Annotated in this window: 50 protein-coding genes (1 of these 50 only partly in view); 22 read left to right on the top strand and 28 right to left on the bottom strand. The window is 72.0% G+C overall.

The genetic code is table 11. The annotated features are described in order from the left end of the window. The 4 genes from cbiE to cobC form a co-directional block, all read left to right on the top strand. Positions 1-1,086, top strand: the 3' portion of a protein-coding gene (cbiE, locus tag ACFYYF_RS34355) for a precorrin-6y C5,15-methyltransferase (decarboxylating) subunit CbiE (RefSeq protein ID WP_388781813.1). The gene continues 183 nt to the left of window position 1, outside the view; 1,086 of the gene's 1,269 nt are visible here — the last part of the coding sequence; its start codon lies beyond the left edge, outside the window; it ends in the stop codon at positions 1,084-1,086. Next, on the top strand, positions 1,083-2,789 hold the full coding sequence (gene cobJ / locus ACFYYF_RS34350) for a precorrin-3B C(17)-methyltransferase (RefSeq protein ID WP_388781675.1): 1,707 nt from the start codon (positions 1,083-1,085) through the stop codon (positions 2,787-2,789). Before cbiE ends, cobJ begins: the two co-directional genes overlap by 4 nt. A gap of 337 nt (positions 2,790-3,126) precedes the next feature. Continuing rightward, the gene (locus ACFYYF_RS34345) at positions 3,127-4,080 is read left to right on the top strand and encodes a sirohydrochlorin chelatase (RefSeq protein ID WP_388781673.1); all 954 of its coding nucleotides are present in this window, start codon (positions 3,127-3,129) and stop codon (positions 4,078-4,080) included. Next, positions 4,070-5,224 (top strand): Rv2231c family pyridoxal phosphate-dependent protein CobC, encoded by a 1,155-nt coding sequence (gene cobC, locus ACFYYF_RS34340; protein WP_388781671.1) that lies wholly within the window; start codon positions 4,070-4,072, stop codon positions 5,222-5,224. The genes ACFYYF_RS34345 and cobC overlap by 11 nt, the downstream gene beginning before the upstream one ends. Before the next feature lie 111 nt (positions 5,225-5,335). Here the strand turns inward: cobC and ACFYYF_RS34335 are convergent, their stop codons facing one another. From ACFYYF_RS34335 to ACFYYF_RS34315, 5 genes are all read right to left on the bottom strand, one after another. Then, positions 5,336-6,265, bottom strand: coding sequence for an SCO1860 family LAETG-anchored protein (locus ACFYYF_RS34335; RefSeq protein WP_388781668.1), 930 nt, complete (start codon positions 6,263-6,265; stop codon positions 5,336-5,338). 320 nt (positions 6,266-6,585) lie between these two features. Beyond that, positions 6,586-7,677, bottom strand: coding sequence for an amidohydrolase family protein (locus ACFYYF_RS34330; RefSeq protein ID WP_388781665.1), 1,092 nt, complete (start codon positions 7,675-7,677; stop codon positions 6,586-6,588). 10 nt (positions 7,678-7,687) lie between these two features. Then, a complete protein-coding gene (locus ACFYYF_RS34325) occupies positions 7,688-8,512 on the bottom strand; it encodes an amino acid ABC transporter ATP-binding protein (protein ID WP_361685735.1) in 825 nt (274 codons plus the stop codon). Beyond that, positions 8,509-9,342: an amino acid ABC transporter permease gene (locus ACFYYF_RS34320; protein WP_365487785.1), complete on the bottom strand. Its 834-nt coding sequence runs from the start codon at positions 9,340-9,342 to the stop codon at positions 8,509-8,511. The genes ACFYYF_RS34325 and ACFYYF_RS34320 overlap by 4 nt, the downstream gene beginning before the upstream one ends. Further along, positions 9,339-10,196 (bottom strand): transporter substrate-binding domain-containing protein, encoded by an 858-nt coding sequence (locus ACFYYF_RS34315; protein ID WP_388781662.1) that lies wholly within the window; start codon positions 10,194-10,196, stop codon positions 9,339-9,341. Before ACFYYF_RS34315 ends, ACFYYF_RS34320 begins: the two co-directional genes overlap by 4 nt. 153 nt (positions 10,197-10,349) lie before the next feature. Between ACFYYF_RS34315 and ACFYYF_RS34310 the strand changes: the two genes are divergently transcribed. From ACFYYF_RS34310 to thpD, 5 genes are all read left to right on the top strand, one after another. Then, complete coding sequence (locus ACFYYF_RS34310) at positions 10,350-11,471, top strand: pyridoxal-phosphate-dependent aminotransferase family protein (protein ID WP_388781660.1); 1,122 nt, start codon at positions 10,350-10,352, stop codon at positions 11,469-11,471. A 390-nt stretch (positions 11,472-11,861) separates the two neighbouring features. Continuing rightward, entirely contained in the window at positions 11,862-12,401 is a 540-nt protein-coding gene (ectA, locus tag ACFYYF_RS34305) for a diaminobutyrate acetyltransferase (protein WP_388781657.1), read from the top strand. A 60-nt stretch (positions 12,402-12,461) separates the two neighbouring features. Continuing rightward, on the top strand, positions 12,462-13,733 hold the full coding sequence (gene ectB / locus ACFYYF_RS34300) for a diaminobutyrate--2-oxoglutarate transaminase (protein WP_361685745.1): 1,272 nt from the start codon (positions 12,462-12,464) through the stop codon (positions 13,731-13,733). Positions 13,734-13,812: 79 nt separating this feature from the next. Beyond that, entirely contained in the window at positions 13,813-14,217 is a 405-nt protein-coding gene (locus ACFYYF_RS34295; protein ID WP_388781654.1) for an ectoine synthase, read from the top strand. A gap of 7 nt (positions 14,218-14,224) precedes the next feature. Next, positions 14,225-15,112, top strand: coding sequence for an ectoine hydroxylase (gene thpD, locus ACFYYF_RS34290; protein ID WP_388781651.1), 888 nt, complete (start codon positions 14,225-14,227; stop codon positions 15,110-15,112). 80 nt (positions 15,113-15,192) lie between these two features. Here thpD and ACFYYF_RS34285 read toward each other — a convergent pair whose 3' ends face one another. The 4 genes from ACFYYF_RS34285 to ACFYYF_RS34270 form a co-directional block, all read right to left on the bottom strand. Further along, positions 15,193-16,245, bottom strand: a complete 1,053-nt coding sequence (locus tag ACFYYF_RS34285; RefSeq protein ID WP_388781648.1) for an aminotransferase class V-fold PLP-dependent enzyme — start codon at positions 16,243-16,245, stop codon at positions 15,193-15,195. 125 nt (positions 16,246-16,370) lie between these two features. After that, positions 16,371-17,090 (bottom strand): DsbA family oxidoreductase, encoded by a 720-nt coding sequence (locus ACFYYF_RS34280; protein WP_361685753.1) that lies wholly within the window; start codon positions 17,088-17,090, stop codon positions 16,371-16,373. 78 nt (positions 17,091-17,168) lie between these two features. After that, entirely contained in the window at positions 17,169-17,720 is a 552-nt protein-coding gene (locus tag ACFYYF_RS34275; RefSeq protein ID WP_388781646.1) for a GNAT family N-acetyltransferase, read from the bottom strand. Beyond that, positions 17,717-18,712: a helix-turn-helix domain-containing protein gene (locus ACFYYF_RS34270; protein WP_365487815.1), complete on the bottom strand. Its 996-nt coding sequence runs from the start codon at positions 18,710-18,712 to the stop codon at positions 17,717-17,719. The genes ACFYYF_RS34275 and ACFYYF_RS34270 overlap by 4 nt, the downstream gene beginning before the upstream one ends. Before the next feature lie 70 nt (positions 18,713-18,782). On the opposite strand from ACFYYF_RS34270, the gene ACFYYF_RS34265 reads away from it, so the two are divergent. Next, a complete protein-coding gene (locus ACFYYF_RS34265) occupies positions 18,783-20,171 on the top strand; it encodes an MFS transporter (RefSeq protein ID WP_388781643.1) in 1,389 nt (462 codons plus the stop codon). Here the strand turns inward: ACFYYF_RS34265 and ACFYYF_RS34260 are convergent. Both ACFYYF_RS34260 and ACFYYF_RS34255 read right to left on the bottom strand, forming a co-directional pair. Then, positions 20,131-20,739 (bottom strand): DUF1349 domain-containing protein, encoded by a 609-nt coding sequence (locus ACFYYF_RS34260; protein ID WP_365487821.1) that lies wholly within the window; start codon positions 20,737-20,739, stop codon positions 20,131-20,133. The two genes, ACFYYF_RS34265 and ACFYYF_RS34260, sit on opposite strands and share 41 nt — an antisense overlap. Before the next feature lie 68 nt (positions 20,740-20,807). After that, a complete protein-coding gene (locus ACFYYF_RS34255) occupies positions 20,808-22,337 on the bottom strand; it encodes an aldehyde dehydrogenase (NADP(+)) (RefSeq protein WP_388781640.1) in 1,530 nt (509 codons plus the stop codon). A gap of 144 nt (positions 22,338-22,481) precedes the next feature. On the opposite strand from ACFYYF_RS34255, the gene ACFYYF_RS34250 reads away from it, so the two are divergent. After that, entirely contained in the window at positions 22,482-23,255 is a 774-nt protein-coding gene (locus ACFYYF_RS34250) for an IclR family transcriptional regulator (protein ID WP_361685765.1), read from the top strand. Positions 23,256-23,376: 121 nt separating this feature from the next. Then, a complete protein-coding gene (locus tag ACFYYF_RS34245) occupies positions 23,377-24,828 on the top strand; it encodes a peptidoglycan D,D-transpeptidase FtsI family protein (RefSeq protein ID WP_388781637.1) in 1,452 nt (483 codons plus the stop codon). Positions 24,829-25,034: 206 nt separating this feature from the next. On the opposite strand, the gene ACFYYF_RS34240 is transcribed toward ACFYYF_RS34245, so the two are convergent. Then, positions 25,035-26,486 (bottom strand): NCS2 family permease, encoded by a 1,452-nt coding sequence (locus tag ACFYYF_RS34240; protein ID WP_361685769.1) that lies wholly within the window; start codon positions 26,484-26,486, stop codon positions 25,035-25,037. Between the two features lie 255 nt (positions 26,487-26,741). On the opposite strand from ACFYYF_RS34240, the gene ACFYYF_RS34235 reads away from it, so the two are divergent. Both ACFYYF_RS34235 and ACFYYF_RS34230 read left to right on the top strand, forming a co-directional pair. Then, positions 26,742-27,308: a SigE family RNA polymerase sigma factor gene (locus tag ACFYYF_RS34235; protein ID WP_388781635.1), complete on the top strand. Its 567-nt coding sequence runs from the start codon at positions 26,742-26,744 to the stop codon at positions 27,306-27,308. After that, positions 27,305-28,162, top strand: a complete 858-nt coding sequence (locus ACFYYF_RS34230; RefSeq protein ID WP_388781633.1) for a hypothetical protein — start codon at positions 27,305-27,307, stop codon at positions 28,160-28,162. The genes ACFYYF_RS34235 and ACFYYF_RS34230 overlap by 4 nt, the downstream gene beginning before the upstream one ends. A 96-nt stretch (positions 28,163-28,258) precedes the next feature. Here the strand turns inward: ACFYYF_RS34230 and ACFYYF_RS34225 are convergent, their stop codons facing one another. The 14 genes from ACFYYF_RS34225 to ACFYYF_RS34160 all read right to left on the bottom strand — a co-directional run bounded on the left by ACFYYF_RS34225 (position 28,259) and on the right by ACFYYF_RS34160 (position 44,166). After that, positions 28,259-29,053: an HAD family acid phosphatase gene (locus tag ACFYYF_RS34225; RefSeq protein ID WP_388781630.1), complete on the bottom strand. Its 795-nt coding sequence runs from the start codon at positions 29,051-29,053 to the stop codon at positions 28,259-28,261. A 128-nt stretch (positions 29,054-29,181) separates the two neighbouring features. Continuing rightward, positions 29,182-30,342 carry a pectinesterase family protein gene (locus ACFYYF_RS34220; protein WP_388781627.1) on the bottom strand — a complete coding sequence of 387 codons (1,161 nt, stop codon included), beginning with the start codon at positions 30,340-30,342 and terminating at the stop codon, positions 29,182-29,184. Between the two features lie 2 nt (positions 30,343-30,344). Then, positions 30,345-31,673: a polysaccharide lyase family 1 protein gene (locus ACFYYF_RS34215; RefSeq protein ID WP_388781624.1), complete on the bottom strand. Its 1,329-nt coding sequence runs from the start codon at positions 31,671-31,673 to the stop codon at positions 30,345-30,347. Positions 31,674-31,749: 76 nt separating this feature from the next. Continuing rightward, positions 31,750-32,544 (bottom strand): rhamnogalacturonan acetylesterase, encoded by a 795-nt coding sequence (locus ACFYYF_RS34210; protein ID WP_388781621.1) that lies wholly within the window; start codon positions 32,542-32,544, stop codon positions 31,750-31,752. Positions 32,545-32,711: 167 nt separating this feature from the next. Further along, positions 32,712-34,094, bottom strand: a complete 1,383-nt coding sequence (locus ACFYYF_RS34205) for an ABC transporter substrate-binding protein (RefSeq protein ID WP_388781619.1) — start codon at positions 34,092-34,094, stop codon at positions 32,712-32,714. Positions 34,095-34,303: 209 nt separating this feature from the next. Next, positions 34,304-35,944 (bottom strand): family 43 glycosylhydrolase, encoded by a 1,641-nt coding sequence (locus ACFYYF_RS34200; protein ID WP_388781615.1) that lies wholly within the window; start codon positions 35,942-35,944, stop codon positions 34,304-34,306. Further along, positions 35,944-36,786 (bottom strand): PmoA family protein, encoded by an 843-nt coding sequence (locus tag ACFYYF_RS34195; RefSeq protein ID WP_388781613.1) that lies wholly within the window; start codon positions 36,784-36,786, stop codon positions 35,944-35,946. Before ACFYYF_RS34195 ends, ACFYYF_RS34200 begins: the two co-directional genes overlap by 1 nt. Continuing rightward, a complete protein-coding gene (locus tag ACFYYF_RS34190; protein ID WP_388781610.1) occupies positions 36,783-37,964 on the bottom strand; it encodes a Gfo/Idh/MocA family protein in 1,182 nt (393 codons plus the stop codon). Before ACFYYF_RS34190 ends, ACFYYF_RS34195 begins: the two co-directional genes overlap by 4 nt. Further along, positions 37,961-38,863 (bottom strand): carbohydrate ABC transporter permease, encoded by a 903-nt coding sequence (locus ACFYYF_RS34185; RefSeq protein ID WP_388781607.1) that lies wholly within the window; start codon positions 38,861-38,863, stop codon positions 37,961-37,963. Before ACFYYF_RS34185 ends, ACFYYF_RS34190 begins: the two co-directional genes overlap by 4 nt. Next, positions 38,860-39,795: a sugar ABC transporter permease gene (locus ACFYYF_RS34180; RefSeq protein WP_361685793.1), complete on the bottom strand. Its 936-nt coding sequence runs from the start codon at positions 39,793-39,795 to the stop codon at positions 38,860-38,862. The genes ACFYYF_RS34185 and ACFYYF_RS34180 overlap by 4 nt, the downstream gene beginning before the upstream one ends. A 101-nt stretch (positions 39,796-39,896) precedes the next feature. Beyond that, positions 39,897-41,627, bottom strand: a complete 1,731-nt coding sequence (gene araD / locus ACFYYF_RS34175; RefSeq protein ID WP_388781603.1) for an L-arabinonate dehydratase — start codon at positions 41,625-41,627, stop codon at positions 39,897-39,899. Beyond that, positions 41,615-42,523, bottom strand: coding sequence for a dihydrodipicolinate synthase family protein (locus tag ACFYYF_RS34170; protein WP_361685797.1), 909 nt, complete (start codon positions 42,521-42,523; stop codon positions 41,615-41,617). Before ACFYYF_RS34170 ends, araD begins: the two co-directional genes overlap by 13 nt. Then, positions 42,520-43,176 carry a GntR family transcriptional regulator gene (locus ACFYYF_RS34165; protein WP_361685799.1) on the bottom strand — a complete coding sequence of 219 codons (657 nt, stop codon included), beginning with the start codon at positions 43,174-43,176 and terminating at the stop codon, positions 42,520-42,522. Before ACFYYF_RS34165 ends, ACFYYF_RS34170 begins: the two co-directional genes overlap by 4 nt. Positions 43,177-43,578: 402 nt before the next feature. Continuing rightward, positions 43,579-44,166, bottom strand: a complete 588-nt coding sequence (locus ACFYYF_RS34160) for a TIGR03086 family metal-binding protein (RefSeq protein WP_388781600.1) — start codon at positions 44,164-44,166, stop codon at positions 43,579-43,581. A gap of 362 nt (positions 44,167-44,528) precedes the next feature. Between ACFYYF_RS34160 and ACFYYF_RS34155 the strand changes: the two genes are divergently transcribed. Further along, complete coding sequence (locus ACFYYF_RS34155) at positions 44,529-45,716, top strand: serine hydrolase domain-containing protein (RefSeq protein ID WP_388781597.1); 1,188 nt, start codon at positions 44,529-44,531, stop codon at positions 45,714-45,716. A gap of 257 nt (positions 45,717-45,973) precedes the next feature. After that, positions 45,974-46,648: a DUF4097 family beta strand repeat-containing protein gene (locus tag ACFYYF_RS34150; protein ID WP_388781595.1), complete on the top strand. Its 675-nt coding sequence runs from the start codon at positions 45,974-45,976 to the stop codon at positions 46,646-46,648. A 96-nt stretch (positions 46,649-46,744) separates the two neighbouring features. On the opposite strand, the gene ACFYYF_RS34145 is transcribed toward ACFYYF_RS34150, so the two are convergent. Both ACFYYF_RS34145 and ACFYYF_RS34140 read right to left on the bottom strand, forming a co-directional pair. Further along, positions 46,745-47,923: a hypothetical protein gene (locus tag ACFYYF_RS34145; RefSeq protein ID WP_388781593.1), complete on the bottom strand. Its 1,179-nt coding sequence runs from the start codon at positions 47,921-47,923 to the stop codon at positions 46,745-46,747. Next, entirely contained in the window at positions 47,920-48,861 is a 942-nt protein-coding gene (locus tag ACFYYF_RS34140) for a 5-dehydro-4-deoxyglucarate dehydratase (protein ID WP_388781590.1), read from the bottom strand. The genes ACFYYF_RS34145 and ACFYYF_RS34140 overlap by 4 nt, the downstream gene beginning before the upstream one ends. Positions 48,862-49,180: 319 nt before the next feature. On the opposite strand from ACFYYF_RS34140, the gene ACFYYF_RS34135 reads away from it, so the two are divergent. From ACFYYF_RS34135 to ACFYYF_RS34110, 6 genes are all read left to right on the top strand, one after another. Next, positions 49,181-49,990 carry an NAD-dependent epimerase/dehydratase family protein gene (locus tag ACFYYF_RS34135; protein ID WP_388781588.1) on the top strand — a complete coding sequence of 270 codons (810 nt, stop codon included), beginning with the start codon at positions 49,181-49,183 and terminating at the stop codon, positions 49,988-49,990. Positions 49,991-50,354: 364 nt separating this feature from the next. Further along, positions 50,355-51,125 (top strand): DeoR/GlpR family DNA-binding transcription regulator, encoded by a 771-nt coding sequence (locus ACFYYF_RS34130; protein WP_365487890.1) that lies wholly within the window; start codon positions 50,355-50,357, stop codon positions 51,123-51,125. Between the two features lie 157 nt (positions 51,126-51,282). Then, positions 51,283-52,653, top strand: a complete 1,371-nt coding sequence (locus ACFYYF_RS34125) for an ABC transporter substrate-binding protein (protein WP_388781585.1) — start codon at positions 51,283-51,285, stop codon at positions 52,651-52,653. Beyond that, the gene (locus tag ACFYYF_RS34120; RefSeq protein ID WP_388781582.1) at positions 52,650-53,585 is read left to right on the top strand and encodes a carbohydrate ABC transporter permease; all 936 of its coding nucleotides are present in this window, start codon (positions 52,650-52,652) and stop codon (positions 53,583-53,585) included. The genes ACFYYF_RS34125 and ACFYYF_RS34120 overlap by 4 nt, the downstream gene beginning before the upstream one ends. Next, positions 53,585-54,436 (top strand): carbohydrate ABC transporter permease, encoded by an 852-nt coding sequence (locus ACFYYF_RS34115; RefSeq protein WP_388781579.1) that lies wholly within the window; start codon positions 53,585-53,587, stop codon positions 54,434-54,436. The genes ACFYYF_RS34120 and ACFYYF_RS34115 overlap by 1 nt, the downstream gene beginning before the upstream one ends. Beyond that, a complete protein-coding gene (locus tag ACFYYF_RS34110; protein WP_388781576.1) occupies positions 54,433-55,422 on the top strand; it encodes a zinc-dependent alcohol dehydrogenase family protein in 990 nt (329 codons plus the stop codon). The genes ACFYYF_RS34115 and ACFYYF_RS34110 overlap by 4 nt, the downstream gene beginning before the upstream one ends. The last annotated feature ends 121 nt before the right edge of the window (positions 55,423-55,543 follow it).

The raw sequence follows: 55,543 nt of genomic DNA, 5'->3' as shown, positions 1-55,543 counted from the left end.
ACGGACGCCGGGGCGCCGGCCGGCCCGGTCGTGGTGCTCGCCTCGGGCGACCCGGGGTTCTTCGGGATCGCCCGGGCGCTCGCGGAGCGGTTCGGGGCCGGGCGGCTGGACGTCCGGCCGGGCGTCCCGTCCGTGGCGGCCGCCTTCGCCCGCCTCGGCCTGCCCTGGGACGACGCGGTGGTGGTCAGCGCGCACGGGCGCGATCTGCGCACGGCCGTCCAGATCTGCCGGTCGCGGCCCAAGGTGGCCGTGCTGACCGCTCCCGGGTCCGGTCCCGCCGAGCTGGGCGCCTCCCTCGCCGACGCGGGCGCCGAGCGTGTCCTGGTGGTGGCGCGGGCCCTCGGCGACCCGGAGCACGAGGACGTCGAGCGGGTCACGCCCGCCGAGGCCGCCGCCCGCGACTGGGGTCCGGCGGTCAGCGTCGTGCTGTGCCTGGACGAGTCGCGGTCCCTGGCCCCCGTGCGGACCGTCGCCGGGCCGGCCGCCGGTCCCGGCCGATGGGCCCTGGACGAGAGCGAGTTCGCCCACCGCGACTCGATGATCACCAAGTTCGAGGTGCGGGCGCTGGCGCTGGCAAGGATCGGACCGCGGCTCGGCGACCTGGTCTGGGACATCGGCGCGGGCTCGGGGTCCGTCGCCGTGGAGTGCGCGCGGTTCGGCGCCGCGGTCACCGCGGTCGAGAAGACCCAGGACGGCTGCGAACGCGTCCGCGCCAACGCGGCGGCGCACGGCGTGGACGTGCGGGTCGTGCGGGGGTCCGCGCCGGCGGTGCTGTCCGGCCTGGACGAGCCGCACGATCCGGACGCCGTCTTCATCGGCGGCGGCGGACGTGAACTGCCCGCCATCGTCACGGAGTGCGCGCGCCGGGCCCGGCGCGCCGTCGTCGTCGCGATGGCCTCGCTCGACCGGGTGCCCGCCGCCCGTGACGCGCTCACCTCCGCCGGATTCACCTGCGACGGCGTCCTGTTGCAGTCCTCGCGGCTCGCCCCGCTGCCGGGTGGCGTCTCCCGGCTCGCGGCGGCCAATCCCGTCTTCGTGCTGTGGGGCGTCCGGCCTCCGGCCCGTACCGAAGGAGTTCCCCAGTGATCGGCCTGATTTCCGCGACGGCGGCGGGCGCGGCGGCCCGTGACCGGCTCGCCGCGGCCTGGTCCACGCGTACCCGGGTGTACGACGGGCCCGTGGCGGACGCCGTGCGGCGGGCCTTCGCGGAGTGCGACCAGGTGGTGTGCTTCCTCGCCACGGGCGCGGTCGTACGGCTCGTCGCACCGCTGCTCTCGGACAAGGGGGCGGACCCCGGGGTGGTGTGCGTCGACGAGGCGGGACGGTTCGCCGTGTCGCTGGTCGGCGGCCACGCGGGCGGGGCGAACGAACTCGCCCGCGAGGTCGGGGAGTTGCTGGAGGCCGAGCCGGTGGTGACGACGGCGACCGACGCGGTGGGCGTACCCGGTCTCGACACGCTCGGCCTTCCGGTCGAAGGGGATCTCGCCGGGGTCTCGCGGGCCATGCTGGACGGCGAACCGGTCGTGCTGGAGCGGGAGTCGGCCTGGCCGCTGCCCGCGCTGCCGGCGAACGTGGGCAGTCCCGCGGCGCCGGGAGCCGCCGTCGTCCGGGTGAGCGACCGGGTCCGGGAGACCGGCGCGCGCGAGGTCGTCCTGCGTCCGCCGTCCCTCGTCGTCGGTGTCGGAGCCTCCCGGGGCGCGCCCGTGGAGGAGGTCGTCGGGCTCGTCCGGGACGCGCTGCGCGAGGCCGGTCTCTCCGAGCGGTCGGTCGCCCGGCTCGCCACCGTGGACGCCAAGTCCGAGGAGCCCGGCATCGTCGGGGCCGCCGGGCTCCTCGGGGTCCCGGTCGTGACGTACACCGCCGAGGAGCTGGCGGCGGTGGCGGTCCCGAACCCCTCCGGCGCACCGCTCGCCGCCGTGGGCACGCCGTCCGTGGCGGAGGCCGCCGCGCTGCTGGGCGGCGGCGAACTCCTCGTCCCCAAGCGGAAGTCGGCGCGGAGGGACGGGCAGCCCGCCATGGCGACCTGCGCGATCGTGCGCCGCCCGGCGCGCGGGCGGCTCGCGGTCGTCGGCCTCGGCCCCGGGGCCCGCGATCTGCTCACCCCGCGGGCGACGGCGGAACTACGCCGGGCCGCGGTGCTCGTCGGGCTCGACCAGTACGTCGACCAGATCCGCGACCTGCTGCGGCCCGGCACGCTGATCCTGGAGTCGGGGCTCGGCGCCGAGGAGGAGCGGGCGCGCACGGCGGTCGCCGAGGCGCGCCGCGGCCAGGCCGTCGCGCTGATCGGCAGCGGCGACGCGGGCGTCTACGCGATGGCGTCGCCCGCGCTGGCCGAGGCGTCCGACGACATCGACGTCGTCGGGGTGCCGGGGGTGACCGCGGCGCTCGCGGCCGGGGCGATCCTCGGCGCGCCGCTCGGCCACGACCACGTGTCGATCAGCCTGTCCGACCTGCACACGCCGTGGGAGGTCATCGAGCGCCGGGTGCGCGCGGCGGCCGAGGCCGACATCGTCGTGACCTTCTACAACCCGCGCAGCCGGGGCCGGGACTGGCAGCTCCCCAAGGCGCTCACGATCCTCGCGGAGCACCGGGAGCCGACGACGCCGGTGGGTGTGGTGCGCAACGCCTCCCGTCCGGACGAGTCGAGCCGGGTCACGACGCTGGGGTCCCTGGATCCGGGAATCGTCGACATGATGACCGTGGTGACCGTGGGCAACACGGCGACCCGTGAGATCGCCGGGCGCATGGTGACCCCGCGCGGCTACCGCTGGCAGAAGGAGGCCGAGTGAGCCGAGTGAGCGTGACACCGCCCGGGCTCCGGGCCGGACACCCCGCCGTACGGGGGTCCTTCCGGCGGCCGCCCGCCCGCCCGGACGCCTCGCGCCCGGCGTCCGCGGCACCCGCTGCACCCACGGCACGGCCGCGCTCCGCCGGCGGCCCGCCGTCCGCGAGCCGTCCCGCGACGCACGAGGGCATGTTCGCGAAGGGCGGTCCGCCGGCACCGGCGGTCGTGCCCGACGCCGTGCCGTACCCCTTTGTTCCCGAGGCCGACCGGGCCTCGACGACCGCTGGGGCCCACCCGGCCCCGACAACCGCTGCGGCCGACTCTGCCGCCAAGGAGACATCGTGACCACCCCGCCCCCCGCCCTGCTCATCGCCGGACACGGCACCCGGGACGAGGCCGGAGCCGAGGCCTTCCGTTCCTTCGTACGGGAGCTGGGCCGCCGCCATCCCGAACTGCCCGTCGCCGGCGGGTTCATCGAGCTGTCGCCGCCCCCGCTCGGCGAAGCCGTCGGCGAACTCGTCGGACAGGGCGTACGGCGTTTCGCCGCCGTACCGCTGATGCTGGTGTCGGCCGGGCACGCCAAGGGCGACATCCCGGCGGCGCTGGCCCGCGAGAAGGAGCGGCACCCGGGGATCTCGTACACCTACGGGCGTCCGCTGGGCCCGCATCCGTCGCTGCTCGCCGTGCTGGAGCGGCGGCTGGACGAGGCCCTGGGCGACAGTGCCGCGACCCCCGAGGAGCGGGCCGAGGTGACCGTGCTGCTCGTCGGCCGCGGGTCCACCGACCCGGACGCCAACGCCGAGGTGCACAAGGCCGCGCGGCTGCTGTGGGAGGGCCGGGGGTACGCGGGCGTCGAGACCGCGTTCGTGTCCCTCGCGGCACCGGACGTGCCCTCGGGCCTCGACCGCTGCGTGAAGCTCGGCGCGCGCCGGATCGTGGTCCTGCCCTACTTCCTGTTCACCGGCATCCTCCCGGACCGGGTGCGGCGGCAGACGCAGGACTGGGCCGCCGCGCACCCCGGGGTGGAGGTGGGCTCCGCCGAGGTCATCGGTCCCGAACCCGAGCTGCTGGACCTGGTCATGGAGCGCTACCGTGAGGCCGTCGCGGGCGATCTGCGGATGAACTGCGACTCCTGCGTGTACCGGATCGCGCTGCCCGGCTTCGAGGACAAGGTGGGGCTGCCCCAGCAGCCGCACTTCCACCCGGACGACGACGGCCACCATGACGGACACGGGCACCACGACGGACACGGGCACCACCATCACGGGGGACACACGCATTCCCATGCCCACTGACCAGGCCGCCGAGGGCGGGCACGATCTGCGGCACCACGGGGACGCCGAGGTGCGCGACGACGGTTCCAAGCTGAGCGATCTGGCCGTGAACGTCCGGGCGGACACCCCGCCCGCGTGGCTCCTCGACCGGATCGCCGCGTCACTGCCCTCCCTCGCCGCCTACCCGGACGGGCGGGCCGCGCGGGCCGCGGTGGCGGCGCGTCACGGGCTTCCGGTGGAACGGGTGCTGCTCACGGCGGGCGCGGCCGAGGCCTTCGTGCTGCTCGCGCGGGGCCTGGAGGTGCGCCGGCCGGTCGTCGTGCATCCGCAGTTCACGGAGCCCGAGGCCGCGCTGCGGGACGCCGGCCACACGGTGGGCCGCGTGCTGCTGCGGGAGGAGGACGGTTTCCGGCTCGATCCGGCGGCCGTCCCCGAGGACGCCGATCTCGTCGTGATCGGCAATCCGACGAATCCGACCTCGGTGCTGCACCCGGCCGGGATTCTCGCCCGGCTGGCCCGTCCCGGGCGGGTGCTGGTGGTCGACGAGGCGTTCATGGACGCGGTGCCGGGCGAGCGCGAGACGCTGGCCGGGCGGACCGACGTCCCCGGTCTCGTCGTGCTGCGCAGTCTCACGAAGACGTGGGGCCTCGCGGGTCTGCGGATCGGCTATGTGCTCGCCGATCCCGGCACGATCGCCCGGCTGGAGCGCGCCCAGCCGCTCTGGCCGGTGTCCACGCCCGCGCTCGCGGCGGCGGAGGCGTGCGTGTCCTCGCAGGCGCTCGCGGAGGCGGGGCACGCGGCACGGCGGATCGCCAAGGACCGGGACCATCTCGTCGCGGGGCTGCGGGAGTTCACCTGCACCGACGGGCTGCGCGTGGTGGAGCCCGCCGAGGGCTCCTTCGTCCTGGTCAGGCTGCCGCGGGCCGCCGGGGTGCGCCGCGCGCTGCGCGATCTCGGGTTCGCGGTGCGGCGCGGGGACACGTTTCCCGGGCTCGGGGACGAGTGGCTGCGGATCGCGGTACGGGACCGGGCGACGGTCAACCGCTTCCTCCAGGCCCTGGACCGGGCGATGACAGTCGCCGCGGACGGCCACACCGGCCACACCGGCAGCACCGGGATCGTCCCGCCCCAGCCGCCCGGCCCGCGCACGTCCCACCAGGCCTGAACGCCGGGACGCTCGCCCCCTGGACGGGGCCCCCGTCCAGCGCCCCCGGCGCCCCAGACGCCCGGGGGCGAGCGTCCCGGCGAACACCGGCCTCGTCGGCACGGCGCCTTGTCAGCCCCTGCGGCGGCGGGAGACCGCGACCGCTCCGCCGCCCGCGGCGAGCAGGGCCACCGCGCCGGCGGTCAGGTACGGCGTCATGGAGCTGCCCCCGGTCTCGGCGAGGTTGCCCTCCTCGCGGCCGCCCTGCGGAGTCGCCTCGGCCTCCGGGGTGGGGGCCTCCTCGGCGGGAGCGGGCGACGCGGACTCCTCGGGGGCGGGCGCGGCCGGTGACTCGCAGGTGGCCTTCGCCAGGGTGACCGTGCCCTCGACCTGGGCCACGCCCAGCTTCAACGGGTCGACGGACACGTTCAGTTCGAGCGCGGTGGCCGCGGCCGTCCGGGACGTGGTCCCGGTCCTGGAGAGGTCGAGCCGCACCTCACCGACGCCGGGGACCTTCACGTGCGTCGGGCCGCCCGTCGTCAGGGTGACCTTCTTGCCCAGGACGCGGACGGATCCGAGCAGGTTCGCGGTGGCGACGGGCTTCTTCCCCGCCTCGCAGGTCGCCTTCGAGGTCACTTCGGAGACCTCGATGAGCGAGAGCAGCGGTAGCCCGGGGACGTGGACTGCGGCGTGCGCGAGACGGGTCGAGCCCTCGGCCTTCTCGGCGGAGACGGTGGCCTCGGCCGTGGCGACCTCGGCGCGCAGCACGCTGAAGGGACGCCCGCGGTCGACGCCGTCCAACTGGGCGGTGAGCGCGGTCTCCTCGGCACTCTGCGGTGCCTGCACCTCGTTCAGGGAGACCGCGAGCGGGACGTCCACGGTCTTCTTGAGGAGGGACACGTCGAGGCCGGTACGGAGCACGACGGCGCTCGCGCGGCCGTGGTCACCGGTCGCGTGGGCGGAGCCCGCGCCGGCCAGCGCGGCGGGACCCGCGGCGAGGACGGTGGCGGCCGCGGTCGCGGCGAGACGGCGCGCGGGCATGCGGTGGTTGATGCTGTTCAAGGGTGGGACCCCCATAGGAGAAAGCCTGGGACCCGGAAAGAATTACGCACTGAGAGTGAACAGTCAGGCACCTGACGTGAGTTCACTCCATCGTGGGGTTTCCGCGCACGTCTTCGAATCCCGGGGCACAGCCGTTCCCCGTCGTCACTCGCCCAACGCCTCCGGGCGGACACGCCGGTTGACGCGCCCGTTGACGACGGGTTGACGCGCCGGAGCACACCCGGTGGTGCTCAACGAGCACGCCACCCCGGCCGTCACGCTCCGTCAACCACGTCCACGCCGGGCCGCCCACCACGTCCCCCGGGTCCGCGTCAGTCGCGTCAGCCGACGATCCGCCCGTTGAGGACCACCCGTCGCGGATCCGCCAGGACCCGTACGTCGGCGCGCGGGTCCCCGTCGTAGACCACGAGGTCCGCCGGCGCCCCCTCGTCGAGTCCCGGCCTTCCGAGCCAGCGCCTGGCGCCCCAGGCGGTGGCGGAGAGCGCCTCGACGGGCGGGATGCCCGCGGTGACGAGCTCGGCGACCTCGCCCGCGACGAGGCCGTGCGCGAGGGAGCCGCCCGCGTCGGTGCCGACGTAGACGGGGATCCCGGCGTCGTACGCGGCCCGCACGGTGTCGTAGCGCCGCTCGTACAGCCGCCGCATGTGCGCCGACCAGTCGGGGAACCTGGCCTCGCCGCCGTCCGCGAGCCGCGGGAAGGTGGCGATGTTCACGAGGGTCGGGACGATGGCGACACCCCGCTCGGCGAAGAGCGGGACGGTCTCCTCGGTGAGGCCGGTGGCGTGCTCGATGCAGTCGATGCCCGCCTCGACCAGGTCCCGCAGCGAGTCCTCGGCGAAGCAGTGCGCGGTGACCCGGGCGCCGAGCCGGTGCGCCTCCGCGATGGCCGCCTCGACCGCCTCACGGGGCCAGCAGGCGCTCAGGTCGCCGGTGCCGCGGTCGATCCAGTCCCCGACGAGCTTGACCCAGCCGTCCCCGCGCCGGGCCTCCTGGGCGACGTGGGCGACCAGGTCCTCGGGCTCGATCTCGTGGGCGTAGTTGCGGATGTAGCGGCGGGTGCGGGCGATGTGCCGGCCCGCACGGATGATCTTCGGGAGGTCGTCGCGGTCGTCGACCCAGCGGGTGTCGGAGGGCGAGCCCGCGTCGCGGATCAGGAGGGTGCCGGCGTCGCGGTCGGTCAGCGCCTGCTTCTCGGAAACGTCCGCCGGGACCGGGCCGTGGGCGTCGAGCCCGACGTGGCAGTGCGCGTCGACCAGGCCGGGCAGCGCCCAGCCCTCGACGGTGCGGACGTCGCGGGCGCCGGCGGGGCGCTCGTACGAGATCCTGCCGCCGACGACCCACAGCTCGTCGCGGACGTCGTCGGGCCCGACGAGGACCCGCCCCTTCACGTGCAGTACCGGGTGATCGCTCATGCACGGCACCTTAGTGAGGCGGCTTCCCGTCCTCGCCCCGGCCTGTCCTGTTTTCGGCCTGCCGGTCCGGTGTCCCCTCGGGAACGTCCGCCATCGCCGGGTCGAGCAGCCGGGACAGGAAGTGCCGGGTCCGCTCGTGGGCCGGGTTGCCGATGACCTGCGCCGGGGTGCCGTCCTCGACGATCACTCCGCCGTCCATGAAGACGACCCGGTCGGCGACCTCGCGTGCGAAGGTCATCTCGTGGGTGACGACCATCATCGTCATGCCCTCGTCCGCGAGCATCCGCATGACCGCGAGGACGTCGCCGACGAGTTCGGGGTCGAGCGCTGAGGTCGGCTCGTCGAAGAGCATCACGTCGGGTCCCATGGCGAGCGCGCGGGCGATCGCGACGCGCTGCTGCTGGCCGCCGGAGAGGGAGGCCGGATAGGCGTCGGCCTTCTCCGCGAGCCCCACCCGGGCGAGGTTCTCCGCCGCGACACGGGCCGCCTCCGCCTTGTCCCGGCCGAGCACCCGGCGCTGCGGCAGCGTGAGGTTCCCGGTCACCGACAGATGGGGGAAGAGGTTGAACTGCTGGAACACCATGCCGATGCGGCGGCGTACGGCGTCGATGTCGACATCGGGGTCCGTGACCTCCGTACCGCCCACGAACACCTGGCCCTTGGTGGGTTCCTCCAGGAGGTTCACACAGCGCAGCAGCGTCGACTTGCCGGAGCCGGACGGGCCGATCACACAGACGACCTCGCCCTGGCCGATCTCCAGGTCGATCCCGCGCAGCACCTCGTTGTCGCCGAAGGACTTGTGCAGGTCCTTCACCTGGATCTCGGGTGTGCTCACTTGGTGGCCTCCTTCTGCTGCGCCTCAAGGCGTCGCGCGACGAAGCCGAGCGGGATCGTGACCAGCAGGTAGCACAGCCCCGCGACCAGGATCGGCGTGGAGTTGGCGGTCGTGCTGGCCAGGTCGCGGCCGTACTTGGACAGTTCGCGCTCCTCCAGGGTGACACCCAGGAACAGCACCAGCGAGGAGTCCTTGAAGAGGGTCACGAGTTCGTTGGTGAGCGGCGGGACGATGATGCGGAACGCCTGCGGGACGACGATCGAGACCATCGCCCGTGCGTGCGAGAAGCCCAGCGAACGGGCCGCCTCCATCTGTCCCTTGGGCACGGCCTGGATGCCCGCCCGGAAGGTCTCGGCCATGTACGCGGCCCCCACCAGACCGAGGGCCAGGGCGACCTTCCCGTACGTCCCGCCGATGATCTCCGTGCCCGGGAACGCGAGCGGCACCGCGACGCCCACGAAGATGAAGATCATCAGGGCGGGCAGACCGCGGAAGACCTCGATGTAGATTCCGGCGAACCAGCGGTAGGGACCCACCGAGGACAGGCGCATCAGGGCGATGACGATGCCCAGCACGAGACCGACGGCGAAGCCGAACGTCGTGTAGAGGACGGTGTTCTTCAGCGCCAGCGTGATGACGTCCGGGAACATCTGCTTGACCAGGTCCCACTGGAAGAACTGGTTCTGCAGCCGGCCCCAGTCCGCCGTGACCGCGAAGGCGATCACGACGGCGACGAAGACGACGTACTGCACACCGCGTGAGATCTGGCGCTTCCGGCTCCGGCTCAGGCCGGACCTGCGGGGCTGGAGGGGCGTGTCGGCACCACTCATGAGGCGGACGGGGAGGCGGAGGCCGCGGCCGCGTCGTACGGGCCGATCCACTTCTCGTAGAGCTTCTTGTACGTGCCGTCGGCCTTGGCGTCCGCGATGGCCTTGTTGATGGCGGCGAGGAGCTTGGTGTTGCCCTTCTTCACCGTGAAGCCGTACTGCTCACCGGTGCTGAGGTTGTCGACCACCTTGAAGGCGTCGGCGTTGGCCTTGTCCTTCAGCCAGCCCTGGACGACCGGGTAGTCGATGACGACGGCCTGCACCTGACCGCTGCGCAGTCCGCTGAGGACCGCGTCGGAGGACTCGAAGGAGACCGGGTCGAAGCCCTGCTGCTTCGCGTAGTCCTCGCCGGTGGTCTGCGCCTGGGCGCCGAGCTTCTTGCCCTTCGCCTTGACGTCGGCCAGCGAGGTGATGCCGCTCTTCTTGTCGACCAGAACGCCTTGGGTCGCGTTGAAGTACGGGTCGGAGAAGTCGACGTTCTTCTTGCGCTTCTCGGTGATCGTCATACCGGCGGCGGCGAGGTCGCACTGCTCGGAGTTGAGGAACGCGCCCGTCTTGAAGTTCTCGAAGGGGGTGTCGACGATCGCCTGCTTCACGCCCAGGTCCGCGGCGACGAGGTCGATCAGCGACACGTCGAAGCCCTGCACCTTGCCGTCGATCTCCGACTGGAAGGGCGGGTACGGCAGGTGGGTGCACGTGGTGAGCTGCCCCGCCTTGACGAGTTCGACCCCGCCGGACGCGGTCTTGGAGCCGCTGCCGCCGTCGCCGCTGGAGGTGCAGGCGGCCACGAGCGTCAGCCCTGCCGTCAGGGTGATGGCGGCCAGGGCTCGGGTCCGGCGGCCGGAGAGGGGGTTCACGGCGGGCCTTCCTGTCAGGGAACTGTGGGTTCCGATTATAAGGAGATGTTTGAGGCTCTCAAATCAAACCGATGGCCACGGGGCCACTTGACCTAAGAAGTCGCCAGTGGGCGGGGACGAGGGCGCGACAGTTAATCTCGTCACCTGTACCCCATGAGTGAAGAGAGCACCGCCGTGACACACCCGTTCCTGGACCTCGCCCCGCTGAGCGCCGCGCACTTCGCGTCGATCGAGGACCGTGTCGCCCGGCTGCTCGGCACCCGGCAGGATGTCGTGATCATGCAGGGCGAGGCACTGCTTCCCCTGGAGGGGGCCATCCGGGGCACGGCCGGCCCCGGCACCACCGCCCTGAACGTCATCACCGGCCCCTACGGCCAGACGTTCGGGAACTGGCTGCGGGACTGCGGGGCCACGGTGATCGATCTGGCCGTGCCGTTCCACACCGCGGTCACCGCCGCGCAGATCCGCGAGGCCTTCGCCGAGCACCCCTCGATCGACTTCGTGTCGCTCGTGCACGCCGAGGCCGCCACCGGGAACACCAACCCGGTTGCGGAGATCGGTGAGGTCGTACGCGAGCACGGCGCCCTCTTCTACCTGGACGCCGTCGCCTCGATCGGCGCCGAGCCGGTGCTGCCGGACGCCTGGGGTGTCGACCTGTGCGTGATCGGGGCGCAGAAGGCGATGGGCGGTCCCGCCGGTGTCTCGGCGGTGTCCGTGAGCGAGCGGGCGTGGGCGCGGATGGCCGCGAACCCCGGCGCGCCGCGCCGCTCCTACCTCTCCCTGCTCGACTGGAAGGAGCGCTGGGTCGACGGCGGCCGCACGGCGCTGCTGCACGCTCCGGCCCAGCTGGAGATGCTGGCGCTCGAGGCCTGTGTCGAGCGCATCGAGGGCGAGGGTCTGGACGCGGTGATGGCCCGTCACGCCTCGGCCGCGGCGGCCACCCGGGCGGGAGCGGTGGCCCTCGGGGGCGGGCTCGCGCCGTACGTGGACGCCGCCTCCGACGCGGCGCCCGTCGCCACCACCCTGCGGGTGCCCGAGGGCGTGAACGCCTCCACGGTGGTCGCGAAGGCGCTGGCCGCCGATCCCGCGCTGCCGCTCGCCGCGGGCGGCGGCGCCCTCGCGCAGTCGATGATCCGCGTGAACCACTACGGCGCCGACGCCACCCGCGGTGCCGTCCACGCCTCCCTCGCGGGCCTCGGCGGGGCGCTGGCCGAGTCCGGCCTGCCGGTGGACCTGGAGGGGGCGCGCCGGGCCGCGGCCCTGGCCTGGGACTGACCCGGAGGGACCCGGCGGGGGCGTCCGCGCCTCCGCCGGGCCGCGATGGCGCGGGAATTGCAAATCCTTCCCCCGCCCTTATCCTGCCGTCAATTGGGATCCGAATTCCACCGATACAGCTTTCCGAGTTCTTCTGCCCGCTTTCCCGGTGACTAAACGCAAAGATTTCACGAACGAGAGCAGGCGTGATTCGGGGAGGTCCCGTTCACGTTTCACCCTTGTGACACACTCCACAGGGCGCCCGTTTTCTGCGGGATTTTCCAGGCAAACCCCTCGATAAAGGCACGCTCTTCGAGGCCCATTCACGGGCGCGTGATAACACATGCGAGCGTCTTCCGTAACCCCGTCCGACGATGCAATTCGGGCTTTCCATCGGTAAATTCAATCCGCATGACCGCCGTCCAAGCAGACCTGTCAGCGGAATTCCTGGAAATGCCGGAGGGCCTTCGGATCGACCGTCCGGAGGTGGCCGACGGGGCCGCCCTCTGGCGTATCGCCAAGGACTCCCGGACCCTCGACCTGAACTCTTCCTACAGCTACCTGCTGTGGTGCCGTGACTTCGCCGGCACCTCGGCGGTGGCACGGGACGCCGACGGGCGGCCCGTCGGTTTCGTCACCGCGTACGTGCGCCCCGAGCGTCCGGGGACCCTCCTCGTGTGGCAGGTGGCCGTCGACGCCGCGCACCGCGGCCGCGGACTGGCCGCACGCCTCCTCGACGGGCTGACCGCGCGGGTGGCGGCCGAGCGCGGGCTGTCCGCCGTCGAGACCACCATCACCCCGGGCAACACCGCCTCCGAGCGCCTGTTCACGTCGTACGCACGACGCCACGGCGCCCCCGTCGAGCGCGAGGTGCTGTTCGAGACGGGGCAGTTCCCCGACGGGCCGCACGACCCCGAGGTGCTGTACCGCATCGGCCCCTTCCCCGGCTGATCCCCCCTCCTTCCTCCCCTCCCCTCCCCGCCCCCCACAAGCTTCGAGGAGCGAATCCCCTTGACCATCACCCAGCCCGACCTGAGCGTCTTCGAGACCCTGGAGTCGGAGGTGCGCAGCTACTGCCGCAACTGGCCCACCGTCTTCGACCGGGCCCGCGGCAGCCGCATGTACGACGAGGACGGGCACGCGTACCTGGACTTCTTCGCCGGTGCCGGGTCGCTGAACTACGGACACAACAACCCCGTGCTGAAACGGGCCCTGCTCGACTACCTGGAGCGCGACGGCGTCACCCACGGGCTCGACATGTCGACGACGGCCAAGCGCGGTTTCCTGGAGGCCTTCCAGAACCTGGTGCTGCGGCCGCGCGACCTGCCGTACAAGGTGATGTTCCCCGGCCCGACCGGCACCAACGCCGTCGAGTCGGCGCTGAAGCTCGCGCGGAAGGTGAAGGGGCGCGAGGCGATCGTGTCGTTCACCAACGCATTCCACGGGATGTCGCTGGGCTCGCTCGCCGTGACGGGCAACGCCTTCAAGCGCGCGGGCGCCGGCGTCCCGCTGGTGCACGGCACCCCGATGCCGTTCGACAACTACTTCGACGGACAGGTCCCGGACTTCCTGTGGTTCGAGCGGCTCCTGGAGGACCAGGGATCCGGCCTCAACCAGCCCGCCGCGGTGATCGTCGAGACCGTGCAGGGCGAGGGCGGCATCAACGTCGCGCGCCCCGAGTGGCTGCGCGCCCTGGCCGAACTGTGCGCGCGCCGCGACATGCTGCTGATCGTCGACGACATCCAGATGGGCTGCGGGCGGACCGGCGCGTTCTTCTCCTTCGAGGAGGCGGGGATCGTGCCGGACATCGTGACCGTGTCCAAGTCCATCAGCGGGTACGGGCTGCCGATGTCGCTGTGCCTGTTCAAGCCCGAGCTGGACATCTGGGAGCCGGGCGAGCACAACGGCACCTTCCGCGGCAACAACCCGGCGTTCGTCACGGCCGCCGCCGCCCTGGAGGCCTACTGGGCCGACGGGTCCGCGATGGAGAAGCAGACCCGCGCCCGCGGCGAGCAGATCGAACGGGCGCTGATCTCCATCACCGAGGAGAACCTCGCCGACGTCAAGGAGTACCGCGGCCGCGGACTCGTCTGGGGCATCGAGTTCAAGGACAAGGCGCGCGCCGCGCGGGTCTCCGCTCGCGCCTTCGAACTCGGGCTGCTCGTCGAGACGTCGGGGCCGGAGAGCGAGGTCGTGAAACTGCTGCCCGCCCTGACCATCACCCCCGAGGAACTCGACGAGGGCCTGCGCACCCTCGAACGCGCCGTCCGCGAGACCGCCTGAGCCGGTTCTCCGGGAGACCGGCGCAGGCGCGGGAAGCACGACACGCACGACCCACACGAGAGAGAGGCGTCGCACCACCGTGATAGTCCGTTCGTTCAAGGAACTCGAGGGCACCGACCGGCATGTGAAGGCCGCTTCCGGCACCTGGGAGAGCAAGCGCATCGTCCTCGCCCGGGAGAAGGTCGGCTTCTCCCTGCACGAGACGATCCTGTACGCGGGCACGGAGACGTCGATGTGGTACGCGAACCACATCGAGGCCGTGCTGTGCGTCGAGGGCGAGGCCGAACTCACCGATCACGAGACGGGTCAGAAGCACTGGATCTCGCCGGGGACGATGTACCTGCTGAACGGTCACGAGCGCCACACCCTGCGCCCGAAGACCGACTTCCGGTGCGTCTGCGTCTTCAACCCGCCCGTCACCGGACGGGAGGACCACGACGAGAACGGCGTCTACCCGCTGCTCACCGAACCCGAGGAGGTGTGACACACCGATGACCACACTCACCGATCTGTACCCCAGCCGCGCCGCCACCGAAGTGGCCGTGCCCCGCCAGGACCCGGTCGTCTGGGGCGCGCCGGACGAACCCGGCCCGATCTCGCTCCCCGACCTGCACTCCTACGAGCGCGACGGTTTCCTCTCCGTCGAACAGCTCATCGCCGAGGACGAGGTCGCCGTCTACCGGCAGGAACTGGAGCGGCTCGTCACCGACCCGGCGGTCCGGGCGGACGAGCGCTCGATCGTCGAGCCGACGACACAGGAGATCCGGTCCGTCTTCGAGGTGCACCGGATCAGCGAGGTCTTCGCCCGTCTCGTGCGCGACGAGCGCGTCGTCGGGCGGGCCCGGCAGATCCTCGGCTCGGACGTGTACGTCCACCAGTCGCGGATCAACGTCAAGCCGGGCTTCGGGGCGAGCGGCTTCTACTGGCACTCGGACTTCGAGACCTGGCACGCGGAGGACGGTCTGCCGAACATGCGGACCGTGTCCGTCTCGATCGCGCTGACCGAGAACCACGACACCAACGGCGGCCTCATGATCATGCCGGGGTCGCACCGGACGTTCCTCGGGTGCGCGGGGGCCACGCCGAAGGACAACTACAAGAAGTCGCTCCAGATGCAGGACGCCGGGACCCCCTCCGACGAGGCGCTGACCGGGCTCGCGGGCCGGCACGGCATCAAGCTCTTCACGGGCAGGGCGGGTTCGGCGACCTGGTTCGACTGCAACTGCATGCACGGCTCGGGCGACAACATCACCCCGTTCCCGCGCAGCAACGTCTTCATCGTGTTCAACAGCGTGGAGAACGCCGCCGTGGAGCCGTTCGCGGCACCCGTGCGCAGGCCGGATTTCATCGGGGCGCGGGACTTCACGCCGGTGCGGTGAACCGTGCGGTGAACTCCGCCCGGGTGAACGGGAGATGAGCGGCCCCGGGGAGCGTGTGCTCCCCGGGGCCGTCCGCCGTGTCAGCCGGCCAGCATGTCCAGGATCCGGTCGACGTCGGCGGGCGTGTTGTAGAGGTGGAACGACGCCCGCAGATTGCCCGCGCGGTTGGACACCTGGACGCCCGCCCGGCTCAACTCGCCCTGGAGGTGCCCCAGTCCGGGCACCGAGACGATGGCGGAGCCGGGCGCGGGCAGCGGCTCGTGGTCCAGCGCGGCCAGCCCCGTGCGGAACCGGTCCGCGAGGGCGAGGTCGTGCGCGCGGATCCTGTCCACGCCCAGTTCCTCGATCAGCGCGAGGGAGTGGCGCACCCCGGCGTAGGTGAACAGGGCGGGGCTCACGTCGAAACGGCGGGCTGAGCGGGCGAGTTCCTGCACCGGGCCGTAGCAGCTGTTCCAGGGTTCCTCCGCCGCGACCCACCCCGCGAGCAGCGGGGTGAGGCCGCCGAAGTCCTCGGGCACGACGAGGAAGGCCGCGCCGTGCGGGCCCAGCAGCCATTTGAAGGTGATGCACACGGTGAAGTCGTAGCCGTCGGCGTCGACCGGAAGCCAGCCCGCCGCCTGGGAGAAGTCGACGTAGGTGCGCGCCCCGTGGGCGCGGGCCGCCTCGCGCAGCGCGGGCAGGTCCGCGATCCGGCCGTCGGCGGACTGGGCGGCGCTGACCGCGACGAGTGCCGTGCCGGGCCGCACGGACTCGGCGATGCGCTCCAGCGGTACGGCGCGGACCTTCAGGTCGCCGCGGACGTGGAACGGGTTCAGCACGGAGGTGAAGTCGTCCTCGGCGGTGAGGACTTCGGACCCCGGGGCCAGAGCGGCCGCGACCAGCGCGGTCTGGGCGGCGACGGACGGGCCGGCCGCGACCCGGGAGGCCGGGACACCGGCCAGCCGGGCGAAGGAGGCGCGGGCCTGCTCGACGTCCTCGAAGAGGGGGTCGAGCGGCCTGCCCGCGGCCCTCAGGGCCACCGCCTCGTGCAGGGCCGTGACGGTACGGGCCGGCAGCAGACCGCTGCTGGCCGTGTTCAGGTAGGTGTTCTCCGGGGCGAACTCGGCACGGACGAGGGTCTCGAAGGTCTCCATGGGACCACTGTGGGCCCGGACAAGCCCCAAGTCCATCGCGAACTTTTACGCGGTTTCCCCAAGCAGCGCTTATGAATGGGCCCCGACCTGCGTCTTCCGCTGCCGGGGCCCCTCTGCGGCACTTCTCAGTTCTGCGGGACGGCGCAGCCGTCCGGACCACAGGCCTCGGCGCCGGCGGCCTCGTCCTGGATCAGCGTGAGCGACGGACGTTCGCCCCAGGCCTGGGTGAGCGCCTGGGCGAAGACCTCGGCGGGCTGCGCGCCGGAGACCCCGTACGTCCGGTCGAGGACGAAGAAGGGGACGCCGTTCGCGCCCAGTTCGGCGGCCTCGCGCTCGTCGGCGCGGACGTCGTCGGCGTAGGCGGCCGGGTCGGCGAGCACGCCGCGGGCCTCGTCGGCGTCGAGTCCGGCGGCGGCGGCCAGTTCCACCAGCCGCTCGTCGTCGCCGAAGACGGTCCGCTCCTCGGCGAAGTTGGCCTGGTAGAAGAGGCCGATCAGCTCGTCCTGGAGGCCTCGCGCCTTGGCGAGGTGCAGCAGGCGGTGCATGTCGAAGGTGTTGCCGTGGTCGCGGTCCCGGGTGCGGTACGCGAGACCCTCGGCGGCGGCCTGCGTGCCGAGGTTCTCCTCGCCCGCCTGCGCCTGGGCCTCGCTCATGCCGTACTTCTTGGTGAGCATCGTGATCACGGGCTGGATGTCGCCCTTGGCGCGGCCGGGGTCCAGCTCGAAGGAGCGGTGCACGACCTCGACCTCGTCACGGTGCGGGAAGGCGTCCAGCGCCTTCTCGAAACGGGCCTTTCCGACATAGCACCAGGGGCAGGCGATGTCGGACCAGATCTCGACGCGCATTCTTCGGCTCTCTCCAGGTCGTGCGGATACGGGACACCCTCCAGGGACGTCGTTAGGTGAACATTCAAGCGGCTCGGGTCATTCCCCGGCCGTGCCCGCGCTCCGGGCCGCGCTGCCGCGCGCGTCCGCGCGGCCGGGCACGGCGTACCGCAGATACAGGTGGTGATCACCCTCCTCCGGCGGGTTCGCCGGGTCGGGAACCCAGCCCAGACGGGCGTAGAAGGCCTGGGCGCGCAGGTTGTCGACGTGCACGTCGAGGGTCGCCGTGCGCTTCCCGTCCGCCTGCCACTCCTCCACGCAGGCCGCGTGCAGTTCCCTGCCGATGCCGGCCCGCCAGCGGTCGGGGTCGACGTGGAACTGGAAGAGCTTGACCGTGTCGGCGGGGGCGCCCTCGGCCGTACGGAAGGAGGCGATGCCGGTGATCCGGCCCTGGGCGACGGCGCACAGTACGTGCCCGTCGGGGCGTGCGATGGACCCGTGCCATGCCTCGGTCCAGTCCACGTCGCTCTGCGGGACGCCGTCCGGGTAGTACGTGGAACGGGCCCGGAAGTGCAGGTCGGCGATGATCTCGGCCTCGGCGGGCAGGGCGGTGCGGATCATCAGCGCGCCGGTCACACGATCACTGATCATGCAACGGAGGACGTCACGGATCCGGTCACGGTTCCGCGCCGGCTGAACTGGGCCCGGTAGGCGCTCGGGGGAAGGCCGGTCCGGCGGACCACATGGGCGCGCAGCGAGTCGGCGGTGCCGAGTCCGCAGGCCGCCGCCACCCGGTCCATCGGCAGGGTCGTGGTCTCCAGGAGTTCCTTGGCCCGTTCGACGCGCTGGTGGAGCAGCCACTGCAGGGGGCTGACCCCGCTCTCCGCGTGGAACCGGCGGGTGAGGGTGCGCACGCTGACGCCCGCGTGCCGGGCCAGGTCGGTCAGGGTGAGCGGCTTGTCGAGGTTGCGCATGGCCCAGCCGCGGGTGTCGGCACAGGCGTTGCCGCGCTCGGGGGGCAGTGGGGTCTGGGTGAACTGGGTCTGGCCGCCGGGCCGTACGGGGGCGACCAGGGCGAGGCGGGCGACCTCGTTGGCGACGGCGGCGCCGTAGTCGGTGCGGATGACGTGCAGGCACAGGTCGATGCCGGCGGCGTAGCCGGAGGACGTGAGGTACGGCCCGTCCTGCACGTACAGCACGTCTCCGCGCAGGTCGACCTGCGGGTAGCGCCGGCGCAGCTCCTCCGCGTGGGCCCAGTACGTGGTGGCCCTGCGGCCCTGGAGCAGGCCCGCCTCGGCGAGCTGGAAGGCGCCGGTGCAGATGGACGCGACGCGCTTGCCGGCGGCGGCCGCGTCGCGGACGGCCGCCACGATCCGCGGGTCCGGCTCGAACGGCTGCCCGGTGCCGGCGACGACCACCGTGTCCGCCTCCCGCACGGCTTCCAGACCGTGCGGGACGTACAGGTCGAGTCCGGCGGTCGTGGGGACGGGTCCCGGCTCGGCCGTGCAGACGACCACCTCGTACCCCGGCCGGCCGTCCACCTCGACCTTGCCGAACAGCATCTCGGGCATCGCGAGGTTGAACAGCGCCACGGGGGACGGGGCGATGACGGTGACGCGGTGCGGGGCGAGCCGTTCGGGCATGGCCAGAACCTCCGGACGTATGGCATTCGGGCCACTACTGTAGGGCGCCGGAGGTCCGCAGCATGGGGACATGTCAACGAACCAGACGTCCCGGACCCACGAACCCGCCCTCGGGCCTGCGGAGTCGGGGCCCGGACGGCCGACCGCCGCGCTCACCCTCACCGCCTCCCTGCTCGGATTCACGCTGACCTGTCTCGACGCGTCGGTGGTCAACGTGGCCCTGCCCGCGATCGGTTCCTCGTTCGCTGCCGGGATGTCCGGTCTGCAGTGGGTGGTGGACGCCTACACCCTGGCCTTCGCCGCGCTGATGCTGTCCACCGGCGCCTTCTCGGACCGGGTCGGGGCGAGCCGGGCGTACGCGCTGGGCACCGCGGTGTTCGCTCTGGCCTCGATGGCCTGCGGACTGGCCCCGGACCTTCCGGCCCTCGTGGGCGCGCGGGTGGTGCAGGGCGTGGCGGCGGCGGTCGTGCTGCCGGCCTCGCTGGCGCTGGTACGGCAGGCGTACACGGAACCGGCGCGGCGGGCCCGCGCGGTGGCCGCCTGGGCTGCGGGCGGTTCGCTGGCGGTGGCGCTCGGCCCGGTGGCGGGCGGTGCGCTGACCACGGCCTGGGGCTGGCGCGGCATCTTCTTCGTCAACCTGCCGGTGGGCGTGGCGATCCTGGTCCTGCTCGTACGGGCCCCGCGCTCGCGGCCCCGCCCGGCCCCGCTGGACCTGCCCGGCCAGTTGACGGCGGTGGTGGCCCTCGCGGCGCTGGCCTTCGCGGTGATCGAGGGCGGGACGGCGGGACGCGTCGCGCTGCCGGTGGCCGTGGCCGCGGGCGCCGCGTTCGTGCGGATCGAGAAGCGGCAGGCGCATCCGGTGGTGCCGCTGGGTCTGTTCCGCGACCGGACCGTCGCCACGACGGTCGCGGCCGGATCGGCGGTCAGCGTGGCCTTCTACAGCGTGGTGTTCGTCTTCTCGCTCTTCTTCCAGCAGGTCCAGCACCACTCCGCGCTCCACGCCGGGCTGCTGTTCCTGCCGATGACGGGCCTGATCGCGGTGACGAACGTGGTGGCCGGCAAGCTCACGGGACGCCACGGGCCGCGGCTGCCGATGCTGGTGGGCCAGCCGGTGGCCGTCGCCGGGCTGCTGGGCCTGCTGACCGTCGACGCCGGCACGCCCCCCTGGCTGGTGTCGCTGCTGCTGGTCCCGCTGGCGCTGGGGTGCGCCCTGACGGTGCCGCCGCTGACGACCGCGATGCTGGACGCCGTGCCCGCCGAGCGGGCGGGGCTGGCGGCCGGTGTGCTCAACGCGGCCCGGCAGGTGTCCGGGGGCCTGGGCATCGCGGTGTTCGGCACGCTGGTCGCCGGCGGTTTCGAGGCTGGCATGCGGTGGAGCCTGGCCGCCGCCGCGGCCCTGCTCACCGTGACGTACGTCCTCAGTTTCCGTCTCGCAGGTCACTCGGCCAGGCGGGCCTGAACTCGATGTGGTCGTACGTCACGACACAGCCCTCCCCCATCGGCGACTGGGTCATGAAGCCGACCAGCGCGGCCCCGGTCTCCTTCTCGTCGGCCAGGGTGAACAGGCGGACGAAGGTCCAGCGCTCGCCGTCGCGGGAGGCGTGGAAGGCGAAGGCGCGGCCGGTGCGGCTCACCCGCAGCCAGACGGAACTGCCCTCCACCGTGAAGGAGTTGGCGTCGTCGGAGTGTCCCCGGGTGACGACCGTGCAGACGGTCGGCACGTCGGGGGAGTTCTCCAGGCACAGCTTCGCCCAGGCCCGCTCCCCGACGTGGACGTAGAGCACGCCCGCGTCGAAGGCGGCGCCGAAGCCCACCGTCACACGGGCGATGAGCTGGAAGTCGCCCTCCGGCGAACCGAGCAGCCTCGGCGCGTCGGAGGCCGGGTCGAGTCCTTCGCCGGTGGGCGGCACGAAGCGGTCCTGCCGGGGCCCCGCCCAGCCGGCGAGGACTCCGTCCTCGTGCGACCAGTGCCCGTCGGGGCCGTAGGTACGGAGGGAGAAGGGGAGTTCGGGGAGTGTGACGTCCATGGTCCGAAGTCTCTCACCGGGCCGCCACGCGGCGGCCCGGCACGAAACGGCCCGGCGGGAAACAGGCGTCAGCGCTCCAGGCGGCCGTCGTAGCGTCGGGGCAGCCCCAGCGGGTTGTCGTCGCGCAGTTCGGCCGGCAGGAGCGCCTCGGGCACGCCCTGGTACGCCACCGGCCGCATCCACCGCTCGATGGCGGTACCGCCGACCGAGGTGGACGTCGAGGTCGTCGCGGGGTACGGCCCTCCGTGGTGCTGGGCCGGCGCGACGGCGACCCCGGTCGGCCAGCCGTTCACCAGGACCCGGCCGGCAAGGGAGGTGAGTTCGGCGAGGATCTCCGCACCGCGCCCCTCGCCCGCGGCCTCCTCCGCGGAGAGCTGCACGGTGGCCGTGAGGTTGCCGGGCAGCCGGGAGAGCACCGCGCCCGCCTCGGACTCGTCCTCGTAGCGCGCCACGACCGTGAGCGGCCCGAAGCACTCCTCGAGGAGCAGATCGTGCTCGCCCTCGGCGGCGAGCCTGCTCGCGGGCACGGTCAGGAAGCCGGGGCTCACCGTGTGCTCGCCGGCCGCCCCGGGCGTCACCGGGGCCTGCACGTCCGGGAGTCCGGCGCGCTCGGCGACCCCGGCGATGAAGTTGTCGCGCATGCGGTGGTCGAGCAGGACCCCGGCGGCGGTGTCGCTCACCGCGTCGGTCAGGGACTTGAGCAGGCGGTCGCCCGCCGCGCCGGCCGGCGCGAGCACCAGGCCGGGCTTCACGCAGAACTGGCCGACGCCCAGGGTCATCGAGCCGGCGAGTCCCGTGCCGATCTCCTCGGCGCGCTCGGTGGCCGCGGCCTCGGTGACGACGACCGGGTTGAGGGAGCCCAGCTCGCCGTGGAACGGGATCGGTACCGGGCGCGCGGCGGCCGCGTCGAACAGCGCGCGCCCGCCGCGCACGGAACCGGTGAACCCGGCGGCCGTGACCAGCGGGTGCCGGACCAGCTCGACGCCGGCCCCGAAACCGTGCACGAGGCCGACGACACCCTCGGGGATGCCGTGTCCGGCGGCCGCGCGGCGCAGGACGGCCGCGACCAGCTCGGAGAGCGCCGGGTGGTCGGGGTGGGCCTTGACGACGACCGGGCAGCCCGCGGCCAGCGCGCTCGCCGTGTCACCGCCGGCCACCGAGAAGGCGAAGGGGAAGTTCGAGGCGGAGTACACCGCGACGACGCCCAGCGGCACCTTGTAGCGGCGCAGGTCCGGGATCGGCGGGGTCGCGGTGGCGTCCGGGTGGTTGATCACGACGTCGAGGAAGGCGCCCTCGTCGACGATTCCGGCGAAGGCGCGCAACTGGTAGCAGGTCCGGGCGAGTTCGCCGGTCAGCCGGACGGGGCCGAGCGCGGTCTCCGCGTCGGCGGCCTCGACGAGCAGGTCCTTGGCGGCTTCGAGCCGGTCCGCGGCGGAGCGCAGGAACGCGGCGCGCACGGCGCGGTCGGCCAGCGCGGAGCGCGCGTCGTGCGCGGCGCGGACGGCCTCGTCCACCTCTTGGCCTGTGGCCTCCACCGCAACCTGTTCCCGCTGCTTCCCGGTACGGGGGTCGACACTCCAGACTGGTGCTGCTGCCACCGCGGGTCCCTCCAGATGTGATGCCACAGTTCTCGCCGAAGTTCTTGTGTCACTCACCAGGGGTGTTCGATATGCTGAACGCTGTCTCTGATGGTGAACTACGTGTCGGAGACTATTTCCCGTCCAACGAAGGGGTCAAGGGCGATGTCGGCAGGCGAGACAGGCGGCGGGGCGCAGGTCAAGTCCGCGGTGCGGACCGTTGAATTGCTGGAGTACTTCGCCGGCCGGCCCGGAATGCATTCCCTCGCGGCGGTCCAGGAGGCCGTCGGATATCCCAAGTCGAGCCTTTACATGCTGCTGCGCACACTCGTGGAGCTCGGCTGGGTCGAGACGGACGCGACGGGCACGCGGTACGGCATCGGCGTACGGGCCCTGCTGGTCGGCACCTCGTACATCGACGGCGACGAGGTGGTCGCCGCGGCCCGCCCCACCCTCGACCGCCTCTCGGACGACACCACCGAGACGATCCACCTCGCCCGCCTGGACGGCACGAACGTCGTCTATCTCGCCACCCGGCAGTCGCAGCACTACCTGCGCCCCTTCACCCGGGTAGGCCGCCGGCTCCCCGCGCACTCCACCTCGCTCGGCAAGGCCCTACTGGCCACCTACAGCGACGAGCAGGTCCGCAAGATGCTGCCGGAGACCCTGCCCGCGCTGACCGAGCACACGATCACCGACCGGGAGAAGCTCATCGAGGAGCTGCACCAGGTGCGGGAGCAGGGCTTCGCGGTGGACCGTGAGGAGAACACGCTGGGGCTGCGCTGCTTCGGTGTGGCGATCCCGTACCGCACGCCGGCCCGTGACGCGATCAGCTGCTCCGTGCCGGTGGCCCGCCTCACACCCGCGCACGAGCAGATGGTCAAGGACGCCCTGTTCGACGCGCGCGACCGGCTCACCCTGGCCACGCGCAGGCTCTGACACGCTGGTCGGACCCGACCTGGGCGGCCGGCCCGGTGGCCACGTGAGGACATGAGGAACGGATGAGAAACCCGGGCGGACGGGAACGATTCACCCCCGATCGCTCGTCCTTCTTGTCGGAATGAACAAGACGATCAGGCGTGCCGCCGTCTTCTCTCTGCTGCTCGTGCTCTCTCTGCTGGTCAGGGCGACCTGGGTGCAGTTCTACGACGGCCGGGCACTCGCGGACGACAAGGAAAACCGGCGGAACGCGATCGCGCTGTACGCGAACCCGCTCGGGAACATCATCGTGGCCGGTGACGCGATCACCGGCTCGGCGAGGACGACAGGGAGCGACCTCAAGTACAAGCGGACGTACAAGGACGGCAGCCTGTACGCGGCGGTCACCGGCTACAGCTCCCAGGTCTACGGGGCGACCCAGCTCGAGGGCATCTACCAGAAGCTTCTGGACGGCTCGGACATCCAGCTGAAGAACCCGCTGGACACGCTCACGAACCAGCGCGCCGACCCGGGTGACGTGGTCACGACGATCGATCCGGGCGTCCAGAAGGCCGCCTACAACACGCTCGGGGACAACAAGGGCGCGGCCGTCGCCATCGACCCGAAGACCGGCAAGATCCTCGCGGTCGTGTCCACGCCGTCGTACGACCCGACGACGATCAGCGCGGGCAACAACAGCGTCTGGAAGAAGCTGACGACCGACCCCGACAAGCCGCTGGTCAACCGCGCGCTGCGGCAGCCGCTGCCGCCCGGCTCGACGTTCAAGCTGGTCGTGGCCGCCGCCGCGCTGGAGGACGGGCTCTACGGCGACGTGGACGCCAAGACGGACAGCCCGGACCCGTACACCCTGCCCGGCACGACGACCGTCCTGAAGAACGAGAACACGTCCGCCCCCTGCGAGAACGCCTCGATCCGGGTCGCGCTCCAGTACTCCTGCAACAACGTCTTCGGCAAGATGGCGGTCGACCTGGGCCAGGACAAGGTCAGGGCGATGGCGGAGAAGTTCGGCTTCAACGACACGCAGCAGGACGTGCCGGTGCGGGCGTACGCCAGCGTGTACCCCAAGGACATGGACAAGTCGTCCACCGCGCTGACCGGCATCGGGCAGTACGACGTCACCGCGACGCCGCTCCAGATGGCCATGGTGTCCGCGGCCATTGCCAACGACGGCAAGCTGGTCTCGCCGCACATGGTGTCGCAGACCAGTGACGCCGACGGCAATGTGCTGAAGGACTACGACGACAGCGCGGACACCGAGAGGATCGTCAGCTCGGACACCGCCCGGCAGCTCCAGTCGGCGATGCAGACGGTCGTCGAGGACGGCACGGGCACGAACGCCCTGATCCCCGGCGCGACCGTGGGCGGCAAGACCGGTACGGCCCAGCACGGCGAGAAGAACAGCAAGACGCCGTACGCCTGGTTCACGTCGTACGCGAAGTCCGACTCGAACGGCAAGGAGGTCGCCGTCGCGGTCATGGTCGAGCAGTCGGACGCGGCGCGCTCCGAGGTCAGCGGCAACGGACTGGCCGCACCGGTCGCCAAGGCGATGATGCGGGCGGCGCTGAAGAACTGAGGCACGCCCGGCCCCTGCGCGCGGCGGCCCCGCACCCGTCCGTCGGGGTGCGGGGCCGCCGCGCGCAAGGGCTCCGTCGTGCGGGCCGGATCGCCTGGGCACCGCCGCCGCACGGTCGGCCCCGTCTCAGACGCCGGTGCCCGTACGCGAACCGATCACCTCACGCGAACCGGTCACCTCAGGACCGGTGACTTCACGCGGACCGGTCACTTGACGCCCAGCAGCTGCTCCACCGGGTCGATCGCGAAGTACACCAGGAACAGCGCCGAGACGGCCCACAGCAGCCAGTTGACCTCCTTCGCCTTGCCCAGCACCGTCTTGATGACGACGTAGGCCAGGAAACCGGCGCCGATGCCGTCGGTGATCGAGTACGTGAACGGCATCACGGCGATGGTCAGGAACGCCGGGATCGCGATCTCGTACTGGTCCCAGTCGATGTGCTTGACGTGGGTCATCATCAGGAACCCGACCGCGATCAGCGCGGGCGCCGCGGCCTGGAGCGGGACGATGGTCAGCAGCGGGGTGAGGAAGAGCGCGAGGCCGAAGAGCCCGCCGGTGACCAGGTTGGCGAAGCCGGTGCGGGCGCCCTCGCCGACTCCGGCCGCGGACTCGATGTAGGCGGTGTTGGAGGAGGCGGAGCCGAGTCCGCCCGCGACGGCGGCGGCGCCGTCGATGAACAGGACCCGGCCGATGCCCGGCACCTGCCCCTGCTCGTCGAGCAGCCCGGCCTCGGCGCTGATCCCGACGATGGTGCCCATGGCGTCGAAGAAGTCCGACAGGACCAGGGTGAAGATCAGCAGGACCGCGGTGAGGACACCGGCCTCGGCGAAGCCGCCGAACAGACTGAAGTGACCGATGAGGCCGAAGTCCGGACTGTCGACGATCTTGTCCGGGACCTTGGGGGTGGTCAGGCCCCAGCTCTTGACGTCGGCGACGGCGTTGATGACGACCGCCACGACCGTCATGGTGACGATGCTGATGAGGATCGCGCCCTTCACCTTGCGGGCGAGCAGCGCGATGGTCAGCAGGACACCGAGACAGAAGACGAGGACGGGCCAGCCGGTGAGGCGGCCCACGGCACCGAGCTGCACGGGCACGGTGGTGTGCGCGACGTCCGGGATGCGGCTGACGAACCCGGCGTCCACGAAGCCGATGAAGGCGATGAACAGACCGATGCCCACACCGATGGCCTGCTTGAGCTGCTGCGGAATGGCGTTCATGATCGCCTTCCGCAGGCCGGTGAGCACCAGGACGCAGATCAGGACGCCTTCGAGGACGACCAGGCCCATCGCGTCGTCCCAGCTCATCAGCGGAGCGAGCTGGAAGGCGACGACGGCGTTGAGGCCGAGGCCCGCGGCGATCGCGAGCGGGAGGTTGCCGCCGATGCCCATGATGATCGTCATCACGCACGCCACCAGCGCGGTGGCGGTGACCAGTTGGCCGGTGTCGAGGGTGTGCCCGAACTTGTCCTTGGCGCTGCCGAGGATGATGGGGTTCAGGACGAGGATGTACGCCATGGTGAAGAACGTGGCGAACCCGCCGCGTATCTCCCGGCCGACGGTGGAGCCTCGGGCGGATATCTTGAAGAACCCGTCGACCCCGCCTGCCGTCGGTGGTGCGGCACTTGGCCGGTTGTCGACCTTCTGTGCTTCGGACATCGCGTTACTCCTCGTTGCCTGCGTGCCTGGTGTGCGGATGCTGGCTGGATTGTTCCCCCGATCAACCGGTTTCAGGTTTTCCCCGTGTTACGGAATGGGGTTCTGCCCGCCAGGCACCGCTGCGGCGGCCGTAGGGGCGACTGCTACGCTCACGCCTCCCGCTCAACCGGAACTCCCGTGCCCCGCACCGGAATCACGGGTCCGCACCCGCCGTACCCGCGCCGGCGCCGCGGCCGAAGCGAGGGGAGGTACCCCGTGGGCACGCTCGTCGACGACGCCGCCTCCGCGGAGTTCCACGCCTTCTTCGAACGGCATTACGCCGAACTGGCCCGGCTGGCACACCTGTTGACGGGTGAGGCGGACGCCGCCGACGATCTCGCCGCCGACGCGCTGCTCGCCCTGTGGCACCGCTGGGACCGGGTGCGCGCGGCGGACCGTCCGACGGCGTACGCGCGCGGGGTGGTCGCCAACCTCGCCCGCACCCGGATCCGCGCGGCGGTGCGCGAACGCCGGCGGATGACGCTCCTCGGGGCGCGGCACGAGGACAGGGCCGAGAACCCGGACGTGCCGGGCACGGTCGACGTCCAGGAGGCGCTGCGCCGGCTGCCGTTCCGCAAACGCGCCTGTGTCGTGCTGCGGCACGCCTTCGATCTCTCGGAGAAGGACACCGCGCTCGCGCTCGGCGTCTCCGTGGGTACGGTGAAGAGCCAGACGTCCAAGGGCATGGCGGAGTTGAAGCGGCTGCTCGGCACGGACGAGCCGGCGGTACGGATGCACGCGGGGGCGCTGCCCGCGGGCGGGGCCGGAGGACGGGGCCGGTGAGGGAGTCGCGGGAGGCGCACGAGGAGCTGCGCGCCCGGCTGCGCGAGGCGGCCGGGGCCCACGAGCCGGACCGCGCGCGCGTCCTGGCCCGGGTGGAACGCGGCATGGCGGGCTCCGCTGAACGGGCGTGGCGGCGGGCGGCACGGCCGCAGCTGCCCGGCTGGGCGCGCGTCCTGGGCGCCACGGCCGCGGTCGCGGGCGTCCTGGCCGTCGGTGGTTACGCGGTCGCCCCGGCGGTGCGGGACGACGGCCCGGCTCCGCGGACCGTGGCCGTGCCGCAGGTGACCGACCCCTCGCCGGTCCCGACCGGCCGGGTCACGGCCACGCCCGGCTCCGGACCTCGTCCGGGAACCGCGAAGGCGTCGGACCGGCCCGGGCCCTCCCCTTCGGGCACGGGGACCGCGGCCACCGCCCCGGGCCGGACGCCCGCCGGGGACACCGCGGACGGCCCGTTGCGCTCGGACGGCTCGGTCGACCCGCACGGCAACGACTTCTGGGCGCAGAGCGACGTCAGCCTGCGGACCACACGGCAACTCATCTCGCTCACGGTCACGTTGAGGATCGGACAGACCGGCGGGGTGCGCGAGGCGGGCGCCTGGCTCTCGCTGCCCGAGGGCGACTTCACGGTGACGGCCGCCGAGCGGGACGGTTTCCTCGTCTACACCTGGACGCTCAGGCCGGGGCGCACGGTCTGGCCGGGCACCTGGGTCTTCGCGGGCCAGTACGGCCACGACCGCGGCGGCCGGGACGTGAAGGACGACGGCTACACCGTGACGGCCACCGCGAAGGGCGGCGAACGCGCCTTCGTCGCCGGGGACTTCGCGGCCCGGGACACCGGCGGCGCCGAGCCCTAGCCCCGCGTCCGCCGGCCGGGCGGCCCCTCGACCGGAAACCGAACGCCCCCGCCGGTGACGACCGGCGGGGGCGTTCGCCCGTGGGGGGGAAAGGCGTCAGCTCACGAAGTACGTGGGGTTCGGGAGCTTGTAGGTCTTGTCGGCGTAGCCGCCCTCGAGGTCCGAGTACTGGTCGCCGAAGTTGGCGACGATGTCGTACCCGAGGGACTCGATGTGCTTGCGGGTTCCGGCCTTGTACTGCACGGTCGTGCAGTTCCAGGCGGCGGCCGTGGCGCAGTCGCTCAGGTAGGCGGGCGGGTTGGCCGCGTCCTTGAGGAACATGTGCGCGGCGTCGAGGTTGACGTCGACACCGACCTTCTTCAGGTTGTCGACGGCGGAGACCCGCTGCGACTCCTTCAGGCCCGAGTTGTAGAACACCTCGACGCCCTTGGAAGCGGCGTACTCGACGAGTTCGGGGCTGCCGAAGACGGCCGGGCGGTTCGCCTGGGCGACGTACGCGGCCCAGGAGGCCGAGTTGTAGGTGTAGTTGGTCTTCTTCTCGTAGTCGAGCGACAGCAGCAGCGTGTCGTCGATGTCGAAGACGACCGCGGGCTTCGTGTGCCGGTGGTGGGCCTTGCGGGCCGCCTGGTCGATGTACCGCTTGGCGGAGGCGTCCAGGCGGGCCAGGTCCTCGGCGTACGGGCTGTCGGGGGACGCCTGGTAGACACCGTTGCTGTCGGCGGTGGTGCCGTAATAGGTGTCGATGTCCTTGACGAGGACGCCGATGTTGTAAGGCTCGTGCGTCGAGTTCGCCGTCGACTGGCCGGCGGTGGCTACACCGGTGCCGTACAGGGCGGCGCCGGCGACGGCACAGGTCGCGGCGACGGCCGCGATGCGGAGTGGCTTATGCATGACAGGTTTTCTACGCGCGTCACGTCCACGGGCGCGAGACCTTTTGCCGGATCGATACATACTTTTCGGCCGACTTGGGCCTCGCGCCCGGCTGTTCGGGCCTCACGCCCCGCGGGGACGGGATCGGTTCATGGCCGTGCCGTCGGACGGAGCGAGGGGATCGGACACCAGTCGCCGAGGTAGGCGGCACGGGTGTGCTCCCCGGCCTCGGCGTCCGTCAGCTGGGGGCGGTTCTCGGGGACGGTGATCAGCGCGCCGGGGCCGGTGTCGCGGTACTCGGCGAAGCGCTGGCTCTGCCAGGGGTGGGCGGCGGACATGTCCGTGTAGGGCGCGACCGCGTCGATACCGGCGTCCAGACGGGTGTCGCGGACGGTCAGCATCGGCCGGGCGGTGGGGTCCGAGCCGGGCACCCAGGGCCGGGCCAGCTTGTAGTACGCGTCCGGTGCGGCGCTGCTGACGGCGCAGCGGGTGACGAGGTATCCGCGCGGGGCGGCGGCCGCCGTGGACGGGGCGAAGACGAAGCCGTACGGGGCCCGGGTCAGGTCCGTGCGGTCCAGGGTGCGGAAGCGGCAGTGCTCGAAGACGGCGGTCGCCCGCCCGAACACGAAGTCCACGTCCCCCTCGATGTGGCAGTCCCGGTAGTACTGCCGGGCGAAGGTGCCGAGCGCGATCGTGTCGGCGTACAGGGTGTCCTGGTGGCCGAGGAAGCGGCACCGGTGGAACGCCGACCGGTCGCCCTGCACCTTGATCGCCACGGCCTGGGTGCCGGTGATCCCCGGGTGGTCGGCGCGCAGCCAGTCGTTGGCGAAGGTGACCGCGCGGGCGGTGAAGCCGTCGGTGCGCACGGTGGTCGTCGCGGAGCCGGTGGTTCCGTAGGTGCCCGACCCGTCGGGCCTGGGCGTGCCGTTGGCGTTGTCGTACACGACGACGACATCACGCGGGTCGCCGGAGGCGCCGATCCAGGTCATGTCGGATGCGGCGACGCCGGGCAGGCCGGTCGCCGGGTCGACCGCTCCGACCGAGACCGTCTCGCGGTACACGCCCGGTGCGATGACCAGGGTGAATCCGGCGCCGGTCGCGGCGGTCACGGCGGCCTGCACGGTGGTGTGGTCGCCGAGGCCGCCGGGGTGGACGTACAGCGTCTTCGCGTCGGGCCGCGCGGACGGTGAACCGTGGCGCCCGAACGGCGGGCTTCCGGTGGCGCGGGCGGGGGCCGCGAGCACGGGAGCCAGCGCTGCTCCGGTGCCCGCGGCGATGAACGCCCTTCTGCCGAGGGGGTGTCCGGCCATGGTCAGCAGATCCTTCCGGCGCCCGCGCGGTGGTCGACGATGCCGGGAACGGCCCTCGGCGGGTCGACCCTCGTCCTCAGGAGGGGGGTCCACCCGGCACCGGACTGGAGCGTCTCGGCCGGGATCTGCGCGTTGTGCACGGCGATCAGGTCGGTGAGGACGCCGTTGACGTAGTTGTCGGCCGCGGTCAGGGGCGCCTCCTTCCACTTCTTCAGGACCAGTGCGGCGCTGACGGAGTCCGGCAGCGTGAACGCGTTGTGTTCGGCGACGAGTCGGGACTCCATGCCGATGCCGTAGCTGTAGCCGTAGGAGGAGTCGGCCACGAAGTGGTTGTTGTAGGAGTCCACTTGCCCGAAGCGGACACGCGGGGCGCGCTCGACGAGGCCGGTGAACAGGTTGTGGTGGAGGGTGACCTTCAGATGGCCCCGGTCCACGGCGGCGGTCGCGGCGCTGTCGCTGTTGCCGATCAGGATGGTCTTGTCGTGGTCGGCGAAGACGTTCCAGGAGGCGGTCACGTAGTCGGCGCCCTTGACGATGTCGAGTTCGCCGTCGTGCTGTTCGTAGATCCGGCCGTAGTAGACCGGCAGCGAACTGTCCGGGTGGTCGCCGTCGGTGAACGTGTCGTGGTCGAGCCAGACGTGCGTGGCGCCGTAGACGACGGCGCTGTCGTACTCGGAGTTCCAGTTGCCGGTGTCGCCGTCGGTGGGGTCCCACTGCGGGAAGCAGTCGAGGGGGCTCTCGAAGGTGAGGTTGCGGACGATGACGTTGTCGACGTCCTTGATCTGGAGGCTCGCGCCCTTGAAGCCCGCGTTCGCGCCGATGCCCACGATGGTGGTGTTGGCGGGCACGTACGCCTTGATGGCGGTGTCCTGGTCGGCGGCGGAGGCGGCCCGCAGGTCCTCCTGTTCGCCGCTGACCACCTGGTCGTAGCCCCACACCGCGGGGTCGTAGTCGGCGAGGTACTGGCCGAAGTCGTAGCCGGGGGCGGCGAAGGAGTCGCAGCCGGAGGCGTTGGCGTCGATCGTGCCCCTGACCTTGATGATCTTCGGCGCGCTGCCGCCCGCGGCGAGCGCGGCCTTGAACCCCGCCCAGGTCGTGACGGTGCTGACCTGCGCGGCGCCGGCGGCCGAGCCGCCGGTGGTGCCGGTCCCGTCGGACGCCCAGCCGTCGCCCGCGGCGAGCGTCTGCCGGCCGAGGTCGCGGGGGCGGGCCTCGGCGGTGGTGCCGGTGACGGCGAGCACGAGGGCGGTGCAGCCGATCAGCGCGGCGGTTCTCCGCACGGCGACCGTACGCCAGTCTGTGCCATGCTCATGCCATTTCTGTGTACGCATGGTGCGACTCTCTTTCCTTCGGCTCGGAGCCCGGAGCCCGGCGGTTCAGGAGCTCACGGGCCAGGGACTCGGGGACTCAGACGGTGGGCCAGGTGATCCAGGACTCGGGTATCGCGGACCCGAGACGGCGTACGTCCCGCGGCGGGAGCACCCGGCGGTGCAGCAGCGCACCCGCGACGAGACGGGCCACGGCGATGGCGCCGGGCGGGTTGAAGTGTGTGTTGTCCTGTTCGGTGGCGGTCCAGTTGAAGTACTTCTTCGTCTCCTCGGCGCCGAGTTCCTGCCACAGCGCGATGGACAGCGCCTGGACGTCGAGGAGCGGCACGCGCTCGGCCGCGGCGAGCGCGCGCATGGACGCCGGGTAGTCGCCGTGCGTCGGCACCGCGTCGCCGTCCGCGTCGAATCTTCTGCGCTCCACCGGGGTCGCGAGCACGGGCCGGGCGCCCCGGGCCCGCGCCCCGTCGAGGTACTGCCGCAGACAGTCCTGGAACGTCGTCCAGGGCTCGGTGTAGCGCGTCGGGTCGGCGGTCTTCTCGTCGTTGTGCCCGAACTGGACGAGCAGGAGGTCGCCGGGGCGGATCACGTCGAGGATCGCGGCGAGCCGCCCCTCGTCGATGAAGCTCTTCGAACTGCGGCCGTTCACGGCGTGGTTGGCGACCACGACGTCCTCGTGGAGGAAGAGCGGGAGGGCCATGCCCCACCCGGTCTCGGGCGCGGCGTCGGCGTACTTCTGGGCGGCGGTGGAGTCACCGGCGAGGTGGAGGGTGCGCGGCGCGCGGTGCGGAGCGGCGGGCGCGGGGCCCGCCGCGGCGACGGCGAGCGGCAAGGCGGCCACGGCCGCCGACGTGACCTGTCTGCGCGTGAGGGACACGGGGGTGTGCCTTTCGACAGAGGTTTCCGGCAGAGGTCCGGCCGAGGGGTTCGGCGAGGTCCGGCCGAGGACTAGGCGGGACCTGACCTCGGGCGAGGTCGGTGACGGGACCGCGGTCCGGCGGTGGCGCGACGCGCGCCACCGCCGGACCCGGCGGGCGCGTCGGACTAGTGATGGGCCTTCCAGTCGGCCTGCGCCGTGTTGAGCTGGTCGGCCAGCGTGTCCAGGAAGTCCTTCACGCTCATCTTGCCGAGCAGCACCTTCTGGAAGTTCGGCTCGTTGTCGGCCTTGGAGATGGTGTTCCAGTCGGGCAGGTAGTACGGCAGCTGCACGATCTTGGTCCCGGCGCCGTTCAGCGCCTCGGCGGCCAGCTTGGTCGGCTCGGCCTGCTGGATCCAGGAGTCCCCGGCGGCGTCGGTGTTCGCCGGCACCTGGCCCGCCGACTCGTTGAACCGGGAGTTCTCCTGCGCCGAGACGGCGAACTCGATGAACTTCCAGGCGGCCGCCTTGTTCTTGCCGGACTTGAACAGGCTCAGCCCGTCGACCGGGTTGGAGATCTGCACCCGTGTGCCGTCGTCCAGCGTGGGGTTCGGGATGCCGCGGAACGTGCCGGCGCCCAGCGCCTTCACGTGGTCCTGGTAGGAGCCGAGGTTGTGGCTCAGCATGCCGATCGTGCCGCTGTCCCACTGCGCGACCATCTTGGTGAAGTCGTTGTTGACGTCGGCGGACGGGGTGGCCTTCTTGTAGAGGGCGACGTACTTCTCCAGGGCCGCCACGTTCTTCGGGTCGTTGACGGTGGTCTTGTCGCCGTCCCAGAACGAGGTGATGCCGGTCTGGCCGTACGCCGCGTCCAGTGCCGGTGCGATGGAGCCCTCACCGCCGCGGATGGTGAAGCCGAACTTGTTCTTGCCCTTGTCGGTGAGCTTGGCGGCGGCGTCGTAGAACTTCGACCAGGAGGTCGGCGCGTCCAGGCCCGCCGCCTCGAACAGGTCGGTGCGGTACCAGAGCGTGCCGTTGTTGGCGGAGGTGGGCACCTGGTACAGCGTGTCGCCGCCGCTCGCGGACCGGCTGACGTCGAGCAGGTTCTGGCTCAGCTTCCCGTTCAGCGCGCTCTTCTCGATCCGGCTGTCCAGCGGTTCGAGCGCTCCCTGGACGGCGACCTCCGCGAGCATGGCGGTGCCCACGCCTCCGACGTCGGGCAGGCCGCCGCCCTGGATGGCGGTGTCGTACTTGGACTGCGCGCTCGCCGCCGGGATGCCGACGTACTTGACCTTGATGTCGGGGTACTTCTCCTCGAAGTCGGCGATGATCCGCTTCCAGATGTCGGTGCGGACACCGCCGTTGTTGTCCCAGAAGGTGATCTCGCCCTTGCCGGAGCCCTCGCCGCCCTTGCCGCCCGCGCTGCCGCCGCCGTCGTCGCCACAGGCGGTGACGGTCAGCGCGAGCACGGATCCGAGGGCGACGGCCACGGCGGCGCGCCGCGCCCCGGGGACACGGGTTCCTCTCGGACCGGTCGCCGGCGGGTTGTTCCTGAGTGGGCTGATCTTCATCGGTCGGCTCTCTTCTTCCGGGTGCGACGGGGTGGTGGGGTCGGTGAGGTGTCCTCGGAGGTGGGCACCGGGCTGCTTCCGGAAGGGACGGGCCCTTCCCTCCACATCCGGTAAGCGCTTGCTACGGAGGTGCGTCATTGCGGCTCCCGACAGGCGGACGAACGGGGGGACGAACTCTGGCGTGCGACTGGATCGGCGTGCGGTGACCCTCAGCGGGTCGCGGTCACTCGGAAACGCGTGAAGGTGGCGGCCCCCGCGTGCCCCGCGCCGGACGGCGCGAGCGCGAACAGGCCCAGCAGGGCGCCGGTCCAGCGCCGGCCGGTCGCGGCGAAGACCTGCCCCCCCGAGGGCCGCCGGCCGCCGCCGACGTCGTAGGAGAAGCGGCAGCGGGCTCCCGCGCCGATCTCGATCCACAGCCGGGCCCGGCCCTCGGGTGCCGGACGCGGGTGGGCCGCGTCGCGCTCGCCCTCGCGCCGCCCCGAGCGCACGGCGGGCGCTCCGGCGGGGACGGTCTCGGCGAACCGGTGCACGAGCCGCACCGATCCCCCGGGCTCGCGCTGGAGGCCGATCCAGCCGAACGCGTCCCCGAGCACCACGAGCCCGGCCCGCGCCCCGGGCTCCTCGCTGTCGAGGCACAGGTCGACCTGGACGGTGGCCGTCACGCCGGGCATCCGCTGGGTGAGGACGTGCGGCAGCCGGCGCAGGTCGTGGGCGTCGGCCGTGCGGACGCAGCTCAGCCGCAGCCCGTCGCCGGAGTGCTGGGTGGCCCAGCCGTCCCGGGGGTTGGCGGTCCACTGCCACTGGCGTCCGAAACGGCCGCCGGGGAAGTCGTCGTCGGTGGCGGGCGCGGACGGCGGCTGGGCCGGCAGGTCCGGCTTGCGGTGCACGGCCACGGGGGCGCCCCGGTCGCCGATCACCGGCCAGCCTCCCCCGTCCCCGGCCTCTCCCCCGCTCCCGGCCTCGCCCGGCCGGGGGGACTCCGGTGAGCGGGAGGCGTCCCCGTCGCCCCAGCTCATCGGCTGGAGGTGGACCACCCGCCCGTAGGGCCCACGCTGCTGGAAGTGCGCGAACCAGTCCTCGCCCGCCGCCGTGCGCACCCAGCCGCCCTGGTGCGGGCCGTTGATCCGGGTGTCCCCCTGTTCCAGCACCACCCGCTCCTCGTAGGGCCCGAAGAAGCCGCGCGACCGGAAGACGCCCTGCCAGCCGGTCTCGACTCCGCCGGCGGGGGCGAAGATCCAGAACCAGCCGTCGTGCCGGTAGAGCTTGGGCCCTTCGAGGGTGAACCAGCCGGGGATCAGGTCGGCGTCGACGATCACCTTCCCCTCGTCGAGCAGGGCGGTGCCGTCGGGGCGCATCCGGTGTCCGGTGAGCCGGTTCTTCACGCCCGAACGGGACCTGGCCCAGGCGTGCACGAGATAGGCCTCACCGCTCGCCTCGTCCCACAGCGGGCAGGGGTCGATGAGCCCCCGGCCCTCCTTCACCAGCTGCGGCCTGGTCCAAGGACCCCTGATCTGCGGGGCGTTGACCTGGAAGATGCCATGGTCGGGGTCGCCCCAGAAGATCCAGAAGCGGTCGTCGTGGTGGCGCAGCGCGGGCGCCCAGACACCGCAGTCGGGCTTGGGGTTCCTGAACTCGGCCGCGGGCTCCAGGCGTTGGAGGGCGTGCCCGACGAGGGTCCAGTTCACCAGGTCCCGGGAGTGCAGCAGCGGCAGGCCGGGGACGCGGCCGAAGCTGGAGGCGGTGAGGTAGAAGTCGTCGCCGACGCACAGCAGATCGGGGTCGGACCAGTCGGCGTCGAGGACCGGGTTGCGGTACGTGCCGTCACCGAGGTCGGCGGAGGGCAGGGCCATCAGGTGCTCACCGCCTTGCGGACGAGCGCGGCGGCCGCGCCCTCGTCGAGGGCTCCGTCGGCGACGACGGTGACGACCCGGCGTACGAGCGTGTCCCCCGCCCCGACGGTGAGCCGCCGGTCGGAGGCGAGCGAGGATCCGACGCCGGGGTAGTCGGCGGCGCGGACGAACCAGGGGTCGCGGCGGGTCGCGGCGGTCGCACCGGCGAGGACGAGCGTCCAGCCGTCTCCCGCGAGGGCGAGCCAGTCGGCGGGGCGCGCGTGCACGGCCTCCTCGCCCTCGGCGTCGGCGGTGAACACACGCGGGGCGGCCTGTTCCCTGCGGGCCCGCCAGAAGAAGCCGCCGTAGGCCGCGCCCGGCCGTCCGTTGGTGGCGGGGCTGCCGATCGAGAGGCCGCGCCCGGTGACGTTCGTGAGCGAGAAGGTGAAGTCCAGGGCCCAGGCGGCGTCGGTGAGGGCGACGGCCGCGACCGTACGGCGTTCCCGCAGCAGTTCGGTGCCGTCGGCCGTCCAGCGCAGCTCCTCCACGAAGCCGTCCGGGTCGCGCAGCTGGAAGCCGGTGTGGCGCTGGGTGCCGTGGTTGTCGAGCTCGGTGGGCCCCTGGTCGCGGACGTAGGTGCGTCCGCCCCAGAAGTTGTGCCCCTCGACGTCGGGTACGGCGACACCGACGCCGAGGTGGTGGGTGTGGTCGGCCGGGCCGAGTTCGGTGACGGCCGTGCCGGCGAGGGTGGTGACGGGGTGCAGGTACGGGCGCGGCGAGAGCCGGGCCGGCAGTGCGGGCCGGGTGACGTAACGGGCGACGGGACGGCCGGCGATCCGCAGGACGATCGAGTCGTCGTTCATCCGGTGCTCACCTCTTTCGGGCGCGCCCAGGAGGCGCCCAGTTCGGAGTAGAGGGCGAGGGTGTCGGCCGAGGCGGCGACGAATCCGTCGATGCCGGGCACGGCGCGGCGCTGTTCGCCGGGGACCGTCCGCCAGGCGCCGGGGGGCAGCGCGACCGGTTCGGGGGCCTGCCGGACGGCCTCGACGACCTTCATGAAGGCGCCCGTCGACTCGGGCGGGACCAGCAGTTCCGCGCCGCCGGTCAGATGCCCGGCCAGGTTCTCCAGCAGGTCGGTGCGGCCGTACCGGAGCTCCTCGGGGCCGTGTCCCGACCGCTGCACCAGCACCCGGTCCTGCTTGTACCAGAAGGTGATCCGGCCGCCCGTGCCGTGCACCAGGACGTACGGTTCCCCGGGGCGTTCGGCGCAGAGCGTGGCGGCGACGGTGATCCGGCCCCCGGTGGTTCTCACGCGGACGCACGAGGTGTCGTCGGACTCGATGTCGTTGGCGCGCAGCAGTTCGGTGCGGATGCCGGTGACGTCCTCGGCGCGGGTCGAGCCGTCCAGCGCGAGGGCCGTGGCGACGGCGTGGGCCAGTGGGTTCGTCAGGACCCCGTCGACGACGTCCACGCCGTCGAGCCGGCGCCTGCCCGCCCAGGGCGCGCGACGGAAGTACGCCTCGTCGCGGACCCAGGCGCCGGCGCCGCCGATCCCGGTGATCCTGCCGAGCGCGCCCTCGGTGATCATCTGTCTGATCGCCGGCACGGCGTGCGAGCCGAGCGACTGGAAGCCGATCTGGCAGACGACTCCGGCCTCCGCCACCCCGTCGGCCATCCGCCGGAACTCGGCGTAGGAGGGCGCCGGCGGCTTCTCCAGGAGCAGGTGGACGCCCCTGCGCGCGGCGGTCAGGGCGAGGTCGGTGTGGGTGGGGATGGGGGTGCAGATCACCGCGACGGCGGCGTCGGTGGAGTCGAGCAGGGCCCCGAGGTCGGCGGACTGCTCGACGCGCCGCCCGCCCAGTTCCTCCTCGGTGAGCGGGTTCAGCTCGCAGACCCCGGCGAGGCGCACCAGGCCCTTGTCCTGGAGCCGGCGGATGTTGTCCAGGTGCCAGCGGCCGTGGCCCCGGGCACCGGCGAGGACGACGGGCAGCGGTGTGCCGGCCGGGTGCCGGCCGCGGCCCTGGCGCGCGGTGGTGGTCATCCCTTCACCGCCCCGGCGCCGAATCCGGTGATCAGCCATTTCTGGATGAAGGCGAAGACGACGACCACGGGGACGGCGGCGATGATGCCGCCCGCGGCGAGCGCGCCCAGGTCCACGCTGTCGGAGCTAATGAGGGTGTTGAGGCCGACCGGGATGGTCTGCTTGCTCTGGTCGCCGAGGAACATCAGGGCGAACAGGAAGTGGTTCCAGGCATGCACGAAGGCGAAGGAGCCGACGGCGATCAGCCCGGGCCGCAGCAGCGGGAGGACGACGATCCGGAAGGCGTCGAAGCGGTTGCAGCCGTCCACCCAGGCGGCCTCCTCCAGGGTGTACGGCACGTTCCGGATGAACCCGCTGATGAGGATCATCGACAGCGGCAGCTGGAAGACCGTCTCGGCGATGACGACGCTGACCAGCGAGTTGATCATCCGGAGTTCGGCGAAGATCTGGAAGAGCGGGACCAGGAGCAGCGCGCCCGGCACGAACTGCGAGCAGAGCAGGGCGAGCATGAAGCCGCGCTTGATCCTGAAGTCGAAGCGGGCGAGCGCGTATCCGCCGGCGAGCGCGACGAGTGTGGTCATCACCAGGGTGGCGACGGCGATGATCACGCTGTTCTGGAAGTAGGTCCCGAAACTGCGCTCGGTCCACACCTTGTCGAAGTGGTCCAGCGTCATGGGCCAGGGCACGAGCGAGGTGGACCCGGCGGGGCGCAGCGCGAAGAGCAGGATCCAGTAGAAGGGGATCAGGGTGAAGAGGAGGTAGCCGCCCAGGGGGAGGTAGATCTGCCAGCGCGGTGCCTCGTCCCAGGCGCGCCGCTTCCTCGCCGCGCGCGGGCGGGGCTCCTCGGCGGGCGGGGCGGGTGCGGCCGGAACGATGGTCTCGGCGTCCTTGGTGATCACTTGTCCCCGCCTCCGAACTTGCTCAGCCGCAGATAGACGATCGAGCAGAACAGCAGAATCACGAACGCGACCGTGGTGAGGGCGGAGGCGTAACCGAAGTTGTGGGCGTCGACGCTGGTGTTGGCGATGTACAGCGGGAGGGTCGTCGTCTCGCCGGCGGGTCCGCCGCCGGTGAGGGTGTAGAGCAGGTCGACGTTGTTGAACTCCCACACGGCGCGCAGCAGTGTGGAGAGGATGATCGCGTCCTTGAGGTGCGGCAGCGTTATGTGCAGGAACTGGCGCAGGCGGCTCGCTCCGTCGACCTCGGCGGCCTCGTACAGGTCCTTGGAGACGGACTGGAGGTCGGCGAGGATCAGGATCGCGAAGAAGGGGACCCCGCGCCACAGGTCCGCGACCACGGCCGCCGGGAAGACGGTGGAGGTGTCGGAGAGCCAGCTCGTCCCGTACGAGCCGATGCCCGCGTCGGCGAGGTAACGGGTGATGCCCGTCTGGGAGTTGTAGAGCAGCACCCAGATCGCCGAGGTCAGCACGCCGGAGACGGCCCAGGGCGAGAACACCAGCGCGCGCCCGGCCGCCCGGCCGACGAAGGTCTGGTTGACGATCAGCGCGAGCGCCAGGCCGAAGAGGAGCTGGAGGCCGACCTCGACGACGACCCACTTCGCGCTGAAGGTCAGGGTGTCCCAGAACTGGGGGTCGTCGGTGAAGGCGTGGACGAAGTTGTCGAGGCCCGCGTAGCCGTTGCGCCACGGTTTGGTGGGGTTGTAGTTCTGCAGGCTGTAGTAGAAGACGCTGATGACGGGGTAGGCGATGAAGCCCAGCATCAGCAGCGCCGCCGGGGCGATCAGCAGATACGGCAGCCTGCGCGGGGTCGCGGAGGCACGGCGCCGCCGGGGTGGCGCGGGCGGTTTCGCCACGGCTGCGGCTTGGGCCATGACTGTTCTCCGTTCGCAGTGGGGCGAGTACAGCGGGTGCAGGAAGCGCTTGCTACACCTGCATGGGTCGAGCGGCGCTTTCCGTGTGCGGTCGTGGGGCGTCAGCCGGCGTACGGGTCCGGCACCTTGCCCGGACGGGCCAGGAACGCGAAGTCGCAGCCGGTGTCGGCCTGGGTGATCTGGTCGTTGTAGAGCGCGCCGTAGCCGCGTTCGTAGCGGACGGGCGGCGGGGTCCACGCGGCCCGCCTGCGTTCCAGCTCCGCGTCGTCCACGTGGAGCCGCAGCGAGCGTGCCGCGACGTCGAGGGTGATCAGGTCCCCTGTGCGCACGAGGGCGAGCGGGCCGCCGACGTGGGACTCGGGCGCCACGTGCAGCACGCACGTGCCGTAACTCGTGCCGCTCATCCGGGCGTCGGAGATCCGCACCATGTCCCGGACGCCCTGCTTGAGCAGATGGCCGGGGATGGGCAGCATCCCGTACTCGGGCATGCCCGGGCCGCCCTTGGGTCCGGAGCCGCGCAGCACGAGGACGCTGTCCGCGGTGATGCCGAGCGACGGGTCGTCGATGGTGCGCTGCATCGTGCGGTAGTCGTCGAAGACGACCGCGGGACCGGTGTGCTTCAGCAGGTGCGGCTCGGCGGCGATGTGCTTGATGACGGCGCCGTCGGGGCAGAGGTTGCCGCGCAGGACGGCGACCCCGCCCTCGGCGGCGACCGGGTTCTCCCGGGTGCGGATGACGTCGTCGTCGTGCACCCGGGCGGTCGCGAGCTGTTCGCGCAGGCTGTCGTGGGACACCGTGGGCCGGTCCAGGTGCAGCAGGTCGGTGATCCGCGACAGGAACCCGGGCAGGCCGCCGGCGAAGTGGAAGTCCTCCATGAGGTACTTCTGTCCGCCGGGCCGGACGTTCGCGAGCACCGGGACGGTCCGCGCGATCCGGTCGAAGTCGTCCAGGGTGAGGGAGACGCCCGCGCGTCCGGCCATGGCGATCAGATGGATCACGGCGTTCGTCGAACCGCCGATGCCGAGCACCGTGGTGACCGCGTCCTCGAAGGCCTCCGCGGTGAGGATGTCGGACAACGTCCGTCCCCTGTGCACGAGTTCGACGATCCTCAGTCCGGCCGCCGCCGCCATCCGGTCGTGCCCGGAGTCGACGGCGGGGATGCTCGACGCGCCGGGGACGGTGACGCCGAGCGCCTCCGCGGCGGCCGTCAGCGTGGACGCGGTGCCCATCGTCATGCAGTGCCCCGGCGACCTGGCGAGCCCGCTCTCCAGCTCGGCCATCTCGCAGTCCCCGATGAGTCCGGCGCGCTTGTCGTCCCAGTACTTCCACATGTCGGTGCCGGAGCCGAGGACCTGGTCGCGCCAGTGGCCCGGGAGCATCGGCCCGGCGGGCACGAAGACGGTCGGCAGGTCGACCGAGGCCGCCCCCATCAGCAGCGCGGGCGTGGTCTTGTCGCATCCGCCCATCAGCACCGCCCCGTCCACCGGGTACGACCGCAGCAGTTCCTCGGTCTCCATGGCGAGCAGGTTGCGGTAGAGCATCGGGGTCGGCTTCTGGAACGTCTCGCTCAGCGTCGACACCGGGAATTCGAGCGGGAATCCGCCCGCCTGCCACACTCCCCGCTTGACGGCCTGGGCGCGGTCGCGCAGGTGCACATGGCACGGGTTGATGTCGGACCAGGTGTTGAGGATCGCGACGACCGGCTTGCCCAGGTGCTCCTCGGGGAGGTAGCCGAGCTGCCGGGTCCGGGCCCGGTGGCTGAACGAGCGGAGCCCGTCGGTACCGTACCACTGATGGCTCCGGAGATCCTCGGGCCGTTTCACAGGGACCATCCGGCGGCTATGGCGGCGACCTCGGACCGCTCGTTCGCGGTCAGCGGCCGGCTCGGCGGGCGCACGTCGCGGCGGCACAGGCCGAGCGAGGACAGGGCCTCCTTGACGACGGTGACGTTGTTGGCGGAGGCGTCGGCGGCGCGCAGTTCCTCGAAGCGGCGGATCCGCTCCCAGACCTTCATCGCGGCCGGGTAGTCGCCGGACCGCAGCGCCTCGATCATGTTCAGCGAGACGGCCGGGGCGACGTTCACGAGGCCCGAGGTGAACCCGGTGGCGCCGGCCGAGAAGTACGAGGGGGCGTACGGCTCGGCGAGTCCGGCCACCCACACGAACCGGTCGAGGCCGGCGTCCCGCGCGAAGGACGCGAAGCGCGCCGCATCGGGGACGGCGTACTTCACGCCGATGACGTTCGGGCAGGCGTCCGCGAGTTCGGCGAGCCGTGAACCCGCGAGCACGGGGTTGCGGATGTACGGCACGACCCCCAGCTCCGGCACGGCCTCGGCGATCGCCCGGTGGTAGTCGACCCAGCCGCCCTCCGAGACGTACGGATGCACGGGCTGATGGACCATCACCATCGTCGCGCCCAGCGAGCGTGCGTGACGTGCGGAGGCGACGGCGGTGGGCAGGTCGTGCCCGACCCCGACGAGGACGACCGCCCGGTCGCCGGCCTCCTCGACGGTCAACTCGGTTATGGTGCGGCGCTCTTCGGGGGTGAGGGCGTAGAACTCGCCGGTGTTGCCGTTCGGGGTGAGGGTGCGGACCCCGCCGTCGATCAGTCGGCGCAGCAGGGCCCGGTGGGTGTCCCGGTCGATCGTGCCGTCCTCGGCGAAGGGGGTCACCGGGATCGCCACGACCTCGGCGAGTGCCGCCCGCTGGGTCTCGAACGTCGCTGTCATTCCTGTCCGTCCTCTTCCTGGCCCTGGGGGAAGGCCCGTCGCACGAACGAGGCGATGTGCGCGTGCAGTGCCGCGGCCGCGCCGTCGGCGTCGCCGTCGAGGGCGAGGCGCAGGATCTCCCGGTGCTCGCTCGCCTCCCGCTCCCAGGAGGGGTCGGACGCCCAGGCGACCGCCGAGACGAGTGCCGCCTGGTCGCGCACCTCGTCGAGCATCCGGCCGAGCAGCGGGTTTCCGCAGGGCGCGTACAGGGCGCGGTGGAACTCCCGGTTGGCCAGGGACCGTTCGGCGGTGTCGGCGGCGCCGTCGGCGCGGGTGAGCGCGTCGCGTGCGGCGTCGAGGGACGCCTTGCGGCGCACCACGCGCCGCAGCGCCTCGGGTTCGAGGAGCAGCCGTACGTCGTACACCTCGCGCGCCATGTCCGCGTCCACCATGCGCACCGTGACGCCCTTGTACTGGTTCATCACGACGAGCCCGGTGCCGGCCAGGGTCTTGAGCGCCTCGCGCACCGGGGTCTTCGACACCCCGAACTGCGCGGCGAGGTCGGTCTCGACCAGGGCCTGCCCTGGAGTCAACTGCCCGGTGAGGATGCGGTGTTTGATCCCCTCCAGCACGAACTGCGTGCGGGACGGGATCGGGGTGGGCACAGAGGTCATGCGCGCCTCTCTGGTCTCACGTCTCGGATCACGGGAGCGGGGCACCGGTCGCGGACGCCGGTTGCCGCTCTCGCGTATCGCGTCTCATATATGACGTACGAAGTACGACGCGTTGAAGGTAGGAGCGTGACCGTGTTTCGTCAACGCTTCCGACAGAGGAAGTTGCGGGGACGCGTGGGGCGCGGATGCGGGGACGCGTGCGGCGCGGGTGCCGAGACATGCGGGGCGCGGGGCGCCGGAGGGTCCGGATCTCCCGCATCCCGCCACCAGGAGGGGGCGTCCCGGGTGTTCGCTCTCGCGATGCCGTCCCCGGAGTACGCGAACGGGCCGCCCGCTCGGCGGGCGGCCCGTGGCATGCCGGAGGGCTGTCGAATGTGTGTGCTCACGTGAACCGGTCTCGCGTTACGGCTTCCAGCGCGGGTCGCGGCCACTGAGGCCGGTCACGTGGTCGAGGAGCGGTGCGTCGTCGGGCACCGGGACGATGGGACCGAAGATGCCGCCGAGGCGGGTCGGGTCGTCGGCCACGCCCGCGAGGAACTGGTGCGTCACCCGCAGGGCGGTCTCGTCGGGCTCGTAGTCCTGGCCGGTGGCCCGCGCGAGGTCCCAGCCGTGCACCACCAGTTCGTCGGCGGCGACGGCGGCCGCCGCCTCGGCCGGCAGCGTCACTCCGCCCGCCCGGGTCGTCCCGGTCCAGGCGGCCGGGTCCCGCCAGGCGTCGGCGAGTTCGTCGAGCGCCTTCGGCAGGGCCTCGCGCCAGCCCGCCCCGATGTCGGGCAGGGCGGCGGCCGGGCTGGTGTCGGTCGTCGGGCCCAGGTCCTTGCGGCCGGCGTCACGGAAGGCGACGGCCAGCCCGGCCAGATGCCCGAGCAAGTTGTGCACCGCGTACTCGGGACAGGGGGTCGCCCCGTCGAGCTGCGCGTCCGTGACACCCGCCGCGAGGCGCGCCACGACGAGGGCCTGCGGCCCGAAGTCGAAGGTCTGGCCGGTCATCCGATTCTCCTCAGAACGCGTATTCGTCTGCTGGTCCGGTTCAGGGCCCGCGGGAACACGGGCATCCCTTGGGCGAGGCCCGTGGGAACACGGGCACCCCTTGGGCGAGGCCCGTGGGGACGGGCCCGTGCTCTCCCCTGGGCAAAGCGGGCGGGACAGGCCCATGGGTGCTCTCCCGTGGGGTAGACCCCGTCCGTACCGGAATCTCATCGGTTCCCCGGACCGGGGTTCCCGCACCGGGTCGGCCGGACGGCCCAACACCCGGCCGACCGCTCCTCCGTATGCAGCAGCGGGGCGGGCGGGCCGATCACCCGGGACCGAAGCTGGGCGTGCCCTGGCCCCGCCCGACTCGGGAGACCCCCATGCCACTGCCCCGCCGCCCCCGGCTGCGCACGTCCCTCGGCGCCCTGCTGGCCGCCGCCTGTCTGACCGGAGCCGTGTCCGGACCGGCCGACGCCGGCTCCGGCTCCGCTTCCGGCTCCGGCTCCGCGGACCGCGACCGCGCCCTGCGGCAGCAGCTCGAAGCGCTGGTGGCCGAGCCCGGCGGCCCGCCCGGAGTCATCGCCGTCCTGCGTCGCGGGGGCGAGTCCCGCGTCGTGCGCGCCGGGGTCGCCGACCTCGACGGCGGACGTCCGATCCGGCCGGACGACCACACGCGGATCGCGAGCACGGCGAAGGCGTTCAGCGGTGCCGTGGCCCTGCGCCTGGTGGACCGGCGCGCGCTCTCCCTGGACGACACCATCGGCCGCCGGCTGCCGTCCCTGCCCCGGCAGTGGCATGCCGTGACGCTGCGCCAGCTCCTGAACCACACCAGCGGGCTGCCCGACTACTCGCAGGACCCCGAGTTCCTCAGGATCCTCACGGCCGATCCGCGCCACCACTTCGACTCGCGGCGCCTGCTCGACTTCGTGGCCGACGAACCGCTGCTGTTCCGGCCCGGTTCCACGTACCAGTACTCGAACTCGGACAACATCGCGGCCGCGCTGATGGCGGAGGCGGTCACCGGTCAGCCCTACGAGCAGTTGCTGCGGGGGCTGGTGTACCGGCCGCTCGGCCTGCGCGACACGAGCCTCCCGCAGGGCTACGAGATGCCCGAGCCGTACATGCACGGTTACGACGTCACGCCGCCGAATCCCCCGGAGGACGTCAGCGAGGCACTGAGCGCGTCGGGCGTGTGGGCCTCGGGCGGGATCGTCTCGACCCCGGCGGACCTGACCCGCTTCATCCGCGGGTACGCGGGCGGCGCCCTGATCTCCGCGGCCACCCTGCGCGAGCAGCGCCGCTGGATCGACGGGGCCTCCGAGCCCGCGGGTCCCGGCAGGAACAAGGCGGGAGCGGCGATCTTCCGCTACTCCACCCGCTGCGGGGTGGTCCTCGGCCACACCGGCAACTTCCCGGGCTACACCCAGCTGATCGCCGCCACGCCGGACGGCCGGCGGTCCCTGACCTTCACGCTCACCACCCAGGTGAACAAGACGAACAAGCCCGCGCTGCTGGAGCGGCTGCGCACGGTCGAGGAGAACTTCGTCTGCGCGCTGCTGAAGGACTGACGCGGCCCACATCCCGGCGGGCGTCCGGACCGGTCCGGACGCCCGCCGCCTGCGGAGCGTTCACCTTCAGTTCATTGCAACTCCCCGAACGATATTCATTGCGTTAGATGCCGAATCATTGCAATGAAATCCTCCGATCTACCTGCAATGACAGCAGAATTGCGCAACAAGCATGTTGCCCGATCCTCGAATGCAACGTAGCGTTTCCAATGTCAGAAACACAGGGAACGCACGCGACGCAGACCATGGAGAGCATCATGCAGAAGTTCGACACCATCGCCCCCGTCTCCGCGATCATCGACATCCCCGCGGGACACATCCGCTTCATCGCCGCCGACCGCGCCGACACGACCGTCGAGGTCCTGCCCGCCGACGCCTCCAAGAGCCGTGACGTGAAGGCGGCGGAACAGACCGAGGTCTCCTACGCCGACGGCGTCCTGCGCGTGGAGATCCCGGGAGCCCGGAACCGGAACCTCGGCCCGTCCGGGTCCGTCGAGGTGACCGTGCAGCTTCCGGCCGGCTCCCGCGTCGAGGCGAAGGCGGCCGCCGCGGAGTTCCGCGGCGTGGGACGGCTCGGCGAGGTCACCTTCGAGGGCGGGCACCGCTCGGTCGAGCTCGACGAGGCCGACAGCGTCCGCCTCACCGGCCTCGACGCCGACATCACCGTCGGCCGCCTGCACGGCCCCGCCGAGATCAGCACACAGAAGGGCGACCTGACCGTCAGCGAGGCCGCACGCGGAAAGCTCACGCTGAGCACGCAGATGGGCGACATCACCGTCGGCGCCGCCCCCGGCGTCTCCGCGGTCCTGGACGCCGGCACCACCCTCGGCCGGATCAGCAACTCGCTCACGAACGCCGACGCCACCCCCGGCCTGACCATCCACGCGACCACCACCCACGGAGACATCACCGCCCGCACGGTGAAGGTCTGAGAGCACGACCCGCTCCGCCCCCTCCGCCCCCGTCCGGGGCAGAGGGGGCGGAGCGGTGGGACCGGGCGGCGGGACAGGCCGAAGGACGAGCCCCCTCTAACTCAGTTCCGCCAACACCCCCCGCACGGACTCCAGATCGGCGTCCGAGGCCAACCCCGCGTGATACAGCCGCAGTTCCGTCGCGCCGAGCTCGGCCGCGCGGGCCGCGTCGGCGGCCAGAGCCTCCGGACGGCCCCCCATCCCGGACACCACGGTGAAGTTGGCGGCCAGGACACTCCCCCGCGCGCCCGCCCGCGCCTCCTCCGCGAACGGTGTCAGCAGGCCTGCGCCTCCGGTGCACGGCACGACCACGCCGTCGGCCGCGGACAGGATGTGCCCGGGGTCCACCCCGGCGTTGGCTCCGCAGTGGAACGAGACCGGGTCGGCGTGCAGCAGCACCTGGAACCCGGCCGGCGCGGCGGAACGGACCGCCGCGACCGTCTCCTCCTGGAGCGAGCGGGCCACCTGGTCACGCCAGACACGGGTGGCCGCCGCGGTACCCGCCCCGAGCAGCTTCTCCACCCCGGCCCAGCCGCCGCCGGACGGCTCCCCCCGCCACACCGGTTCCAGCGCCCCGCGCACGAAGGACGCCAGCTCCTCGGCGTCCAGGCCCTGCCGGCCGTATCCGTCCGCGCACACGGCACAGAAGCAGAGGGACATCAGATACTGCCCGGCGTCCCCGAGCGGCACCCCGCCGGTCTTGTCGTGGGCGTGGAGATGGGCGAGCCCGTACCAGCCCAGCGACTCCAGTTCCGTGCCCGCCGCGCCGGGCCGCACCGCGGCCTCGACCGCGAGGTCGGCCAGGTAGGCGCGGGTGGCGGGCCGGGCGATGCAGGGGGCCCAGGGATAGCGGTCCCCATGGGCGTTGACGACGGACGTCTCCGGATGCTCCTCCCCCATACGGGAGTTGTGCGCGAGCACGACCCAGGTGTGGACGTCGAGCCCCGCCCCGGCGAGCGCGGCGGCGGCCTCTCCGTACGCGTCACCCGGCGCCCAGTCACCGGCCGGGTACGGACGAAGGTCCCGGCCCCGCCACCGCGCCTCGTCCACGGGGAAGAGCACGGCGGCGTGCGAGGCGGTGACGACCCGGTGCCGCGGATGGCGGGGGGTCAGCGCGCGCGTCGAGTGGTAGGCGGACGCGAGCGTCACCTGGCGGACGCCGAGGGCCGCGGTCCTGGCGGCGGCCTCCGGATCGCCGTTGACGTCCCAGGGGTAGAGGAACGCGGACGCCTTCACCGGCCCTCCTCGATGAGCGCGTATCCGCGGTCGATGAGCTGCGCGAGCTGCTTGACGTGGCCCTCGGCCGGTTCGTGCAGCGGGGGCCGGACCTCGCCGACGTCCAGCCCGCGCAGCCGGACACCCGCCTTGACGAGGGCGACCGCGTAGCCGCGCCCCTGCGCCCGCAGGTCGACGAAGGGCCGGTAGAAGCCGTCCAGGAGCCTGTTCACCGTGTCGTCGTCCCCGGTGTTCAGGGCGCGGTGGAAGGCCAGCGCGATCTCGGGGGCGAAGCAGAAGACCGCCGAGGAGTAGAGGGTGATCCCCAGTCCTCGGTAGGCGAGTGCGGTCAGTTCGGCCGTGGGCAGGCCGTTGAAGTAGAGGAATTCACCGGGCGCCTCGCTGCGTACGGCGCTGACGGTCCGCTGCATCAGGTCCAGGTCGCCGAGCCCGTCCTTGAAGCCGATGATCCCCTCGGTGCGGGCCAGTTCGACCACGCCCGCGGGGGTGAAGACGGCGTTGTCGCGCTGGTAGACGATGACGTCCAGGGCCGTGGCGGCGGCGATCTCCCGGTAGTGCCGGAGCAGCCCCTCCTGCCCGGGGGTCACGAGGTACGGCGGCATGGCGAGCAGCCCGTCGGCCCCGGCCGCCTCCGCGAGGCGCGCGTAGCGCACGGCGAGCGCGGTCCCGTATCCGACGCCGGCGACCACCGGGACGCGCCCCTGCGCCGCCTCCACCGCGACCCGCACGCACGTCTCGAACTCCTCGGGCACCAGCGCGTGGAACTCACCGGTCCCGCAGCACGCGAAGACCGCCGCCGCGCCGGCCTCGACGCCGCGCCGCACATGCTCCCGGTAGACGTCCGGATCGACGGCTCCGTCGGGGCCGTACGCGGTGACGGGGAAGAAGAGCGGCCCGCTGGGGATGCTCAGCCGAGCGGCAAGAGGGGCTGACGTCACGGACTCTCCCTTGGAAGGTGCCCATCGAGTGCATGTTTCTGATCCACGTCCATATCTCTGAACTCGCCCACGCTAAGCCGCCGCCTCGGGGCCGGTCAAGCACGCAAACCCGCAACTCGAAGGCGGATTTCGCCCCTCCGCGCGACACTTGACGCAGCATGCCGACGCTCCTTAGCGTGTCCACGGATGTGAATGACATACACGCATACGGCCGACCGTCAGAGCCCGCCGCCCGCCCGCGGCACCCGGCCCCGACCCCGGGCTCGGCCCCGACCCCGGCCCCGACCCAGGCGCACCGGCCCGCACGGAGGAGACCCCCATGCCCGCTCCCCGCACCGTTCTGCTCACCGGCGCCGCCGGCGGCCTCGGCACCCTGATGCGCGGGCTGCTGCCCGGGTACGGCTACGAACTGCGCCTGCTCGACATGCTCCCGGTCGAAGGCGAACCGGAGGCGATCACCGCGGATCTCTCCGACCGGGCGGCGCTGCGCGAGGCGGTGCGGGGCGTCGACGCGATCGTCCACCTCGCGGGCATCTCCCTGGAGGCGTCCTTCGACAAGATCCTCAAGGCGAACATCGAGGGAACGTACAACCTGTACGAGGCGGCGCGCGAGGAGGGTGTACGACGTGTCGTCTTCGCCTCCTCCAACCACGCGGTGGGCTTCACCCCGCGCCCGGTGGGCGACGACCCGCTGATCCCGGTCGACACCCCGCGCCGCCCCGACACCTTCTACGGGCTCTCCAAGTCGTTCGGTGAGGACCTGGCCCAGTTCTACTGGGACAAGTACGGCCTGGAGACCGTCTCGGTGCGCATCGGGTCCTGCTTCGCGGAGCCGTCCAGCGTGCGCATGCTCTCCGTGTGGATGAGCCCCGAGGACGGCGCCCGTCTCTTCCACGCGGCCCTGACCGCGCAGGACGTGGGGCACTCCGTCGTCTACGGCTCTTCCGCCAACACCCGCCTGTGGTGGGACCTTTCGTCGGCACGGGCCCTCGGCTACGAACCGCGCGACGACTCCGAGCCGTACGCGCAGAAGCTCATCGCCGAGCAGGGGGAACTCGACCCGGCCAACCCCGACCACGCCCACCTGGGCGGTCACTTCACGACGCACCCGCCGATCTGGCCGTACTGACCACGGCCGAAAGGGCGGGGACGCCGGGCGGACAGCGGACCGCCCGGCACGGCGGCGGGCGGACAGCGGACCGCCCGGCGCGGGAACGGGCGGCGAGCGAACCGTCCGGCGAGGGGCGGGCGGGCAGCGAACGGGCCCGCCCGCCCCCGTGTTCGGGCACGGACCCTGCCCGATCCCACCGCTCCCCCCACTCCACCCCTGGTCCGCCGCGGGCGACCGCCGCGCCGAACGGGCACAGCCGGGCAGCATCGGGCCCGCAACAGGCCTGGTCAGTGGCGGAGACCCGCTGTAGAACTTCCCTCATGGACCCCACCGGGTCCGAACGGGCAGTGCGCGACGGGGCGCGAGGGAGCGGGTGACGGCGATGACGGGCAGGACCGCGGAGGAACGGCAGCGCGAGATCGTCCGGACCGCGCGCCGCACGGGCTCGGTCGACGTCACCGAACTCGCCGTCGAACTGGGCGTCGCCAAGGAGACCGTACGACGGGATCTGCGCACCCTGGAGAACCACGGCCTGGTACGCCGCACCCACGGTGGCGCCTACCCCGTGGAGAGCGCCGGTTTCGAGACGACGCTCGCCTTCCGCACCACGAGCCATGTGCCCGAGAAGCGCCGGATCGCCGCCGCGGCGGCCGAGTTGGCCCGGGACGCCGAGACCGTCTTCGTCGATGAGGGGTTCACCCCCCAGCTCATCGCCGAAGCCCTGCCCAGGGACCGGCCGTTGACCGTGGTGACCGCCTCCCTCGCCACCGCCGGGGCACTCGCCGAGGCCGAGAACACGAGCGTCCTGCTGCTCGGCGGCCGGGTCCGCCCCGGCACGCTCGCGACCGTCGACCACTGGACGACGAAGATGCTCGCCGGTTTCGTCATCGACCTCGCCTTCATCGGTGCCAACGGCATCTCCCGCGAACACGGCCTCACCACCCCCGACCCGGCGGTCAGCGAGGTCAAGGCGCAGGCGATCCGGGCCTCCCGCCGTACGGTCTTCGCCGGTGTGCACACCAAGTTCGGCGCCGTCAGCTTCTGCCGGTTCGCCGGCATCGGCGCCCTGGAGACGATCGTCACGAGCACCCTGCTCCCGGCCTCCGAGGCGCACCGCTACTCGCTCCTGGGCCCCCAGGTCATCCGCGTCTGAAACGCCTGCCGCCCCCGCCGGCCCCGGGCACCCCACACCTCACCCCGCCCTTTATCTCCCTATTCCTGCCTGTTCCTCCTGTCCTCACCCGCACCCTCGTCCCCCTCCCCATCCGTATCCCCATCCCCACTCTCATCCCGATTCTCAGGAGTGATCCATGCGAACCCCGAGCCGACGGAGGCCGCGCGCGCTGCTCGCCGCGGCCGCCGCAGGGACGCTGCTCTCCCCGCTCCTCTCCGGCTGCTGGACCGGAGCGGGCGGGTCGGGCTCCGGCGGGAACTCCATCAACGTCCTGATGGTCAACAACCCGCAGATGGTCGAGCTGCAGAAGCTCACCAAGGCCCACTTCACCCGGGAGACCGGCATCAAGGTGAACTTCACCGTCCTGCCGGAGAACGACGTCCGCGACAAGATCAGCCAGGACTTCGCCAACCAGGCGGGCCAGTACGACGTCGCCACCCTCTCCAACTACGAGATACCGATCTACGCCCGCAACGGCTGGCTGCACGAGATGGACTCGTACGTGCGCCAGGACGGCGGATACGACGAACAGGACATCCTCAAGCCCATGCGGCAGTCGCTGACCGCCGCCGACGGAAAGCTCTACGGGCAGCCGTTCTACGGCGAGTCCTCCTTCCTGATGTACCGCAAGGACGTGTTCGCCGCGAAGGGCCTGAAGATGCCCGCGCGTCCCACCTGGCAGCAGGTCGCCGGCCTCGCGGCGAAGGCGGACGGCGCCGAGCCCGGCATGAAGGGCATCTGCCTGCGCGGTCTGCCCGGCTGGGGCGAGGTCATGGCCCCGCTCACCACCGTGGTCAACACCTTCGGCGGCACCTGGTTCGACAAGGACTGGAAGGCCCGGCTGGACTCCCCCGAGTTCAAGAAGGCCACCAGGTTCTACGTGAACCTCGTCCGCGAGCACGGCGAGTCCGGCGCCGCCCAGTCCGGCTTCGCCGAGTGCCTCAACAACATGACTCAGGGCAAGACGGCCATGTGGTACGACGCCACCTCCGCCGCGGGCCTGCTGGAGGCCAAGGACTCCCCGGTCCGGGGGAAGCTCGGCTACGTCCCGGCCCCCGTCGAGAGGACCGCGTCCTCCGGCTGGCTCTACACGTGGGCCTGGGGGCTCCAGAAGGCCTCGCACAACCCGGACAGGGCCTGGAAGTTCATCTCCTGGGCCTCCGGCAAGGGCTACGAGCAACTGGTCGGGGACACCACCGGCTGGTCCAACGTCCCGGCGGGCAAACGCGCTTCGACGTACACGAACGCCGCCTACGTCAAAGAGGCCGCGGCCTTCCAGGACATGACCCGCCGGGCCATCGAGGGTGCCCGGCCGCGCGACCCCGGCGTCCAGCCGCGCCCCGCGCCCGGCATCCAGTTCGTCGGCATCCCCGAGTTCACCGACCTCGGCACCAAGGTCTCGCAGGAGATCAGCGCGGCCATCGCCGGACGCCAGTCCGTCGACGCGGCCCTGAACACGTCCCAGGAACTCGCCGAGAAGATCTCCAAGGAGTACGAGGGCCGATGACCGCCACGACAACGGCCCGTGTGGCCGCTCCCCCCGTACGCACCCAAGGACGGCAGTCGGCCCGGCTGCGCGCCTGGGCCACCCGCGGCCCCCTGCTCCCGGCCCTGATCTTCATGATCGCGGTGACCCAACTGCCCTTCGTGGCCACGCTGGTGATCTCGTTCTTCGACTGGAACGCCCTCTACCCGAAGGCCCGCCGCTTCACCGGCTTCGGCAACTACACCGAGGTGCTGACAGACGCGAGCCTGCGGCACTCCGTCTGGACGACGATCCTGCTGACCGTCACCGTGGTCCTCGTCAGTCTGGTCCTCGGCCTGGTCCTGGCCCTGCTCCTGGACCGGAGGTTCCGGGGCCGCGGCATCGTCCGCACCCTGCTGATCGCACCGTTCCTGGTGGTCCCGGTCGCCGCGGCCCTGCTGTGGAAGCACGTGCTCTACAACCCCGAATACGGGCTGCTGAACGGCCTGTTGCACTACGTCGGCGGGCCCGCGCCCGACTGGATCTCGGACACCCCGCTGCTCGCGGTCGAGGCGTCCCTGGTCTGGCAGTGGACGCCGTTCATGATGCTGATCCTGCTCGCCGGCCTGCAGAGCCGCGACCACCAGCAGATCGAGGCCGCGCGCGTGGACGGCGCGAACGACTGGCAGGTGTTCCGCCATCTCACCCTGCCCCACCTGCGCCGCTATCTCGAACTGGGGGCGCTGCTGGGCTCGATCTACATCGTGCAGAACTTCGACGCGGTCTTCACGATCACCTCCGGCGGCCTCGGCACCGCCAACCTGCCCTACACCGTGTACCAGAGCTTCTACCAGGCCCACGAGAACGGGCTCGCCTCCGCCGCGGGCGTTCTGGTGGTCATCGGCTCCATCGTCATCGCGACCTTCGCCCTGCGCGTGGTGTCGTCCCTGTTCCGCCAGGAGGGGTCCCGCTGATGAGCGCCACCGCGACACGATTCCGCTCCCGCCGCACCAGGGGCGCCGGACCGGGCCTGGCCGCCTGGGCGCTCGGCATCGTCTTCTTCCTTCCCATCGCCTGGATGGTGCTGACGTCCTTCCACTCCGAGCCGGACGCGGCGAAGAACCCGCCGGCCTTCGGCGCTGCCCTGACCCTCGACGGCTACCGGGAGTTCTTCGGCACGGGCGGCGGCGCGAGCCCCTGGCCCGCGCTCGTCAACTCCACGGTCGCGTCGGTGGCCTCGACGCTCCTCGTCCTGCTGCTCGCCCTGCCGGCGGCGTACGCCCTGTCGATCCGCCCGGTGAGGAAGTGGACGGACGTCCTGTTCTTCTTCCTGTCGACGAAGATGCTGCCGGTCGTGGCGGGCCTCCTCCCGGTCTATCTCTTCGCCAAGAACACCGGCACGCTCGACAACATCTGGCTGCTGGTCGTCCTCTACACCTCGATGAACCTGCCGATCGCGGTGTGGATGATGCAGTCGTTCCTCGCCGAGGTCCCCGTCGCGGTGATCGAGGCGGCCCAGCTCGACGGCGCCCGGCTGCCGACCGTCCTCGGCCGGGTCGTGGCCCCCATCGCCCTCCCCGGCATCGCGGCGACCGCCCTGATCTGCTTCATCTTCAGCTGGAACGAGCTGCTGTTCGCCCGGGTGCTCACGGGCGTGGTCGCCGGGACCGCCCCCGTCTTCCTGACCGGATTCATCACCAGCCAGGGCCTGTTCCTGGCGAAGGTGTGCGCCGCGTCGCTCGTCGTCTCCCTGCCGGTGCTCGCCGCGGGGTTCGCCGCCCAGGACAAGCTGGTCCAGGGCCTGTCGCTCGGAGCCGTGAAATGAAGGCCGCAGTCATCGAGTCCGTGGGCCGTGCCGTCGTGACCGAGGTCCCCGACCCGACGCCGGACGCCCGCGAGGTCGTGGTCGAGGTCGCCGCCTGCGGTCTGTGCGGCACCGATCTGCACATCCTGCAGGGCGAGTTCGCTCCGAAGCTGCCGATCGTGCCGGGCCACGAGTTCGCCGGCACGGTGGTCGGCGTCGGCACCGGAGTGACCGAACTGGCCGTCGGCGACCGGGTGGCCGTCGATCCGTCGTTGTACTGCCACGAATGCCGCTACTGCCGTACGGGCCACAGCAACCTCTGCGAACGATGGGCCGCGATCGGCGTGACCACCGCGGGCGGTGCCGCCCAGTACGCGACCGCGCCCGTGGCCAACTGCGTGAAACTCCCCGAACACGTCGCCACCCAGGACGCGGCGCTGATCGAACCGCTCTCCTGCGCCGTCCGCGGCTACGACGTCCTGCGGTCCCGGCTCGGCGCCCACATCCTGGTCTACGGCTCCGGGACGATGGGCCTGATGATGCTGGAGCTCGCCAAGCGCACCGGCGCGGCGAGCGTGGACGTGGTCGACGTGAACCCCGAGCGGCTGGCCACCGCCCGGCTGCTCGGGGTCTCCGCGGCCGCGGCGAACGCCGACGAGCTGGACCGCCCCCAGGGCTGGGACGTGGTCGTCGACGCGACCGGGAACGCGGCGGCGATCCAGGACGGCCTGGACCGGGTGGCGAAGGCCGGCACGTTCCTCCAGTTCGGCGTGGCCGACTACGCGACCCGGGTCACCGTGGACCCGTACCGCATCTACAACCAGGAGATCACCATCACCGGTTCGATGGCCGTGCTGCACAGCTTCGAACGCGCGGCGGAACTGTTCGCCGCGGGTGTCCTCGACCCGTCGGTCCTCATCAGCGATCGTCTCCCCCTGTCGAGCTACCCGCAGGCACTGGACCGGTTCGCGTCGGGCGTGGGCCGCAAGATCGTCGTCGTGCCCTGAGCATCAGGCGCCCGGGGCCGGGTCCGGGACACCGCCCGGCCCCGCCCTCGAACCCGAGCCACCCTCTTCCCACCACTCTTTTCGCCCCCTTCCCGCTCTTTTCGCCCCCCTTCCCCGTCGC

This window comes from Streptomyces sp. NPDC001914 (genome assembly GCF_042891215.1).
GTDB lineage: Bacteria > Actinomycetota > Actinomycetes > Streptomycetales > Streptomycetaceae > Streptomyces.
The sequence above is the reverse complement of the archived record's forward strand: the minus strand, read 5'-3'. Positions and strand labels throughout refer to the sequence as shown.

Excerpts from the sequence above, each read along its gene's own strand:
- cobC (WP_388781671.1), top strand. The coding sequence starts at position 4,070 with ATGCCCACTGACCAGGCCGCCGAGGGCGGGCACGATCTGCGGCACCAC.
- ACFYYF_RS34330 (WP_388781665.1), bottom strand. The coding sequence starts at position 7,677 with ATGAGCGATCACCCGGTACTGCACGTGAAGGGGCGGGTCCTCGTCGGG.
- ACFYYF_RS34320 (WP_365487785.1), bottom strand. The coding sequence starts at position 9,342 with ATGAGTGGTGCCGACACGCCCCTCCAGCCCCGCAGGTCCGGCCTGAGC.
- ACFYYF_RS34310 (WP_388781660.1), top strand. The coding sequence starts at position 10,350 with ATGAGTGAAGAGAGCACCGCCGTGACACACCCGTTCCTGGACCTCGCC.
- ectA (WP_388781657.1), top strand. The coding sequence starts at position 11,862 with ATGACCGCCGTCCAAGCAGACCTGTCAGCGGAATTCCTGGAAATGCCG.
- thpD (WP_388781651.1), top strand. The coding sequence starts at position 14,225 with ATGACCACACTCACCGATCTGTACCCCAGCCGCGCCGCCACCGAAGTG.
- ACFYYF_RS34285 (WP_388781648.1), bottom strand. The coding sequence starts at position 16,245 with ATGGAGACCTTCGAGACCCTCGTCCGTGCCGAGTTCGCCCCGGAGAAC.
- ACFYYF_RS34280 (WP_361685753.1), bottom strand. The coding sequence starts at position 17,090 with ATGCGCGTCGAGATCTGGTCCGACATCGCCTGCCCCTGGTGCTATGTC.
- ACFYYF_RS34275 (WP_388781646.1), bottom strand. The coding sequence starts at position 17,720 with ATGATCAGTGATCGTGTGACCGGCGCGCTGATGATCCGCACCGCCCTG.
- ACFYYF_RS34270 (WP_365487815.1), bottom strand. The coding sequence starts at position 18,712 with ATGCCCGAACGGCTCGCCCCGCACCGCGTCACCGTCATCGCCCCGTCC.
- ACFYYF_RS34265 (WP_388781643.1), top strand. The coding sequence starts at position 18,783 with ATGTCAACGAACCAGACGTCCCGGACCCACGAACCCGCCCTCGGGCCT.
- ACFYYF_RS34260 (WP_365487821.1), bottom strand. The coding sequence starts at position 20,739 with ATGGACGTCACACTCCCCGAACTCCCCTTCTCCCTCCGTACCTACGGC.
- ACFYYF_RS34250 (WP_361685765.1), top strand. The coding sequence starts at position 22,482 with ATGTCGGCAGGCGAGACAGGCGGCGGGGCGCAGGTCAAGTCCGCGGTG.
- ACFYYF_RS34245 (WP_388781637.1), top strand. The coding sequence starts at position 23,377 with ATGAACAAGACGATCAGGCGTGCCGCCGTCTTCTCTCTGCTGCTCGTG.
- ACFYYF_RS34240 (WP_361685769.1), bottom strand. The coding sequence starts at position 26,486 with ATGTCCGAAGCACAGAAGGTCGACAACCGGCCAAGTGCCGCACCACCG.
- ACFYYF_RS34225 (WP_388781630.1), bottom strand. The coding sequence starts at position 29,053 with ATGCATAAGCCACTCCGCATCGCGGCCGTCGCCGCGACCTGTGCCGTC.
- ACFYYF_RS34220 (WP_388781627.1), bottom strand. The coding sequence starts at position 30,342 with ATGGCCGGACACCCCCTCGGCAGAAGGGCGTTCATCGCCGCGGGCACC.
- ACFYYF_RS34215 (WP_388781624.1), bottom strand. The coding sequence starts at position 31,673 with ATGCGTACACAGAAATGGCATGAGCATGGCACAGACTGGCGTACGGTC.
- ACFYYF_RS34205 (WP_388781619.1), bottom strand. The coding sequence starts at position 34,094 with ATGAAGATCAGCCCACTCAGGAACAACCCGCCGGCGACCGGTCCGAGA.
- ACFYYF_RS34200 (WP_388781615.1), bottom strand. The coding sequence starts at position 35,944 with ATGGCCCTGCCCTCCGCCGACCTCGGTGACGGCACGTACCGCAACCCG.
- ACFYYF_RS34195 (WP_388781613.1), bottom strand. The coding sequence starts at position 36,786 with ATGAACGACGACTCGATCGTCCTGCGGATCGCCGGCCGTCCCGTCGCC.
- ACFYYF_RS34190 (WP_388781610.1), bottom strand. The coding sequence starts at position 37,964 with ATGACCACCACCGCGCGCCAGGGCCGCGGCCGGCACCCGGCCGGCACA.
- ACFYYF_RS34180 (WP_361685793.1), bottom strand. The coding sequence starts at position 39,795 with ATGGCCCAAGCCGCAGCCGTGGCGAAACCGCCCGCGCCACCCCGGCGG.
- araD (WP_388781603.1), bottom strand. The coding sequence starts at position 41,627 with ATGGTCCCTGTGAAACGGCCCGAGGATCTCCGGAGCCATCAGTGGTAC.
- ACFYYF_RS34170 (WP_361685797.1), bottom strand. The coding sequence starts at position 42,523 with ATGACAGCGACGTTCGAGACCCAGCGGGCGGCACTCGCCGAGGTCGTG.
- ACFYYF_RS34165 (WP_361685799.1), bottom strand. The coding sequence starts at position 43,176 with ATGACCTCTGTGCCCACCCCGATCCCGTCCCGCACGCAGTTCGTGCTG.
- ACFYYF_RS34160 (WP_388781600.1), bottom strand. The coding sequence starts at position 44,166 with ATGACCGGCCAGACCTTCGACTTCGGGCCGCAGGCCCTCGTCGTGGCG.
- ACFYYF_RS34155 (WP_388781597.1), top strand. The coding sequence starts at position 44,529 with ATGCCACTGCCCCGCCGCCCCCGGCTGCGCACGTCCCTCGGCGCCCTG.
- ACFYYF_RS34150 (WP_388781595.1), top strand. The coding sequence starts at position 45,974 with ATGCAGAAGTTCGACACCATCGCCCCCGTCTCCGCGATCATCGACATC.
- ACFYYF_RS34135 (WP_388781588.1), top strand. The coding sequence starts at position 49,181 with ATGCCCGCTCCCCGCACCGTTCTGCTCACCGGCGCCGCCGGCGGCCTC.
- ACFYYF_RS34130 (WP_365487890.1), top strand. The coding sequence starts at position 50,355 with ATGACGGGCAGGACCGCGGAGGAACGGCAGCGCGAGATCGTCCGGACC.
- ACFYYF_RS34125 (WP_388781585.1), top strand. The coding sequence starts at position 51,283 with ATGCGAACCCCGAGCCGACGGAGGCCGCGCGCGCTGCTCGCCGCGGCC.
- ACFYYF_RS34120 (WP_388781582.1), top strand. The coding sequence starts at position 52,650 with ATGACCGCCACGACAACGGCCCGTGTGGCCGCTCCCCCCGTACGCACC.
- ACFYYF_RS34115 (WP_388781579.1), top strand. The coding sequence starts at position 53,585 with ATGAGCGCCACCGCGACACGATTCCGCTCCCGCCGCACCAGGGGCGCC.
- ACFYYF_RS34110 (WP_388781576.1), top strand. The coding sequence starts at position 54,433 with ATGAAGGCCGCAGTCATCGAGTCCGTGGGCCGTGCCGTCGTGACCGAG.